Raw genomic sequence first — 57,671 nt, 5'->3', positions numbered from 1 at the left:
GGAAACCGTTCTGGCTGATGCTATTGCCCTGGACAAGGAACTCACAGCCACAGGAAAACGCAATACCTTCATGCAGGTATTGGCTGGGTTGGGATCTTTTGTAATCGCAATTCTGCTCTTGTGGTATGCCATTGGCGCTATTGTTCGCCCAATTCGTGGTACGGTCGACATGCTCAAGGATATCGCTGAGGGCGAAGGTGATCTTACCAAGCGTCTGGAGGTGACAAGTCAGGATGAGATCGGTGAACTGGCGAAATGGTTCAATGAATTCATGGAAAAACTGCAATCACTGATTAAAGATGTTACCGGTACGACCGGTACTCTTAATGATGCTTCGTCCAATCTCAGATCCATTGCCACCGAATTATCCGACAGTGCCGAATCAATGTCTGACCGCTCCAGCGGTGTGGCTTCGGCAGCTGAAGAGATGAGTTCAAACATGAACAGTGTCGCGGCAGCCAGTGAACAGGCTGCGACCAATGTGAACATGGTGGCCTCAGCTACTGAAGAAATGACGTCAAGTGTCAGTGAGATCGCCCAGAACTCGGAAAAGGCCAGGGTGATAACGGAATCTGCCGTTACCCAAACCAATGCGGCTTCCAATGAGGTTGGAGAACTGGGCCGTGCAGCCAATGAAATCAATAAGGTTACTGAAGTCATAACTGAAATTTCAGAACAAACCAACTTACTGGCGTTGAATGCCACCATTGAAGCAGCCAGGGCCGGTGAAGCAGGAAAAGGCTTTGCAGTTGTTGCAAACGAGATCAAGGAACTGGCCAAGCAGACAGCCGAGGCAACCCAGGAGATCAAGACCAAAATTGAAGGTATTCAAGGGTCTACTGCTACTACGGTGGAGCAGATTACTCAAATCACCTCAGTTATTAATGAAGTGAATGAAATTGTGGCAACAATTGCTACGGCGGTGGAAGAGCAGGCAGCGACAAGTCAGGAGATTTCGAGCAATATTGCTCAAGCATCCATGGGTATTCAGGAGGTCAATGAAAATGTCGGACAAAGTTCGACGGTGGCGGCTTCAATCTCCGGTGATATCGCTGAAGTCAATCAGTCGGTTCAGAATATCACTGACTCCAGCAATCAGGTAACTCTTAATGTTAGAGAACTTACCAATATGGCAGAAAGGTTGCAGTCACTGGTAGGTCGATTCAAAGTATAACCTGTTTGTTTTTCTTTCTTTCAAGCCCTGCAATCGGAGTTCGTACGATTGCAGGGCTTTTTTTTGCTAATATGTTATACAATCTCTGTGAATCTTGCGGCCATACAACAGTCGAAATTGCCTGTGCGACATATCCTGGCCTGCAAATATGTTACCCACTGAACACATATCACAAGAGCATAACATACGGTGAAAAAGGTGAAACATTGTTTACAGGATATACGCGTACTGGAGGTGGGACAGGTTCTTGCCGGTCCTTATGCAGGAATGATTCTTGGCGATCTAGGAGCCGACGTCATTAAGATAGAATCGCCAGATGGTGGAGATAGTGCCCGACGAACCCCTCCCCACTTCTATAAAGGGGAAAGTATCTATTTTATGACGCTGAACAGAAATAAAAAAAGCATTGTCCTTGACTTAAACCAGGAGGAAGGACGCGAAGTCTTCTATGACCTGGTAAAAACATCAGATGTCGTTCTGGATAATCTGCGCCCCGGTGTCCCCGAGAAGCTTAAGATTAATCATGAGGTTTTGAGTCGCTACAACCCCAAAATCATATCATGTTCCATCAATGGATATGGATCAGATACCCCTGACAGTCATAAACCATCCTTTGACTTGATGATGCAGGCTCAGGGAGGTGGCATGAGCCTCACCGGAGAGCCGGAAGGTCCCCCTCTGCGAATGGGTGTTTCCATAACCGATCATGTTGCCGGTATCTATGCTGTCACGGGGATACTGGCAGCACTTCATGCACGCGAGCACACCGGTAGAGGACAGAAAATTGAGGTTCCTCTCTTCAGTACAATGATTTCTCTTTTAAGTTATGAGGCTGGCTTCTGCCTGTATTCGGGTGAAGCTCCCGGCCCGGTGGGCTCCGGTCATAGATCGTTAATCCCCTACAATGCAGTAAAAACCAAAGACGGCTATATCGTCATTGATGCCCATTTACCCAAGTTCTGGTCTGCTCTGTGCCAGGTTTTAGACAGCAAAGCCCTTACAGGCAACCCAAAATTCGAGAGCCTGCAAGCAAGAAATACCTACCGAAAAGAACTGCTTGAGATTTTAGATGAAGCGTTTGCGAAAAGGACGAGTCAGCAATGGCTGGAACTTCTCGAAGCCAACGGAGTGCCTTGTGCGCCGATCAATGATTTACGTGCCGCCCTGAACGACCCTGCCACACTGGCATTGAACATGGTGGTGGATATTGAACATAAAGGCGTAGGCCTTACCTTCAAGGCTCCCGGGAATCCTATTCGAATGTCTGAAAGCAGGGGGGATAAATTCTCATCTCCTCCCCTTTTGGGAGAACATACAGAAAACATCCTCAAAGAATTGCTGGAATATCCAGACGAAAAGATACAACGGCTCAGACAACAAAAAAGTATTCGTTAGATCTGGCCTGAAATGAGGATTTTCGTTCGAGATCTGGCAGACGAAGACTCCAAAAACGTCAGTTACATGTATTATCATCTGTGATGATTCATATTGTAATTACGATAGCGGTTTCCCGCATAGATAGCCTACCGGAGTCTTCGCTTACCTGCGAAAAACCGCGCTTGCATAAATCTGAAGCAGCTGTGACCAGTTACGACTCATAACCAACTGAAATATCAGTGTTGTTAATCCCGCGATCAGTTACATTCTCAGCATTTCATCACACGAATGTGACTGTGTCCTCTAATTGTTACTCCCTTTCTCATTTGAAAAATTTAATTTTTTCCACACGTTATTATATCAAAATTTTGACTTTCATTTTCTTTTGGTGATAGGCTTTTTGTAGATATTAAACGTAACTTGGTACAGAGTTTTGCTTCCATTCTACCTGAACTCTCTGCTCCTTGTTTGTCGACTGAGGAACAAACGGCTCACAAGGTAATTTTTTCTTTTCTAACAACGGCCTTCCTTTTATGAAAACAATTCGAATCCTTATTACCGGATGTATATTGGCTGCCTTTTACTCTCTCAACGTGTCTGCCGGAACATTAGGTACGGAATCTTCTGATTTTTCCCCTACAGGCCCTACATTTACCGTAAGCACCGCAGGTACGCATACAGTTACCGGAACTGCTGGTCCTACACCCGGTGATACCGGAGACGGCTTCAAAGTCCAACTCTCAGGTGCCGTTAAAGTAGACAGTGTCTCGTATTCAGGACCAACAGTAGATAATATCTATGGTGATCCTATCAATTTTTCTTTAACCGGCTGCAGTGTCAATAATGCCTCAAGCTGGAACCAAACCTATAGCTCAAACAACTATAACTGTACTCTCGCTTTTACAATGAGTTGGGGAATTATGTCTCCTGGTTTAGCCTGGACAGCAACCATTACGACCTCAACTGTTTCCAACGCCCCTCCTTCAGATATAACGCTCTCTTCACTTTCTTCGACGTTAACATACAATAATTTATGGGAATACTACGAAACGGGTATTACAGCGACAGGAACAGACACCGACGGTGATTCGCTCACCTATTCCATCGTTTCTGATGGCGCCTCCGATAATGGCAGTTGCGGAGCCACAGGAGATGACGGGAACGGGGATTTTGATTTTGACTGGGATACAGGGGATCTTCTGGTAAATAGTAGCAATGTTTCGCCGGGGACATACAATATCTGTATACAAGCTAAAGATAGTTTTGAATCGTACCAGGAGAGTTTTGCAGTTACGATCCTGGGTCCATCGAACAATGACGGCAGTCTCACAGCCTCCGTTGGAGTGACAGAGCCGGTCGACCTCCCCACTACCGCCTCAGGATCAGGCAACGCGATCAATATCTTCGACTTTACCATCGCCGATAGCGGAGGGGGCGATGGCCTTTCCCTGGATGTCACTCAACTTGATATCAATCTCTCCGGTACCGCTTCGGCCAACTTCTCCAAACTACGCTTCAACCTTTCAGGATGTGCTAGCCTATCGGATGTAGCTCCCAGCGGGTCGACGGTAAGCTTTAGCGGTGCCCCGTTGATTTCTGTGGGTGACGGCGGTAGTACGACCTGCACGATCTCTGCTTACTGGAACGATAACACAGGTATTACCGACAACCAGACCCTGGTCATCTCCATTGACGGCGATACCGACCTGACGGTGGATGGCTCCAAAACCCAGATGAGCGGGGCAAACAGTTCTGTTACAACCGGCACTATGAGTACAGAGGTGGTCGCTACCAAACTGGCCTTTTCTACTGCACCCACCAGTGGAGATGCAAGTGGTTTGGCAATGACAACCTTTGGAGTGGCGGCCCGGGATGCAGCAAATAATACGGATTTGGATTACACTGCCAACGTCTCTCTTTCTAAAAACTCTGGGAGTGGCTCGCTCTCCGGCACGACGTCCGTGGCTGCATCCAGTGGTGTAGCCACATTCAGCAATGTTATCTATACCGCGTCAGTGGATGGAGAAAGTTTTACGCTGGATATAGACAGCGGGATATTTCCCACTCTGACCTCATCTTCACTGACCTCCGATATAGTCGCAACCAAATTGATCTTCGACACCCAGCCAGCACCTCTCACGGGCTATTCAAGTAACCTGCTTGACTTTAGCACCGATCCCGTTGTCAAAGCGGTAGATGCCAATAACCAGGTAGATACCGGTTGGAGTACAGACATCGTGTTGTCGGAAGAGAATGGTGCCGGGTCGGCAATCCTTGAGTCCACTGGCGATACCGATGGCGGCGGAAACAGTACGGTCACCCAGACGCCGAGCAGCGGAGTGGCTACCTTTACCGGGTTGACAGTGACCTATACCAATTCTATCAGTGATTCGGAAACCTATACTCTCCGTGCCACCTCCACCGGCATTACCTCGGTGGACAGTAATCAGCTGACCTCAGACAGGACGAGCATCACCAGTGCTGCTTACAATGCCACCACAGGAGAGCTGGTAGTTACCGGCGTAGCCCTGGTGGACAATGGCTCGGGTGCTGATGTTGATGCATCCATGTTTACCCTGACGGGTGAAGGCGGGGAAACCTATACCTTCACAGATACCCCTGATGTGGAGATTAGTTCCAGCACTTCATGTACCCTAACGTTAAGCGCGACTGACAAGGCGGCGGTGAATCAAATACTCAATAAAGCAGACACCACCTCCACAGGTGGTACCACCTACAACCTCGCTGCAGCGGACAACTGGCTGACCGAGGCTTCGTTAACCAGTAACATAGAAGATCTAACAGGGAATGCTGTTACCGTCAACAATGTGCCTGCCCCTGCCATCAGCTCCGCAGCTTATGATGCTGATAGCAATACATTGACAGTGACCGGTACGGGGCTGGTAAAGCTGACCGGAGCTACCAATGATATCGATGTGTCGACCCTGAGCTTGACCGGCGAGGGGGGTGCTACGTACATACTGGCCAGCAGCACGGATGTGGAGATCACCTCGGGCACCCAATTCAGTGTGACGCTTACCGGGGCAGACATCTACAGCGTGGAGAGCCTGCTCAATAAAAACGGCCTCAGTTCTGACAGCGGAACCACGTACAATCTGACAGCAGCCGAGGACTGGAACCGGGGAGCCGATGCAACGGTGACCATTGCCGACACCAACAGCAACGGAATTACGGTAAGCAATTATACAGCACCGGCCATTGCCAGCGCCACCTATGACTGGAGTACCGGACAACTGGCCATTACCGGGACGAATCTGGTTAGTATGACAGGTGCGGCAAACGATCTCGATGCCTCGCTCTTTACCCTCACGGGGGAGGGAGGGAGCTACACACTGACAGACACTACAGACGTGGAGTTGACCAGCGCTACGAGTGTCACCCTCACCCTGAGCGCCACGGATCAACTGAATGCGCATGGTCTGCTCAACAAAATAGGAACATCGTCCAGCGGAGGTACTATCTATAACCTGGCTGCGGCCGATAATTGGCTACCCGGTGCTCCTGCGACCAATGATATTGCCGATACCACCAATAACGGCATAACAGTGAGCAACGTCTCCGCGCCCACTATCACTTCTGCTACGTACGATTCCGACACCGGAGTGATGGCGGTAACAGGCAGTAATCTCTTCAAAAAAATCGGCACAGACAATGATGTGGATCTCTCGACTCTATCAGTTACCGGTGAAGGGGGAACCTATACAATAACCAGCAGTTCCGATGTGGAAATAACATCAGCCACAGAATTTTCCCTGACCCTTTCAGGAGCAGATAAAACCAATGTTGACAGTCGCCTGGATCGGATAGAAACACAGTCCAGCGGTGGTACTACCTATAATCTGGCTGCGGCTGATAACTGGTTGGCAGCAGCTGATACAGCCGCAGATATTGCTGATACGACAGGTAACGCCATCAATGTTACCATTGCGCCCACGATTACTTCTGCCACGTATAATGCAACAACCGGTGTCCTTGTGGTTACCGGCACCAATATACAGGAAAATGACGGAGGGTCGGACATTGACGCTTCCACATTGACCATTACCGGTGAAGGGGGTGAAACCTACACCTTGACTGATACTGCAGACGTGAACAGGACTTCCGTAACCGAGTTTACCCTGAACCTGTCATCAACCGATAAGTCGGCGATCAACCAGATCCTCAATAAAGATGGCCTCAATTCCACCAACAGCACTACCTATAACCTGGCTGCTGCCGATGATTGGGATACCAATGCCACCAGCGGGGATACCAGTGACGCAACAGGTAACGATATTACAGTGAACGGCGTGCCGGTACCTGCAATCACCAGCGCTACCTATAATGCTGTTACCGGCGTGGTTACAGTGACCGGTACCGGCTTTCTCAAAGCCAGTGGGGCCGGCAATGATATAGATGCCTCCCTGTTCACCTTTACCGGCGAAGGGGGCGAAACCTATACCCTGACCGACACCGTTGATGTGGACATAACGTCTGGAACAAGCTTCACGCTGACAGCAAGCGCCACCGACCTGGCAGCAATGAACCAGATCCTGAATAAAAATGGTACCACTTCCACTTCTGGCACCGCCTATAGCCTGGCAGCAGCCGAGGACTGGGCGATGGGAGCTGATACTGCTGTGAATGTCGTTGATCTGACCGGTAATACCATGACCGTCAGTAGCGTGGCTGCACCCACTATCACCTCGGCCACCTACAACAACAGTACGGGCGTGCTCCTTGTCACGGGAACCGGCTTACTCAAACAAGCCGGAGCAACCAATGACATCGACATCTCGCAGCTCACCGTTACCGGCGAAGGCGGAGCTTACACCCTCACTTCTGCCAATGACGTGGAAATTCTTTCAGGAACGTCTTTTTCCATAACCCTGTCCGGCACTGACAGGACCGCTGTCGACGCACGACTTGACAAGGCCGGAACGTCTTCCAGCAGCTCAGTCACATATAACCTGGCTGCGGCTGAAGACTGGGCCAAAGGCGCTGATTCGGGGGTCACTGTTGCCGATATTACTGGTAACCCCATAACTGTTTCCACCATTGAGATGGACGTCCAGGGCAACGGTACTTCCATCTCCGACGGAGATACCACACCCGCCACGAGTGATTACACCCTGTTTGGAGGAGTTGACGTGGACAGTGGCAGTATCAGCCGATCCTTTTTCATTTATAATACCGGTTCGTTGCCCCTGAATTTGACCGGCACCCCCAGGGTATCCATTGGAGGAACCCACAGCGGGGATTTTACCCTGACAACCAATCCGTTAGCCACGGTTTCGGCAAGCGGTGCCACCTCTTTCCAGGTAAGCTTTGATCCTTCAGCAAAGGGAACTAGGACTGCCACCATCTCAATTGCCAACAATGACGGTAATGAAAACCCGTACAATTTCACCATTGCCGGGATAGGCAATACCAGCCATACAGTCGATACCCTGACCGATGAAACTGACGGCTCCTGTGACGATGGCGACTGCTCCCTGCGGGATGCCATCCAACTGGCCTCCAGCGGAGATACTCTGGACCTCGGCAGCCTGAGCGGAACAATCACCCTGAACGGCAGCGAGCTGGTTATCGATAAGGATCTGACCCTGACAGGGCCATCATCCTCCGGCCTGACCATCAGTGGAAACAACGCCTCAAGAGTGCTCAATATCACCGCTGGCACTGTGAGCATAACCAACCTGACTATCATGAACGGCTCTGTGGCAGGGAATGGTGCAGGTATCCTCAACGCAGGTACCCTGAACATAAGCAAGTCAACCATCAGGGACAACACCAGCAGTGGAGGAACCCACGGTGGCGGCATCTCCAATGACGGGGGAACAGTCATTGCAATCAACTCGACATTCAGCGGCAACTCAGCCACTGATGGCGGCGGGATCTTCTCCAGCGGCACTCTCACCCTGAGTAACTGCACCTTGAGCGACAACTCTGCCTCCGGGACGGGCGGCGCCCTCAACAACACCGGCACCCTGCATGTGCAAAATACCATCCTCGCCAACAGCGTTAGCGGAGGTGACTGTACTGACACAGGTACTTTTGTCACCAATGCCAACAACCTCATTGAAGACAACACCTGTTCACCAGCACTCTCAGGCGACCCCATGCTCAGCCCCCTTGCCGACAATGGAGGAGCAACCTGGACATACCTGCCGACGATTTCCGATCAATCTATCAGCCCGGTTGTCGATGCCGGAGACGATGCCACCTGTGAGACTACAGACCAGCGGGGTGTCACCCGCCCCAAAAACGGCGATAAAACCGGTGCAGCCATCTGCGATATCGGCTCAGTGGAAATACAACAGACAAGTTTCCCCTGGCTTCTCCTCATGCCCGCACTATCTTCGCCAAACAAGGTGCAGCAGAACATGGAATGACCTTTGTCAGAAAAGCATGATTGGCTATTCAACATAGCCAATCATGCAAATCTCGCAAAGCAGCATCTGTTTTCCCATCTATGGATTCATTAGGCGGCTGCGGTAGGGATCCGCAACCGCAGATGCAATCCCTCGAGCTCCCCCTGTTGCAGTGAAAAATTTGTCTATGTTTCTCCTGACAAGAAGAATTTAACCATCCTTTTCACGCCGATTTCCACATATTCAAAAAATCCTGAGAAATGCGGGCAAAAATCGCGATTGGCCAAACATAAAGTTACTGAAACCAGTTACGCATGAGTAATAAGGCTGCAATTACTCCTCATTGCTGGATACAGTAAATTCTCAGCATTTCATCACACGAATGTGACTGACTACCAGAATTGTCAGACCAGTAATTATTATTGGCCAGCACGTCTCCTGTTCCGGCAGATTCTAAGTTGCTCGACGTTGTCCAGTTGCTGCAATTTGCAACACCATGGGAAATGTCATGGGTTCCATATACAGAGGTAGCTGTCCACACGTACCCTGACGTAACCACAGTCCCATCAGCTGTCTGGTTTATGGCATGATAGAGTGCTCCGTCAGTAAGATCTTCCCAATCAGATGCAACCACCTCATTACTTGGCAAAACGTACGGGACCTGATGTTTCATCATCATTGCCAGGGGAGATAAAGTACTGTCACTTATCCAGGCTAAATATACACCGGTAAGTCCTGCGGCTTCGGCTTCAGTATTACATGCTGCATGAGCGCCTACAAGACCATTGGAAAAAGATCCGTCATAGAGTCCTTCGGTAACAAATACATATTTCCTTTGGATATAACATATAATATTGCCGTCACTGTCAAAGCCTTTTACGATAGAACCTTGGAGCAAGACTGCCCTGGTGAGATTCCATCTCTACCGGTATTCATAGGAATAACCACAACCCGATTTTCTGCAATACAGCTTAGCCCGGAAAACAAAGCAGTCCCAAGGATACAGCAACAAATCATTGTATTACTACGTGTTAGCATTTCACTTCTCCGTGAGCAAATAGTATTGATTTGCGAGCATCGACTACACCTGAATTCAACCATGGCTACTTTTGGTGAAGTCAGGATTGATTTAACAGTAACAACGGGGGATCAGGCATAAAGCTTTAAAAAACAGCTAGTTCATTCCCGGTGATTTTTACCACGGGTCTCGACTTCCAATCTCACATAATTGCCTGTTCTTCCAGATAGCAGAAAATGATAAAAAGTATTTCTTATATAGCGTCGGCTCACCCCTTTGGCAGACAAAAAATAACGGGGCGTCCTTCTTTGTTAAAAAGAAAATAAAACCTATTTCCGGAACATTGGGTTTCAGTGCCCCCGGTTTTGGTGTAGGTGCCGCCCGATTCAACGGTGACGAAATTTCTTTGTATAAGGCTGCCGTCCTGCAACAGCAGGGTTCCACCATTTTGGATAGTAATATTCTGACAGTTCATAAGTAAAGAGCCGCCATTAATGTCAAATGTCGAACCGGAACCGATCGTCAGTGTACCGGCTGAAGCCGGTGAAAGCACGGCATAAAAGAGTGCAGCCGCACATACACCTGGTAGAGCTGTTTTGATCATAATCGTAGCCTTGCAACGGCTTTACTGGTTAACTGTAACAGTAGAAGATACAGTGCTTTTTTGCAGTCGCATGTTAAGTTCTTTCACTTCTTTTTGCAGATCCTCGATGGTTTTCTGCTGTTCCTGGACAACCTTTGTCACCACTGCTAAAACGTCCATGGGCGAAACCGATTTACGGCTGTTTGTCGCTACAAGATCAGGGACATCTTCGGCGATGAAACCGACGGATTTTTCAGTGGGATCAGCCTTATACTGAAAGGTTACCGGCTCCAGGGCTGCGATTGTCTGCATTGCCTGGTCCTTTTCCAAAGGCACAATATTATTTTTCAGCTTTCTACTGCTGCTAAGTTCAAGATTACCGGTAATAAGGGCGTTGCCGGCCACGTGGAGCGTATGGGTTGGATTTCGTACCCCCAGTCCTACATTGCCGTTGTTGCCAATGACCAATGTATTCTCTGGTGCACCAGCTATGACTTTAAAAGGTATGTGAGAGCTATTGGTTACGTCGCGGACAAAAAAGTTTGTTTCATTGCCGGCGACATCCCAGCTGTGTGCCGGCCAACCTGAGGTTCCATCCTGTTCGAGACGGATCGTGGTTGTATCGCCGTCAGTTATGTGGAGCTCCGTAGACGGGAGTGCAGTACCCATTCCCACCCTTCCGGTGGAGTGAACATAGATCGAGTTGGCAGGTGCTCCTGCCTCCAGGGTCAATAATGTCCTTCCTCCGTCAACATCCATGAAACCGAGGTAGTTTTTACCGCCGTTGCTTGATTCATTTGCAGTAATCTCCCAGTCATTGGTGGGGAACGAACCTGAACTACTTGTATCGGTAAAGCGTATGCGAAGATTGTTTTCTTTCAGCCGGAGAGTATCAAAGCCGAAATTCTCACCATTGGCGCAGTCGATTCCGATACATTGACTGCCGATAATAATCAAGTCATCGTTAATAGTCTGGTCGGCATAGGCGGTTGAGACAAAGAATTCTGAGAGCATTTCAACCAGAGACAGACTCTTTGCCTGGAAAGTCTCCAGCAGGCTGCTTTCTTCAGCTGCCGGAAGGACGACGGTACCGTTTTCGATGAGGAAACTCCCTGAGACTACTTCGGAGGCGGCTGCTGTTCCCTGGCTGCCGTCATCGGTTCGAGATTCCTGTATCGGGGCTGTGCCTAACCGTATTTCCCATGAATATCGACCGTCAACAGTGCTTTCAGACATGGTCCAGGTTATGGGGCTGCCATTTGAATCATTGCGATATATGGGGGTGCCGGCTGGTCCCATGATACGCAGTTCAATATAGGTATACTCCGGTGAGGCTGCTGTTGCGGTAATCCCACCAGGCTGCAGTGTTATTCCGGCGTACTGTGAACTACCTTGTACAATGCCTGCGAGGAACAACATAGCGACAAGCTGCCAAATGATACTCCAGGCAGGTATATTCCTTTTTCTTTCTTTTTTTCCCGTATACAACATGTGTTCCTCCTGTTGTCATGAATGACATATTTCAACAAATCAGTTTTCTTGTTTGTTTGGCGAGACAAGGCCGGGCAGCAGTATCTGCCATGGAAAGCGTTGCCTCGTATACAGTGTCATGTCTGCCCCGTAGGATGTTCCAGCAGCACTTTGGCCGACAACTCGAAAATGGTAGGTCGTGTCGGGCAGTAAAACATCGGTCAAAATAACGGAAACGGCTGTAGTCCCTGAACCTGTTACAGTGCCCGGCGTTGCCGCATAACTTCTCCCGTATGAAGTATCGCTGCCAACTTCAAAAAAGACAGCCGTTGCGTTGCCGTTGGCGTTAATGGTTCCGTTCAGAACTGCCCCTGTTGAATTCACTGCTGTTGCTGCCAAGGTGACAGTAGCCGGTTTAACGGCAGTGGTAAAAAAGGTGACATTCTCCCCATAGGTTGTTCCTGTGCTGTTCTGGGCAACGATTCTATAATTGTAGAGTTTGTTGACAGAAAGGCCGCTGATGCTCTCTTGCACCGCGACAGGTGAAGTTCCTGTAACCGGGCTTTGAGAAGCTGTCACACTTGCCCCGTAGGAAGTGGTGAGCCCATATTCAAAGGTAACGGTGGTCGAGTCATTGTTGGCATCAACAGATCCATTGAAGAGGGCGTACGTCGACCCTACATTCGATGCCGCTGTTGTAGTTGCGGCGGGGGCGATTCCTCCAGTGGTAAATGTCTGGTCGCTGCCGTACACTGTTCCGTCACTATTTGCGGCCATGGCACGATAATGGTACGTTGTCAGCGGAATCAGATCAAAGAGTTGCGAACTGACAGCTGTAGGCGTTGCGCCGTTGACGGTTGCCGGTGTGGCCTGGGTGCTGTGTCCGTATCCTGTATCCAGACCGTATTCGAACATGACGCTGGTGCTATTGCTGTTGGCTGTTATCGTTGCATTCATGGTTGCCTGGGTAGCGTCAACAGAGGTGGCAACATCCGTGGTTACCGCAGGTCCGGTGAGTGTTGTGAATGTTCTGTCATCGCCGGGATAGGTCATACCTCCAGAGTAGACTGTTGCTCGGTAATGATAGGTCGTGTTCGGCGTCAGATTGGTTGCCCCGGCAGAAATCGAAGTTGTGGTTGATCCGCTGACCGTGGATGGGGTTGCAGTCACGGTGGAACCATAGGCAACGGTTGGCCCATAGTCGAATCGAACGCTCCAGGTACCGCCGTTGCCATTGGCCTCACCATGAAGGGTGGCTGTTGTTGCCCGTATATCACTGGTTCCCAGCGTAAGAGCTGTGGGATTCAAGCTCGTTTTAAAGGTGCTGTCTGCTCCATTGGTCGTGCCATGGGCATTGGTTGCGACAACCCTGTAATGATAGGTGGTGTTAAAACTCAAACCGGAGAGTGATGCGCGCACCTGAGTATCGTCTGAACCGTTTATAGGGCTGGGGCTCGCCGTGACAGAAGAACCGTAAGCAACTGTCGTACCGTACTCAAAAGTGACAGTGGTGGCTGCATTGACCGCATTAACCGTACCGTCGACTTCCGCTCCGAGAGTTAACGGGAAGGCATTACCTGTTACCGCGGTGGGAGGTCCAACCGAAGTGGTAAATGTCCGGTCATCACCATAGGTTGTACCTGCCGCATTACTGGCTACCACTCTATAATGATAGGTTATAGCCGGGGTAAGACCGCTAAGAGCATAGCTTACGGCCGTATCCGCGGTTCCGGCAACCGGGCTCTGGTCGGCGGTTATGCTGGTTCCGTAGGAGGTGGTGGTTCCGTATTCAAATGTCACGGTTGATGCGAGATCGTTGGCGTTGACACTTCCATTGAGCGTTGCACTGGTTGTTGTTACACCGGAAGCTTCTTCAGTGGTGACAGCAGGTGGTGCTATTGTTTCAAAATTGCTGACCGTGCCGTAAACGGTCCCACCGGCATTGGTGGCCTTTACTCTGTAATAGTAGGTCGTGCCGGGAAGAAGATTACTGAGAGAAAGAGAAACGTCTGTGGCACTGCTGCCGCTGAGAATGGATGGAGTGGCGGCTGTTGTCCTGTCAAATGTCGGGGTACTCCCATATTCAAAGCCAACAGTTGTGGATAGGCCGTTGGCGTTGACTGTTCCGTTAAGTACGGCTGCGGTCGACGAGATGGAGGTGGCGGTTTTGGTAGTGGCGGTGGGTGGCGGTGTTCCGGTGACAAAGGTTCTGTCCTCGCCATATGTGGTGCCGCTCCCGTTGCTTGCTACAACCCGGAAATGATACGTTGTATTTTGGTTGAGGCCGGAAATGGTAGCGCTGAAAGAGGTATCGGCGTTTTCCGTGGAAGGGCTTCCATCGGCTGTCACTGTATTGCCGTAACTGGTCGTCAGCCCATATTCAAAGGTAATGTTTGTTACTTCTCCGTAGGGGTTGACCGTTGCATTCAGGGTAGCGGATGTACTTTCTACGGGCGCGGCGGTTATGGTTTCCGCATCAGGCAGGGAGTATGTCATAAAAATTACATCCTCGCCTGTTGTGGTACCGTTGGTATTGTCGGCGACAATCCGGTAATGATAGATGGTTCCAGGCTGCAGCCCAGTCAATGCTGCACTGGCGTTCTGATTAATGTCGCCTCCCATCGGGCTTTCCTGTGCAGTAACCGTATGGCCGTAAGACGTTGTCAGACCGTATTCGAACGTCACAGCAGTGGTCCAGCTACTTGTTCCGCCATCAAAGGTTTTCGGATTGACGGTACCGTTCAAGCGAGCCGTACTGTTACCCACGGCACTGGCTGCCTCTGTGGCTGCATAGGGGCTGGTTGTGTTGTAAAAAATCTGGTCTGCCCCATAGCTTGTCCCTTGGCTATTGGTGCCGACAACTCTGTAATGATACGTGGTATCCGGGGTGAGGCCGCTGATATTTTTGCTTACCTGTGTCTCTGCGGTTCCGACAACGGGGCTCTGATTTGCCGTTACAGTGGTGCCATAGGCAGTTGTTGTGCCGTACTCGAAGGTAATGGTGGCTTCACTGTTATTCGCCGTGACACTACCGTTGAGCGTCGCTGAATTGACGGTGAATGAAAAGGTGGCAGCGCCTGTCGTCACAGAAGGAGCAGCCTGAGCTGAAGTAAAGAATGTTGTATCGTCTCCATAGACGGTGCCGTAAGCATTGGTTGCCACGACTCTGTAATGATACGTGATGTTGGCAGAGAGCCCGGTTACCTGAGTAGTCACTTCTGTGTCTACGTCACCGCTAACAGGGCTCTGATCAGCAGACAAAGAAAAACCGTAGGCAGAGGTTCCTCCATATTCAAAGTGGACAGTGGTTTCCTCAGAAAGTGGATTAACAATCCCTTTCAAAGTGGCACCGGTAGTCGTGACCGGAGTAGCCGTTTGAGTCGTAGCTGTTGCTACTGCGACGGTTGAGAAGAAAACAGTACTTCCGTACGTGGTTCCACTTGCGTTGACAGCGACGGGACGGAAAAAATAGACTGTCCCTGGATCGAGGGACGTTAGATCTGCCGTAACTGCGGTATAAGAACTGCCGGTAACCAACGGGGGGGTGGCAGCAATAGTCTGTATCTCCGGGTTATCCTGACCTTCCAGGGGTTGGGTACTGTATTCAAAGGTAACCGTGGCATCTTCATTGTTAGCGTTTATTGAAGCGTTTAATGTCGCCGTATTGCGTGTAATGGTCGATGCGCTTGAATTTATTGCCGTTGGAAGTGCAGCACCAGCTGTAGATGCGAGCAGCAAAACAAACGGAAGAACAAACAGAAAAAGATATCCCTGGATTTTCATATTTTCTATCCTGATGAAATTAACATGCAGATAGGGGTAATACTAACACAGACGAGTTACAAAAAAGAAATTAATTTTATGTAAAATACTACTCTTTCATATCAGCTCTTTATTTGAATGGAAGATTGCGCCTGGCTGTATATGCCTTGCCGTTTTGCTCTACAGGCCCATTTTCACGAGGGCGTATGGAACGTCGTCTGACCCTTATTGTGCTATTTTTAATTCAAGGGGTAGAAGGAAGACTTGCAGAACAAATATGGTGGCCATGATAATCAAATCATACAAACTGTATGGAAAGAGATACTGGTCAGGCCCATTGATGATTTAGCCACAGTATAACATCCCTTGGGATATACTCTTCACCAGGACGACAGGACTCTATACACCAAGCGCAGAGACGAAGACGGTATTTGGAAGAGCCCCATATTCTTTCATCTGTAACGTTTGCACCAGAACCATTCTGAGCAACATCCAATACCGTAAGATTATGCTCATTCATCAAAACCTGGGCTTTTTCCATAGCCAACCCAGCTTCATTTTCATTTTAGCTGGCTGCTAGCGCCAACAACTTCTGCAGCTTATCAAATACCTTTTGATTTACTCTCATGGTAACTACTCATAGGGGAAATGGATAAACTTGAAGCCCCTTTATCATAGTTGCCGACCAGGGGGGATTGGATAGCTGAAGCTATATTTTTGGTTGAGCAATCAACCAGAAAAGCGGAAGGCCCGATTTACGCACCAGGAAGAGAGCAGCGGTAAACCGGGCCGAGGGGGTGCGAGCATTACTCAATGCGAGTAAAGGACGTTCTGGTGATGGTTGTCGGGCCTTGAAATTCAACAAAGCCAGTGTCGTTGATCTCCATGCTTCGGGGATCAAGAGCCTTGCCGTCTCCGGTCACTATCTTACCTGGAAACATTTCGAGTGATAGTAAAAACATATCGCCAATACTGGACACATAAAATTTTTTGTCACGATCACTTATCATATTGACCTCCTTAATGAATCAGTCATTTAAGTATCGCCATGTCCTTTTAAATTTACGTTTCTTCTCTTGCCGGAGAATAGGTGTTTTCAACAGAGTCCCGAATAGAAGAAATGAGCACATGTTGTCCCCATGCTCTATCCCTTTTTACTTCTCAAATATCTGGATCAACTTCTTAACCGCAGAAACTGCCGGCAGTTCTTCGTCTGCCACCCGCTTTTCAATATCAGGCAGGGCCTTAATTATTTCGGGATGCCGGGTAAACAGGTTACGCAGGTGCTCATCCACCATATCATGCACCCAGTTGATATTCTGCTGCCTGCGGTGATTGTCAAACACACCGGATTTGGTGGTGACCTCCTTGAACTTGAGGATCACCTTCCAGATGTCATAGATACCCTTGTCCTTGATTGCAGAGCAAGTGAACGCGTGGGACACCCAGCCTTCAGTGGATGGCTGCAGATAATGCATGGCCCGCTCATATTCATTACGGGCCAGCTTGGCGGGCAGCTCATTATCACCGTCCGCTTTGTTTATAATCAGGGCATCGGCAAGCTCCATGATCCCCTTTTTGATACCCTGCAGTTCATCACCGGCACCAGCCAGCATGAGCAGAAGGAAAAAATCCACCATGGAACGTACAGTGGTTTCACTCTGCCCTACGCCAACGGTTTCAACCAAGATCACATCAAAACCTGCAGCCTCACAGATGAGCATGGTCTCCCTGGTTTTTCGGGCAACCCCGCCCAGGGTGCCGCTTGATGGTGAAGGCCGGATAAAACAACGCTCGTCGCGACCGATACGCTCCATCCTGGTTTTATCACCAAGAATACTCCCGCCGGATTTTGAGCTGCTGGGATCAACGGCCAAAACCGCTACCTTGTAGCCATTATTAAGCAAATAGTACCCAAGAGACTCAATAAAGGTACTCTTGCCAACCCCCGGTACGCCCGTGATTCCCACCCGCATTGACTTACCGGTATAGGGCAGCAACGTTTTCAGAACTTCCTGAGCCTCATCAACATGAGCCGGTAAATTACTTTCAGCCAGGGTTATGGCACGGCCAAGCAAACCGCGATCCCGATTAAGGACACCTTCTGCAAGTTGTGCAGGGGTCAACTTCGGCCGGCTATATTTACTTATTTTCTTCTTTTTTCCTGCTGTCTTATACGAACTGATTCCATCATGGCCTGCTGCCACACCGTCCATAACGCTGCAGGCAAATCCTTCGGCACCACCTTCCGGAACCCAGGATGGGCGTTTTTCATCATTTCCCATATGCACTCCCTCAGTTAAAATTTTCGGCTCCTCAATAAAGCGGAGGAGCCGAGAGAGTGGGGCTTAGTCGTCAGGATGTAATCTGGCGTTGAGCTCCTCCAGCACCTTCTGCGCTGCTACCGGAATAACCGTACCCGGTCCGAAGATGGCCGCTGCCCCGCTTTCATACAGAAATTCATAGTCAGGGGCCGGAATAACTCCGCCGATGACGGCCATGATATCCGGACGCCCCAGTTTTTCCAGTTCCTGGACAAGAGCAGGCAACAAGGTTTTGTGACCTGCGGCAAGCGAACTGAAACCAATGATGTGACAGTCGTTTTCAACGGCCTGACGCGCTGCTTCTTCCGGCGTCTGGAAAAGCGGTCCGACGTCGACGTCAAAGCCAAGATCGGCAAAGGCTGTGGAGATAACCTTGGCACCACGGTCGTGACCATCCTGCCCAAGCTTGGCAACCATGATACGAGGACGGCGCCCTTCTTTTGCCTCGAAATCTTTGGTCATCTTGATAACCTTTTCCATTTCTTCCTGCTCGCTGAACTCAGCCTTATAGATTCCAGATATAGATCGAATCACAGCAACATGTCTCCCCCAAGGCTTTTCAAGTGCATCGGAAATCTCTCCGAGTGTTGCCCGCGCACGGGCTGCTTCAATGGACAGTGCCAGCAGGTTGCCTTCTCCGGTTTCAGCGCATTTGGTCAGTGCTTCCAAAGACTGACGGCATTTGCTTTCATCGCGCATCTCCCTGAGCTTGGCAAGCCGCTTGAGCTGAGCCTCGCGGACCACTGTGTTGTCAACTTCAAGAGTATCCAGCGCTTCCTCTTCATCAAGACAATAGGTGTTAACACCGATAATTTTCTCGCTACCGGAATCAATCCCTGCCTGACGACGGGCCGCTGCCTCTTCAATGCGCATCTTGGGCAAGCCGGTCTCAATGGCTTTGGCCATGCCGCCAAGTTTCTCAACCTCCATGATGTGTCCCCAGGCCCTCTTCATTATAGCACCGGTAAGTGCTTCTACGTAATAGGAACCGCCCCAGGGGTCAGCAGGTCTACAGATATTGGTTTCATCCTGCAGATACAACTGGGTGTTACGGGCAATACGGGCTGAGAAGTCTGTTGGCAGTGCAATCGCCTCATCCAGGGAGTTGGTGTGCATGGACTGGGTATGTCCTAAAGCAGCAGCCATGGCCTCAATGGTGGTACGGCAGACATTGTTGAAGGGGTCGCCTTCGGTAAGCGACCATCCCGAGGTCTGGCTGTGGGTACGCAGGGCAAGCGACTTCACGTTCTCGGGGTTAAAAGTTTTGATAATTTTTGCCCAGATTACGCGAGCTGCACGCATCTTGGCGATCTCCATGAAATAGTTCATGCCCTGTGCCCAGAAAAAGGACAGCCGCGGGGCAAACTTATCAATACTCATCCCGGCATTTACCCCCGCACGGGCGTAATCCCAGCCATCGGCAAGGGTATAGGCCATTTCAATATCTGAAGTGGCACCGGCCTCCTCCATATGGTATCCGGAAATACTGATGGAGTTGTACTTGGGCATGTTCTGGGCGGTATAGGAAAAGATGTCAGAGATTATCCGCATGGATTCAGCCGGCGGATAGATATAGGTATTCCGCACCATGTATTCCTTGAGGATATCGTTCTGAATGGTGCCGCCGAGCTGATCCTGGCGCACGCCCTGCTCTTCTGCAGCAACGATGTAAAAGGAGAGAATGGGCAGCACCGCGCCATTCATGGTCATGGATACCGTCATCTGATCCAGCGGGATACCATCAAAAAGGATGTTCATATCCAGGATGGAATCAACCGCAACCCCGGCCTTGCCAACATCACCTACAACCCTGGGGTGGTCGGAATCGTAACCTCGGTGGGTAGCCAGGTCAAAAGCAATGGACAGACCTTTCTGACCTGCTGCCAGGTTTTTACGGTAGAAGGCATTACTCTCTTCAGCTGTGGAGAACCCCGCATACTGGCGAACCGTCCAGGGACGCATGACAAACATGGTTGCATAGGGGCCACGGAGATACGGCGGTATACCTGCATGATACCCCAGGTGATCCAGTCCGTCATAATCATTGCGGGTGTACATGGGCTTGACATCAATCTGCTCAACGGTTTTCCAGACCAGGTCTTCGGCCGTCATGCCGGTTTCTTTCTGGATATTGGCAGCCCATTTGTCGTAGCTCATCTGCGGCTTGCCGGTGTTAAACACCATTTTGGTAAAATCAGGATTCATCATGCTACCACCCCCATATGCTTTTGCAGGTTGCCAAGCAGACTCAGTGCATTGGCGCGTACATGCAGAAATTCATCAACACCCGCTTCCTTAAAGGCCTCAATATGATCCTTTGGATATCCAGCGAGGATAATCATGATATTGGGATCAGCTGCCTTGAGTTTTTTCGCAATAACCGGGACAACCTCGGGGTACATATCATCCGTACCTGTGATAATCACTGCCTTTGCACCGGATTCGAGGGCTGCATCGGCGGCTTCTTCCGGAGTGGCAAAGCCTTTATTCGCAATGGTTTCAAAGGCAGCTACATTAAAAAAGCCGGTGGAGAAATCTGCACGGGCCTTATGTTTTGGAATAGGCCCATTGTTGGCCAGGAAAAGCTTGGGAGCTTCGCCCGTCTTTTCGATATAGGCTTCAGTATCGCGGCGAAGCTTTTCAAAAGGCTCGGCGCCTCGGTGGATGTGAAGCGGTTTGATACGTTCACTCCCTGCAGCACCCTGACGAAATGCAGCAGTCAGTTCGCCAAGACTTGCCCCTTGTCCGGCGGCTTTAACAGCGGCACAAACGCTCCCAGCACTCATGTTCGCCTGCTCACCGGTTACAGAAGCCAACAGGGATGCAAGATCAGGCCCTTTTTCCACCGCAGCAACCTGTGCGGCACGATCTTCCTGGAATGCTTCAAAATCAAAATCATAGGTCTCGACTTTTTTCTCATCCAGATAGGGGTACATATTGGTGCCGACAAATACATCTTTTCTCACTGCGATGTTTTTTAAACGGGCTGCTGCAACCTCTGCGGTTTGCTCCTGCGGAAGTCCCTCGCCAAGGGCGGCAAACAATCCACCTTTACCTTCAACGTTCTGGAAGAGCTCCCAAATTTTTTCAGCAAGCTGGCTGGTTATGGTTTCCACATACCAGGAACCGCCTGCTGGATCGACCACGCGGTCAAAGTGCCCTTCTTCTTTCAGCACGATATGAACGTTTCGAGCAATCCTGCGGGAGAACTCGTTAGGCTGGCGGAAAATTTCATCAAACGGCCCGACATGTATGGAATCCACACCGCCTGCTATGGCAGAAAACGACTCGGTGGAAACGCGCAACATATTTACCCATGGATCAACGTGGGTTTTATTCCAGGTGGAAGTGCGGGCATGCATGGACATTTTCTGTCCTTCCTCGCCAACACCAAAAGCTTCGGCAACCTGGCACCAGACCATGCGGGCAGCACGGAATTTGGCGATTTCCATGAAGAAGTCCGCACCAATGGCAAAGGAAAAGAGGATAGCGTTTGCCGCGGTATCCAAATCTACACCGCGCTTTTGCATGGCCCGGATATAGTCAACAGCCGTAGCCACTCCAAAGGCAACCTCCTGTATAGCATTTCCACCGGAGTATTGGTAAGGCTCAGCATGAACGCAGATAACTTTCACCCCCGGAGCATTATCCTTTGCCCAAAGAACGAGCTGAGCCATTTCATCATAGGCTTTTTCCAGGGAAATGGGCAGAGAGCCTTCCTCTGCAAGATAACCAAGCGGATCAACCCCCAGGCAACCAGTAACTGCAGCAAGCGACTTGCCTTGTTTTTCCACAAATGCAGCAAGAAGAGCCGCTATTCCCGCCCCTGAAAAACCACTGTGAACAAGAAAGGGAATCTCTGTGAGATTAACACCATCAAGGGCTGTCTCAAAATCATTCACCGAGGCAACTGAGAGGCCGCCAACACCAATTTCATCCAGGTCGGCCTGGTCTGGGTTCAGCCCTTGCCTGGTTGCCTTGTCAAAAGGTATATTGAGAGAATCCTGCCCTTTACTCAGATCATTAACAACAGCTTCATTGAATTCTTCCGGATCCGGATTGGTAATCTCCTGGGCGATCTTCCATGAGTCTGTCAGATCCCCTGAAGCTGTTGTTCCGCGAACATAGGGAGCCTGGCCGGGTAAGGCATCAATGTGGTCCAGCTTTTCAAGATCAGCCTGAAAATACATGGGCTGAATGTCAATCCCTTCATAGGTTTTCTTGATCAACACTTTGTCAAATGGTTTTCCTTTCAGCAACGTATGTGCTGCTTCAAGCCATTCCGCATGGGTGTGAGCCGGAAAATCCTGCAGGATGTCTAACGCATCACTCATTGTCTACTCCTTACTGATGATTACACTTGATAAACAAGCAAAAAAATCCCCCAGCCCTGAATTGGTCAGGGGGGATTGCGCCCTGTTTACTTCATCACCCTGGTAAATTTTTTGTTTCAAAGGCGTTAGGCAATGCTGAAAACCTTGCGAGAAGTCTGTCGGAGAAAGCTCTTTTTCCCAATATTTGTGTTATTTTCAGTAAACCAATGCTCGCATATCAACTATATGGCTGTGCTGGATTTGCTGAAAATGCCTTAATCTGAGAAAAAATTGCAATTCTCCGACCGACTCCTAATGCCTCGATATAAAAAATTCACATCATGCGTTCAAGCCGGTATCCTCGCCGCTTGCGCTGATAGAAAAATTTTCGGCAGGTCTTCTGGCTTCCGGATCGTTCTACTTGCTTTGCCTTCCCAACAATTACGTCAGTGGCATATCACAGCGTTCGTCCCCGGTTACAGCGGCGGGACCACAACGGTTTTGCACCGTTTTCCCTATTAAGCCGATATATGAGTACCTTGAAAAATAAGTATTTTTTCACATTCGAGGCGCACGATGAGTTTCACCACAGGCATATACCTGATATCGGAGTCTACGCTTACCCCCGAGGATAAAATTTTGCGTGCAGCAAGGAAGTTAGGTAAATTGGCAATTTTTCAAGGTGTCCTCAATGGCACCGAAACTCGTATGTCCGCCGAAAATACTCTTTACCCAAAAGCCATGAAATTACATTCGGATTCCCCCTCCCCACTGTTTGTGGAGTAGAAATAAGGACATGGCATTATGTAATATCAGTACTGCTGACTATCTGGGTGGAGTAGGAAAAAGAGCCTCTATAACTGTATTCGGCAAAATACAAAAAGGGAGGGAGCATGATTCTATGTTTCAGCCACGGCTAAGAAAACATCTCATGTACAAGAGCAAGTGGCGCAGCACAGCCAACCAGCTTATAGCCAAGGTTTTGTGTTGAATATGCTCGTTCGGAAATAAAAAAAATCCCCGAACCACTTAAAAAATGATTCGGGGATGCCCTGGTATTCCTCGTATCGGATACTGGTTTCGTTTGCCTCGCGAAAGCAGCTAGTGTTTATAGGCAGGTCTTCTGACTTCCGGTTCAATCTACTTACTGCGCCTTCCCATCGTTAAACGACAGTGACATCTTGCAGTTTTCGTCCCCGGTTACAGCGGCGGGCCCGTCCCGGAATTACACCGGATTCCCTCTTAGCTTGTTGCCAAGCACCTAAAACAACCAAACAAAAACAGAATTGAAATATGATGTCAACATTTTTCTGCAATGGTCACAGGCCAAAGCCAATTAGAAAAACAGTCTGGACACCCTGTTTTATATTGATGTTCTCGAACTGTCCTTGACAAAGAGAATTCCCGATATTTTAATGATTATCAAGGTATGCAATTCTTTGGGAGTCTGTCGGAGAATTGCTATTTTTTCTCAGATTAAGGCATTTTCTAGAAATCAAGCTCAGCCATATAGTTGCTGTTACGGGCATTGATTTTCTGGAAACAACACGAATATGAGGAAAAAAGAGCTTTCTCCGACAGACTCCTAGAGGTCTTTACAACGGCATTGCATAACAGGAAAAGTATTGCAAGAAGTGTATGAATGGTTGTAATCGTGCTTTGGATAACGCCTTTATCGACAGACGTTGTTAGACGGTAGGCAGGAGGATGTTTACCCAAAATGTTATTTGGACGGGCACGATTTACGTCCTCTCTTCAACTATTACAACAGAGAGAAAAACATTCGGCCTTGAAAAAGGCGAACATCTTTTAAAGGTGTTGTCTACGGTGGAGGCACTTTAAACATGCCGCTTAGTGATTGGAAAATGGAGGGAGGCTCACATATATTCGGGATCTCGAAAAAAGGATAACCGGATTAAGGGTAGCGGGAAATAATACATATCCAAAAATTGCGTAGGATATCGCTTTGGGAGACAAGCAAGATTGGATAATTGGTTTTTTCAGTGACCCTAAACAACTGACAGTATCTGCATGGGAGCCCTGAATGGTGGTCAGTGCATCATTTTAACATACCGCTTTGCTCGACACATACTTTAAACCCTCCGGTTTTACTGACGAATACTTACACAGGAGTAAAACCTTAACAATGTATAAAAATGCTCAAATTGGAGTGGTCGTCCCTGCCTATAATGAAGAAAATCTTATAGCACGTGTGATCGAAACCATGCCTGATTTTGTAGACGTCATTGTCATTGTGGATGATTGCAGTCAGGATCACACCTGCGAGAAAGTCGAGAGTTTCCAACCTAGTGCCGGGGAACGCCTCATACTGGTTCGCCACACTGTCAACCAGGGCGTTGGCGGCGCGATTGCCACAGGCTACAAATGGTGCCGCGATCATGATATCGACGTTACAGTTGTGATGGCGGGAGATGCGCAGATGGTGCCGGATGATCTACCGGCATTACTAGATCCCATTGTCAATGACCAAGCTGACTATGCCAAGGGCAACCGGCTTTTCACGGGCGACGCCTGGAAAATGATCCCGCGCGTGCGATACTTGGGCAATTCAATGATGTCGTTGCTTACCAAAATCGCTTCAGGCTACTGGCACGTGGCCGATTCACAATCCGGCTATACAGCCATCAACCTCAAAGCACTCAAAACTATCGACTGGGACCAAATGTACAAGCGTTACGGCCAACCCAATGACCTGCTTGTCCGCCTCAACGTCTACAATTTCCGAGTGATCGATGTACCGGTCCAGCCTGTGTACAATATCGGAGAAAAAAGCGGCATCAAACCCCTGCGGATGATTCCGAAGCTGACGTGGCTTCTTCTCAAGCTGTTTCTTTATCGTATGGTGCAAAAGTACATCATCCGCGACTTCCACCCCCTGGTTTTTTTCTACCTGATGGGATTATGCTTGTTTGTGCCGGGGCTGGTCTTTGGCAATTACCTCCTGGCTTACAGGTTCTTTAGCGGGACGGTCTCCCCGACAAGCGCGCTATTCGCGGTATTTCTCTTCGTCTCGGGGCTGCAAAGCATTCTTTTCGCGATGTGGTTCGACATGCAATACAATCAAAATTTGCGTGAGGGTCGTGGAAAATAATACATATCCAAAAATTGCGTAGGATATCGGTTTGGTAACCTCGTCGCTTCCATGGTTCCATACTGGCCGTATTGAGCCATTGAGGCGACGACGTTACCGAGTTGAGAGACAAGCAAGATGGGATAATGTATTTTTTCCGTGCCCCTAAACCTGATGCTCGTCTGTACACCTCTTGAGCTCGAAAAAAATTATCACTTCAGGGCAGACACCAACCTAGCCTAAAGGCGAGTGGTCTCAACCATTCTCGACGGGGATACTAATTGAAAATCGGTTTTGTAACAACGAGTTATCCAAGATATAATGGCGATGCTGCAGGTTCATTTATTGCTGAACAGGTTATGGCCTTAAGAAGCCTTGGACATGATGTTAAAGTTATAGCGCCCGAGTTTGATGGAGAAGATTTTGGAGACGCAATTAGAATACGATTCAAACCACGCTTGGCGCGTAACCTCGCCTATGGCAATGGGATTTGGCCAAATCTAAAGAAAAACCCGCTCCTCCTTCTTGCCATCCCTGGCTTTATGAAATCTTTTGAGAAAACCATTCGGGAAGAATTCGCCGATAGAGAGGTTATCGAGGCGGTTTTTACTGCGGCGGGCAAAGCAGTAGCAAACGCCCGTCGCCCAGGGCAGGCTATAGTCTATGCCGGTCACGGTAGCGATATTCATTTATTAGAGCGCTCTACGATATATAGAAGACAGTTTGGTCAGATGATAAACTCGTTTGACGGCGTAGCTGTTGTTTCACAATATCTCGCCAAGAAAATTACGTCTTTTTTCCCGAATATCAATCCTATTGTTATTCCTAATGGTGTTTCTGATGAAATTTTTACATTTGGGGAGACATGGCTTTCAACCCCTACAGCTATTTATTCATCTAGATTTATTCCACTCAAAAGAATCGATATGCTCGTTTCTGCCTGGGCTAAGGTCGTAAAGGAAATTCCTCATGCAAAGCTTCTGCTCTTTGGCGATGGCCCTTTAGTCTTGAAATGTAAAGAAATAGTGGAGAAAAAGCGAATAGAGAACAATGTTGTTTTTAAAGGCAGAGTTCCACAAAATAAACTCTGGATTGAAATGGGAAATGCGTGGCTGACACTTCTCGTAAGCAAGGAAGAGGGCTTCGGGATTGGGCTTCTCGAATCTCTAGCTTGCGGTTGTCCTTTCATTGCAGCACCATGCGGTGCGGCACCGGAAATAGCGGAGAGAACCGGTGGTGGTATCATTATTAACGAACCCCTTAACATAGAAAAACTCGCCGAGACAATAATCTCAGCCTTTTCAAACAAAAATATATTAAAGAAAATGGGGGAGCTCGGTAAAAAAAAGGTTTATGAGAATTATTTATGGAGGGATGCTGCGAAAATGAGACTTGATTATTACAGAAAAACCATCAAATAATCACCGTGTGAAATTCACACCCTGTGAGGCCAGTGAGGGTTCACAGTTAACCTATTTAGTGTGGGAATAGGCAATACGCATATGAAGATACTCATTCTTGGCGCGACGGGTATGTTAGGGCACAAGCTTTTGCAACGTCTTTCCTGTGGCCACGAAGTCTGGGGGACTATCCGTGGTCATATTTCTGAGGCTCCTGAGATTCAAGGAATTGACTCAGGATGTCTCATCGGAGAAGTTGACGCAACACATTTTGGCTCAATTCTTCGTTGCGTAGAAACGGTATCGCCGGATGTGGTAATAAATTGCATTGGCATAGTCAAACAAATCGATGCCGCCAAGGACGCAGTAACATCTATCAGTATCAACGCGTTACTCCCCCATCAGCTCGCTGATCTGTGCACCCAGGCAGGGGCGCGTTTCATCCATTTTAGTACGGATTGCGTTTTTTCTGGACGAGCGGGTCCATACCGAGAAAATGACCTGCCTGATCCGACAGACCTCTATGGGCGCAGCAAGTTGCTGGGTGAAGTTAACCGCACAGACTGTCTGACGATACGAACATCTATTGTCGGTAGGGAATTGCGGCGAGGAACAGGACTCTTTGAATGGTTTTACTCCCAAAGAGGAAAAAAGGTGCAGGGCTACAGCAAAGCACTCTATTCCGGCCTTACTACTTTGGCCATGGCTGACACTTTACGGTATATATTGGAGTGTCATCCTGATCTTTCCGGGATATGGCAGATAGGGGGAAATCCCATCGACAAGTGCAGTCTGCTGAAGTTGTTCAATCGGGTGTACGGACTGGGGGTACACATTGAGACGGATGAAACCTTTTTGTGTGATCGGCGCTTGGACAGTAGCTGCTTCCGGCAGTTCACCGGTTGGAGTCCACCCTCGTGGGAAAGCATGGTAGAGGCCATGCACGCCGACCCCTTGTTATGAAATTCCAAGAGTGGAAACATGTTTAAAGATAAAGTTCTGATGATCACCGGCGGCACAGGTTCCTTTGGCAATACAGTGTTACATAGGTTCTTGACGACTGATGTGGCTGAAATCCGCATCTTCAGCCGGGATGAGAAAAAACAGGAAGACATGCGCATTTCTCACAATCATCCCAAGCTCAAGTTCTATATTGGTGATGTGCGAGAATACGACAGTATCTACCAGGCGATGCGTGGTGTAGATTATGTGTTTCATGCCGCGGCCTTGAAACAGGTACCCTCCTGTGAATTTTATCCCATGGAGGCAGTGCGCACCAACGTCATGGGGACCGAAAATATGCTCAATGCAGCTACAGCCTGTGGCGTAGAACGGGTGGTGGTACTGAGTACGGATAAAGCGGTCTACCCTATTAATGCCATGGGTATCTCCAAAGCCATGGCAGAAAAGGTTATGGTGGCTAAATCGAGGCTGCAAGGCAAGTATGAGACTGTATTCTGCGCTACACGCTACGGTAATGTCATGGCCTCACGTGGTTCCGTCATACCCCTATTTGTTTCCCAACTAAAGAAAGGGGAGCCCCTGACCGTCACCGATCCTAAAATGACACGATTCATGATGTCCTTGCCGGATTCTGTGGACCTCGTGCTCTATGCCTTTGAACACGGGGAGCAAGGGGACCTTTATGTGCAGAAAGCCCCTGCCTCGACGGTGGGTGATCTTGCCCAAGCATTGAAAGAACTCTTTAATAAAGATAATCCGATACGCGTAATTGGAACTCGTCACGGCGAAAAGTTATATGAATCGCTTGTTTCTCGTGAAGAAATGGCCAAGGCGAAGGATCAAGGCGATTACTATCGTATTCCAGCAGACAATCGAGACCTGAACTATGCCCAGTATTTCAGCCAAGGAGAGGAAAAAATCTCCCAGATAGAAGATTATACCTCACACAACACTGCTCGACTCAATGTTGAACAAGTCAAAGCCCTTCTCCTGAAGCTCGATTACATCCAGGAAGAACTCAATGCGTAAAGTTATGACCATTGTCGGCACCCGCCCGGAACTCATCAAAATGAGCCGGGTAATTGCCGAATTCGATCAGCACACACAACACATCCTGGTGCACACTGGCCAGAACTACGATTACGGACTTAACCAGGTTTTCTTTGATGATCTGAACATCCGAAAGCCAGATTACTTTTTGGAAGCGGCCGGTGACAATGCAGCCCAAACCATTGCCCGTGTGATCGAAAAATCCGATATGGTTCTGGACAAGGAGAAACCGGATGCCGTCATGCTGTACGGTGATACCAATTCCTGTCTGGCAGTCATCCCGGCAAAGCGTCGCAAAATTCCTGTGTTTCACATGGAGGCGGGCAACCGCTGCTTCGACCAGCGCGTACCGGAAGAACTAAATCGCAAGGTAATTGACCACTTGAGCGATATCAATCTGGTGCTGACAGAGCATGCACGCCGTTATCTGATTGCCGAAGGTATCCGCCCTGAAACGATCATCAAAACCGGCTCTCATATGCGAGAAGTGCTAAACTACTACCGGCCAAAAATAGAACAATCTGATGTGCTCCAGCGCTTGAAACTTATCTCAGGTCAATTCTTCCTTGTCAGCGCTCATCGTGAAGAAAACGTCGACAACCCAAAAAACCTGTATGCTCTCGTGGAAACCCTCAATGCTCTGCAGGAAGCCTATGACTATTCGGTTATTGTTTCCACCCATCCGCGAACACAAAAACGTCTGGCGACACTTGAAAACAAACAATTGCATGAGAACATCCAATTTCTGCAACCTTTTGGCTTTTGTGATTACATCAAGCTCCAGATGGAATCAGCCTGTGTTCTTTCCGATAGCGGTACCATTACGGAAGAAGCTTCACTGCTTCATTTACCTGCGATAACCCTCCGAAATGCCCACGAACGACCAGAGGGAATGGATGCAGGCACACTGATAATGAGCGGTTTGGAGAAGGAAAACGTATTGGATGCTGTGCGCGTTATTATTGCTCAGCGCAACACAACAACAAGAGCCTCTCAATCCGTCACTGATTATGAAACAGAGTTGGTTTCAAAGCAAATACTCCGTGTTGTGTTAAGCTATATTGATTATGTGAATCGTACGGTGTGGGCGAGAATATGAGGTATCAGAACTACGCCCTTCGCAATGCCGGGCAACAACTTTACGAACTAAAAGCTTGAATTTATTACAACATATGCTAATTGACGTCCCAAGTACCAATGGAAATGAGTTATGAAATTCGAGCCGAAAATATCGATAGTTATTCCGGTGTATAACGGGTTCGATTATTTAAGTGATGCCATAGACAGTGCGTTAGCCCAAACATACAGCAATTTCGAGGTGATAGTTGTCAACGACGGTTCCTTGGATGATGGAAAAACCGAAGCTGTCGCGAAATCCTATGGAGAAAAGATTCGATATCTCTGGAGGGAAAACGGTGGGGTCGCGACGGCATTGAATTTAGCAATTGAGAACGCCGAAGGAGACTATATATCGTGGCTAAGTCACGATGATATATACCCGAATGATAAACTCTCAACTCAGGTTCGTTTTTTAGAGAACTGCCAAGACCGCAAGATAATTCTCTATGGGGATGCGGAATTGATTGATTCAGGTGGGAATCACCTGGGGAGATATACAAGTAATCCATTTCCACAGCATGAATTACTATTCCGTTTAATAGAAGAGAATTTTATTAGCGGCTGCGCCACATTAATTCCGAAGGAATGCTTCGAAAAAGTCGGAAATTTCGCCCCACAATGGAGATTTACACAGGATTACGAGATGTGGTTCAGAATGGGACGGCATTACCAATTCGTATATGTTCCAGAAATTTTTGTCAAAACGAGGATTCATTCCGAGCAGGGAACTGCGAGGAATGACAAAAAGCATTATAAAGAAGTTAATGATCTGATCATCCATGTGCTTGAAACCGTTTCAATTGAGGAAATATTTCAAAACATTCGCCCAGTTCCCGTTCAAAAAGCAAAATGCTATATGAAGATTGCCATTACATTGAAAAACAAAGGTCGTATTCCATCAGCAGAACATGCTGTTGTAATGGCAAAACAATACGCGGAAAAAATCAATGATGCCTCTGAATTATTTTCTTTCTATGTGCAATTATTTTTCTACAGGATTTTTATAAAAGAATTCGCCTGGCGATATTGGCTGCTTGTAGCTAAAAGGATTTTTCGGCCCATGCTCATAAAAGGAATGCTGTTAAGGCAAAAAGTGAAAAGGAAATAAGATGAATTCATCTCTTATAACACATTTACAAGACACAACTTTTTTTGGCAGAGGGCAACTTATTCAATTTCTTGAAAAAGAAATAGTAGGGAATTGTCAATCTCTGCTTGATATCGGATGTGGTACGCATTCCCCTATAGAAAAATTTTCTCAAAAGATTCCTGTAACCGTAGGAATCGATTTGCACAGGCAATCAATAACCGAAGCACGAGGTTCTTGTATCCACAAGAAATATCTCGACATGGATGCAAGAGACATCGGCAACAGATTTTCAAATAAATCTTTCGATTGTGTCATTGCAATTGAGTTAATAGAACACCTTGCCAAAGAAGAAGCTGTTTCATTGCTCGACCAGATGGAGAAAATTGCAAAGAAAAAGGTCATCATTTCAACGCCGAATGGTTTTGTGCCTCAGATGAGTCATAGCGATAACAGACATCAGGAGCATTTATCTGGTTTTGATGCGCAGGAGATGACCACTATGGGCTTTCGGGTTCAGGGCTTTAACGGATGGAAAAAGCTGAGAGGATCGGGATCGAGAATTAAATGGTCCCCCAAATTTTTTTGGTTTTTAGTTTCCAGAATGACCCAGTTGTATACAAAATCACATCCCGAATATGCGTATCAGATTTTCTGTACTAAAGATGTCGCGAACTCGTAATTTGTATTACATGAAGGATAAACTCTTTGTGTTCGCGACAACCATGAGTTTATCAAATGAATTGTAGAAAAAGGCAGATTGCATTATGGGGAATTACGATTGGTGTTTTTGCAATTGCATGCGTAATTTTTTATAGGCTATATATTTCCGTTGACGAGGGAAGCGAATATATATTTCATGGCTGGGCGCTCGCTCTCGCTCTTTGTGCCGCTATGCTTCAGCAGCTACTAGCTCCGGGAATCCCCATTTTCGCATTGAAAAGCATAGGTCAATCGACTCCTTATACTACCATGCTATGGATATCGACCTTCTCGACATCAGCAAATTCGACCATGCCTTTTCCGGCGGGAATCCCCATTCGGGCAGTTCTGCAAAAGAAGATTCTTGGAGTGTCCTACACTGCTTCTGCAAGCGGTGTTTTGCTCGAAAGTGTTATTGGGTATGGTTCTGTACTTATACTCTGCATTGTTTCAGGATTTCTTTGGCTTGGGCCAACGCTACGCCAGCAAATCCCCCCTGTAAAAGGGCCAATGATGGCTGGATTGCTATTCGTCGGAGTTTTTTTTACCCTTGGGCTACTCTACGTCATAGTCCGTCGAATACGTGGTCGTTTCGTCGAACACCTTCGAAACGCGGGAAAACTGCTAACTAACGCAAAAGGTATCCCGTTGTTTGCAATGCTTCTCTTGTTGATTGTTCTCGATATCGTAGTTCTTGTCCGAATGTCCCTTATTATGTATGCGCTGGGAGTCAGCGTGGCTCCGGGACCTTTGTTTGGTGCTGTAATTTTTTCTTATGTGGCGGGGCTGTTTTCATTTGTTCCTATGGGATTAGGAGTTCGTGACCTGAGTTTAACCTCTCTTTTAGTAATGCTAGGTATTCCAATGGAACATGCGGCGGCCGCCGCGGCAATTGACAGAGTTTTAACTACGCTTCCCTTTCTCATCGGCGGTGTTATAGCAACAAATGTTCTGGGGAAAGATGTTATAAGCTAGGAGTCTGTCCATAAATCCGTTCTTTTGCTCAAGGTTAGGTAAGCGACCAGCGGGAGACTGCGTGGTGCACCTGTAATCACTTACGTCTTTTCTTGTTTGCCCGAAAAGGCAGACATAAAAAATACATGATGTGTGAAAGTTGATATTATCGGGTCAACCCTGTAAAACAGATGTATTCTCTTGCAGATGCCGCCTAATTTCTCATTCAATATAACTATATTTTTTGAAAAATGAGCTTAAAAAAATATCTGTTCGGCGCCGCTGTGCTGGCTTTCCTTCTTCTCCTCTGTGCAAGCTACGCGAACCATTTTACCAATGGATTTTATTTCGATGATATTCATACGATTGTTAACAATATCCACATTCAAAAAATATCCAATCTTCCCCTATTCTTTACAGACATAGAAACCTTCGGCACCAATCCTGACAACAGAACCTATAATCCGGTTTTGGTTTCGCTCAACGCTATTGATTACTGGCTAGGAGGCGGACTGAATCCGGTTGTTTTTCATCTATCCATTTTTCTCAGTTATCTTATCCTGGGAGTTTTACTGTACTATTTTTTCAAACACATTTTTGACATATCTTTCAAGGATAGGTGGAACAACTGGTTTGCTCTTTTCACAACCGCCTTTTTTATGCAGCATACGGCAAATGCTGAAACCATTAATTACATCATCATGCGTTCAGACTCTTTCTCGACCCTGATGATTGTTGCATCTTTTATCCTCTATCTGTATCCCAAAACCAGAGTGTTCCGCCTGCATTATCTCACCTTCCTTGTCGGCCTGGGAACGAAGGAGACCGGATTAATCTTTGTTCCGCTGCTGATCCTCTATATTCTGTTGTTTGAGGAAAATATGCCTTTATGGGGGCCATTACAGATTATAAAAAATTTCAAAAAAAATGCTCATCTCATTAAAAAATCTGCACCTATACTTTTTTTCGGTATTTTGGTGTTTTCCCTTATACGAAAAGTAACCCGACAGCAAAGTCTGCTGCCAACCGGCGATGCTGATACTGCCAGGTCTCTGCTTGATCTGCCCTCCTGGCACTTAGATATCTCCTGGGATTATTTTGTCACCCAATGGTACATAATTGCCCATTATATTGGCAATTTTATCATTCCTTTAGACCTGAGTGTGGACACGGATTTCTCTCTGATAACGAATTACTGGGACCGTAAAGTCTGGCTGAGTCTTGGGCTTATCCTGATCCTGCTGAGTATTGCCGTTGCCACTTCGAGAAAGATGAAAACACGGCCTATTTCCTTCGGTATTCTCTGGTTTTTCTTTGCTCTCGCCCCAACGTCCAGTTTTTTTGCTTTCGGACAACTCGCCAATGATCACCGAACGTTTTTCCCCTATCTAGGTTTAGTCCTGGCATCAGGCTGGTGGATATCTCTGCAGATTATCCGGTTACGTGAGGATGAGACAAGGCGTAGAATTACTCTACCAGCCGTCGTGATCTCAGTACTGCTGCTCATAGGTCTCCACGCGTATGGGACCTATCAGAGAAATATTATCTGGGAGACTGCAGAATCGTTATGGAAGGATGCTGTTGTAAAAGCGCCGAATAACGGAAGAGTTCAAATGAACTACGGCCTTGCCTTAATGGAAAAAGGCAACTACCGGGAAGCACAAAAGCATTTTGCGAAAGCACTGGAAATGATGCCTCGCTGGTCATATGCTCACATCAATATGGCCATTTTACAAAATGCGACAGGGAGGCCGAAAGAGGCGGAACAGCATTTTAAAAATGCACTGCGATACCACCCCTTGAATCCTTCCTGCTATTATTATTATGGCCGTTTTCTTCATGAGAGATCACGATCAGAAGAGGCATTGGCCCTGGTGGAAAAAGGCATGGAAATCAGTCCCAATTACAGTAAATTCATAGAACTTTATCATACCCTGGTGCTAGCCGACAAAACGTCTCTTGACAGCCTCATCAGCTATGAAAAAATACTGGACAGAAATCCACAGGCAAGTACTTACCTGAACCTCAGTTTAAAGTACTATAAAGTAGGTGAATATCAACGATGTATCACCGCATGCAGGAAAGCACTTCAACTGCAACCGGACTACGTTCCGGCCTATAACAATATCTGCAGTGCGTACAATGCTATGTCTGCATGGGAAAAGGCTGAAGATGCCTGCCGGACAGCTCTAAAAATCAATCCTGACTATCAACTGGCAAAAAATAATCTGCAAGTGGCACTTTCCAGAAAGCAGTGATGCAGTATTTGGCACCGGCATATACCGTGTAGCTTTCTTCGTAACTGATCACGGGGTACGTAACCCATTGCTTTGCCCCAGGTCATTACTGGGCGTGCTTCTACAGAGCAAACCAGATCTCGCGTCTCTGGGAATATAAGGACCGCGTAAAATGATAAATATCCAAAAATTGCGTAGAATATCGGTTTGGTAACGTCGTCGCGTCAATGGTTCCATACCGACCGTATTGAGCCATTGACGCGACGAAATTACCGAGTTAAGAGACAAGCAAGATTGGACAATTTATTTTTTCGGTACCCCTAAAGCTCTGTATCGAGCTTTTCAGGTCAATAACAGGAATGCTCCTCTGGCAAATCGCTGGAGCTGTATTTTGGCGAGTTCCAGAGCCAGCTGAAGCAGATCCTGCCTGGAAATATCTACTGGAGCTGAATAATCGATGATCGCACCTTTCTTCAATATACAAAATAAGCGACTCTTTACATGTGAAATATTAGGTTGCGAACATTAAGCCCGCTTTAAAAAAGAATGCTTTCGCTACACTTCTCTTGGTTTATAAAGAGAAAGCCATCATCAAGACCACTGGACTGGCCAGTGGTCTCAATGATCCAGCGTAACCACTCATATGGGGGGTACAGCGTATTGGATCATACATAAGCCAGGCTGATCGCGGAAAGATCAGGTGCGCTGTGAGCAGTTACGATCCAGCAAGAATTAATCACTAATATAGCTGATACCAACAGTAATGGAAGGCACAACAGGCTGGCCTGCTGGTGTAAAAGCATAAAGCCCGGCATTTCTACCAATGGCACTAATAGATTGGTAGACTTCCAGAGTATCACCTGCCGTCACATCAAGAATATAAAAAGAAGACATGGTTTCCACATCTGTTGCGCTGTTCCATGTACGTGTTCTGTTGGAATCAGGTATATCTGTTCCATTTTTTCGAATCCACACGTTAACAGTAGTCGACTGTGCAGCTGTTTGCGATAACTGCATTGACAAATTGATTAAATATTGGCCAGTTACCTGAAACGTTATAACTCCGCTGGAAGCTGTGTGTAAGATACTGTTTAGCGCTTGATTGGTGGATAAGGTTACCTGGGTAGCAGTATTAGCGGCAACAGGAAGTTGAGTTGTGTTGTCTGTTATTAATGCATAGGGCACAACGCCTAAAGATCCAGTAGGACCGGTGGGACCTGTAACGCCGACATCACCCTGTAGACCTGTTGGGCCGGTGACTCCGGTGGCTCCGGTGGCGCCTTCAACGCCTGGTGAGCCTGCTGCTCCTGTTGCGCCGGTTGCTCCATCTGCCCCAGCTGCTCCGGTGGCTCCGGTGGCTCCAGTTGCTCCGATAGCTCCTGCAGATCCAGTCGCCCCTTCTGGCCCGGTTGCGCCGGTTACCCCATCAGCCCCAGTGGCGCCGGTTACCCCTATTGCACCCATCTGAGCGATCAGGTCCCATTTAACACTTTCAGAGGGCTTGTCACTGTCACTTGAATCATGGGCCTCGACACAGATATAAGTGCTTCCCATATACTCGACTGCATCACCTATAACATACGACTTACTCGCATTGGTCCATGTCTGTTGCCAAGTAATGCCAATGGCTCCAGTTGCTCCAGTGGGGCCTGTCGCACCGGCATCTCCGATTGCCCCGGAGGGACCGGTTACCCCTGTGGGACCGGTCACCCCTGTATTTCCGGTGACACCTGTTGGGCCTTGAAGCCCTTGAGCCCCAGTAGAACCTTGTATTCCCTGAATACCTTGAGCACCCGTTGGACCTTGTACTCCCTGAAGTCCTTGAGCTCCAGTTGGGCCTTGTATTCCCTGAATACCTTGGGCGCCCGTAGAACCTTGCAGCCCCTGAAGCCCTTGAGCACCCGTTGGGCCTTGCACACCGGTATCGCCCTGCTGGGCCATCATATCCCAGTTCGTATTAGGCGGCGGTTCTGAAGCACTCGAAGTGTGCCCCGTGTTACAGTAATAACTGCTGCCATCATAAAAAACGGCGTCTCCCTCCTGGTAGGTAGTGTCGGCAGCCCAGGCGTCTTTCCAGTTAATTGGACCGCTGGCTACTGCTTTGTTCCTCCAAAGGGGGACAACGACGACCTTGTCCTCAGCAAGGGATGTGGTCGAAAATGATGCTGCGACAAGAGCAAGAAGAAGGATTCTGTACATCCATGAGCGTAAGGGATGACACTTATTGCTCTTCACTGGTTGGCTCGTGTAAGTTATTTTCACAACGGTCTCACTCCTTATTGTAGAGTCTCTTGTAAAAATGACCGACGATCAATCTTGCTTGCCGTGGTCAAATCATCTTTGACTACTTAGCACAAACACAAACGCTGGAGGAGTTGATCTGAAAATGAGGTAACAAGTGCAGCCGGAGCTGAGTAATTGATTACCACACCTGTTTCACTCAGCAATTCCATGGGCGGTACTGACTGGAATATAGCTCCTGCCGGATATATAATCGGCTCCAGACAGTTGACCATAATTCGGGGAAGCATATAAACAAGGGGATGACAGGCTGCATTGATTTGCTCCCTTTGTTACTCAACTTACCCGGATTTCCCCCGGGTATATCTTGCAGTAGATGCGAGTCACCGGATATACAACCGGAGTGAACGAGCGCCTGTCCATAACTCAGGATTTTTGTTCATATTTAGGCCGTGCTATTAATTTTACCAGAGATATATACCTCACATTTCGAGGGTAAAATTTTAAGTATAATGCAAAAATTGGAAAGGTAAGCGAGGAACGAGACTCCGAAAAGACTCTTTATGGACAGGCACGAACTAGCGGAGTCCAAGCTTAGCTGTACATGTTCGGCAACAAAGCAGGTACTGTAAAATCTGCTCGCTCCATGTAGACTTTTTAAGTTTCCCTGAAAAACAGATTGTTTTTCAGGGAAACTCAGCAAACACTTCGATTCAGTCAGTTAGCCCTTTACTCAAAAGGTCTTGAGAAATGCGGGATACCACCTGACAGTTCAAATGAAAACCCCTTTAGTATTTTACAATATTCATATTTATGTTGCTGCCGGTACTTGCAGAGGTGATGTTGGTAGAGGCTGTCACGATAATGCGTAGACTATAGGTGGACGACGCTGATGTGGCAGGTGCGGTATCCACATAGGTTCCAACAGTCGGTATCGACTGGGTACCAGCCGTAGCCTGGCTTGCATTCAGCGTATGCGTATTGATAAGCGTTGCGTCACGGTAGAGACGAGCCTCATATGTGAAACTCCAGCTCGCAGTTGTAACGAAGTCCACCACTGAACTGTAGTCAATCTTCAACTCCTCACCTGCAACAACAGATAGCGTGACACTGGTTATTGTTACTTCTGTACTAAGCGGCGGGAACACCGCTATAGGACCAGCTGCATTGGTAAACGCCAATGAAGAACCAGGACCCGTGGGTCCGGTGACTCCTGTTACCCCGGTAACACCAGTAACACCGGTTGCGCCCGTGGGACCGGTTAGCCCTGTGTTTCCGGTGGCACCGGTAGGACCGGTAGCACCCTGCGGCCCCAGTGAGCCTTGGGGACCCGTTGGGCCTTGGACACCGGCATCACCCTGAGGACCGGTCGGACCTTGGGCACCAGCATCACCCTGGGCACCTGTTGGACCTTGGGCACCAGCAGCGCCTGTTGGACCTTGGGCACCAGCATCACCCTGAGGACCTGTTGGACCTTGGGCACCAGCAGCACCTTGGGTGCCGGTTGGACCTTGGGCACCGGTTGGGCCTTGAGCACCTGTCGGACCTTCGGCACCAGCAGCCCCCTGGGCACCTGTTGGACCTTGGACACCGGTATCGCCCTGCTGGGCCATCATATCCCAGTTCGCATTAGGTGGCGGTGTTAAAGCACTCGAAGTGTGCCCCGTGTTACAGTAATAGCTGCTGCCATCATAAAAAACGGCGTCTCCCTCCTGGTAGGTAGTGTCGGCAGCCCAGGTGTCTTTCCAGTTAATTGGACCGCTGGCCACTGCTTTATTCCTCCAAAGGGGGACAACGACGACCTTGTCCTCAGCAAAAGATGTGGTCGTACATGATGCTACGACAATGGCAATAAGAAGGATTCTGTACATCCATGAACGTAAGGGATGACACTCATTGCTCTTCACTAGTTGGCTCATATAAGTTATTTTCACCACGGTATTACTCCTTATTGTAGAGTCTTTTATAAAAATGACCGACGATCAATCTTATTCAACGTGGCCAAATCATCTTTGACAACCTAGTACAAAAGGTGGAGACATATATCTAGGCCTATCCATAAATAGCCTGTTTGCCCGCAGATGTATTAGCTTCAAAATTTTATCTCAGAATATCAAAAACATGCCTGTGATAAAATTTTAAAGAAGCCCTACCCTCAAACAAAAATTCTCATTTATGAACAGACACTGTCTAACAACGGGGTGACAACTCAAACATCAAGTGTAAGGAAACCTTTACCTGTCCTTTGACTATGATATTTGTAACGCTAACATCTTGTTTCAATGGACAGCTTTCCCATTCTGCACAGAAGCGAATTGTATACGGTTACGCTTCGAACGGAGCCATAGGGAACAGCTCTTGTTCACATCCATTTGTGTTACTAATTTGAACATGCCCATGGCTTCGGCTGACTTCTAGTAATTAACCAAGGGGTCTGTATCTTCTTTTTTCACTCACCTCCAAACTGCAACTGACCGCAGGTGCTTCATATTTGGACTAGCTCGATTTTGAGCAGGTAAGCGCAGACTCCATTAGCCTACCTATACCTGACATCGCAATCGTTCAAAGAGATAAGCAAGCAGCGAGAGACTTTGTAAAGATAAGTCACATTCTCACCTGTCTGCCTGATCAATGGAATTGGTATCTGGCTGTCATGTAGTGATGCCGAGGTAACAAGAGTGCTAATTGGCAAACCATTATCGTTTGGCAACTGCTCACAGTGCGCCTGATCTTTCCATAATCAGCCTGGCTTGCGCATGCACAATAGGCTTCGCCAGCCTGGTTGGAAAGACCTCAAAAACCCTGTAACCTGTTACAAATACTGGAGACTTTCAAAATGAGCCATCTCCCCCAGTGAGGGGTTACATCGTGTATATCCCAATGCAACGTGTATCCGCCCCATGGACTTTTGTACGCTTTGGCATGACTGACGTGCCCGACCAACCGCTGTCACAAATAGTATTCTATTCCCGCGTCGTGTGTATCCGGTCACCAAGATCGCCTGCCGCGAACAGCCTGAAAGCTCGCGAAGATGTTGCCTATGACATGACAACCGTATGTATTGTACTTACATACTATCATCCCAAAATAAATCTAGTCAATATCGAATTTAACGACGACGTATTAATCCGTACATTAAATGACGCACACTCTTGACAATACCTATGCCTTAGTATTGCCGATAGATTCCAAAATGATCATGTTCCTCGCGATGTTCGGCAATCACCTGAGGATCAGTCTCAGCAGATAATCTAAAGACTCTCTGAGCACCTACCAATCTATTAGCTGGCCTATCATGTGATCCATTTTCGGTTAGGCATGCAACAAGTCGGTGTTCATGATTTCTCTGAGTCTGTTGGAGAATTTATGAATAGTCACCTTTATATAAACGATGAAGTGCAGGCGTGAACAGAGAGCAACAACAGAAAACTGACGACAACCTCCAAACGTTTTCTATAAACTCTCCTTCATCAGTGAAGTCTTTTTGGAGATCGGTCACCAGATGAGAGGCGATGGCGGTTTTGTTCATCTTTCTTATGAAGCCATCCAAGGTGCCGCGCTCCATCTACAAGGAGTGAAAGATAAGGTCACCGATGCAAAAAACGATTACGTATCACCTCATCCGCTATAAGCTTGAAAGATAGTTTCTCCAGCCACCGAAAGAGGTAATATCACCCCCCTGTTCGACGACCACCGGCTCGGCAATAAAACCGGAAACCCAGCTGCCATCTGCAAGCTCAAGCTTCCCGATCCCCAGGGGATGGGGAATAAAAGAAACAAAACTGCCGAAATTCTCTTTGGAAAGAGAATACACTTCTACCACCTGCTTCCGCCCTTTTGATTCATTGCGAATCAGACCGGGCTTCGGTGGTTTGGTCTCAAGAGCGAACATCATATAGCTTTTCGATGTTGTTGTCTTTTCGATGAATGTTGCATCGAGAGCCTGCAATTGATGATGGAGCGGCAAGCCCTGCAGATGTGCGCCGCACACTGCAACAAGTACCACATCACTCTCTGTCTGTTTTTGTTTATCCTGGTGAAAAACAGGCTGCTCTGTTCCAGCACCTAGAGGCAACCCGGTCAACTGGTGGATCTTTTCGCCCAACTCCAAGAGCATTTCATCGGTGAAAGCCCGCCCCACCAGGGTAATGCCAAAGGGTACTGTTGAGGTTATTGCAGTTGGCACTGCAAGACTACAATAATCGAGCAAGTTCATGTAGTTGGTGTAGTATCCGAGATTGGAATTCAACCTGATCGGATCAGCCTGCACCTCTTCAATGGTGTAACAGGTGCCGGCCGTTGGCGTGACAATAAGATCAACGGATTCAAAAACGGTATCACTCTTGGATTTATACGCCTGCAGTGTATAGATTGCCTGAAACAGCTCGGCTCCACTGCTGCTCTTTGCCTTGGCAACAATTTCGGCAACAACAGGATCAGACTCATCAAGATGATTTTTGATGAAATCCCCCACTGCCACCGTTCTCTCTTCAACCCACGGCCCTTCATAGAGCAGTTTTGCCGCATCAAGAAAGGATGAAAAATCAATTTCAACCCGTTTGCCGCCTAACTTATCGAGCAGTTCAAGGCTTGCATAAAAGCTTTGCTCGTATTCTTTGTTACCGAAAAATTCAAGCTGCCTTTTTTGCGGTACGCCGTAAGTAAACTTCTGAGCAAGTGTTTCTGGTTTACAGCCTTTTGAAGCTTTTCTGCTGAACGGATCAGCTTCATCATTGGCCGCAGCAACCGATAGCACCCTCTCTCCATCTTCAGCCGTCCCTGCAAAGATAGAGACACAATCAAGCGATCTGCAGGCCGGTACAACCCCTGTGTTACTGAGCAGGCCTTTGGTTGGTTTCACCCCGAAAATATTATTGAACGCCGCCGGCACCCTGCCTGATCCGGCGGTATCGGTTCCCAGCGAAAAACTGCACATCGCCTTTGCCACGGCTACAGCAGAACCACTGCTTGAGCCGCCCGAAACATATTCAGGAACAAAACTGTTATTAACCGCGCCATATGGTGAACGTACCCCCACCAGCCCGGTGGCAAATTGATCAAGGTTGGTTTTGCCAAGAGGAATAGCACCAGCATCAATCAAACGCTGCACCACAAAGGCAGATTTCTGCGGTGTATAGGCATAAGCCGGACAACCTGCTGTGGTAGGCACCAAGGCCAAATCAATGTTATCCTTAATGGCAAAGGGTACGCCATACAGTGGAAGTTCATCCGGCCTGAACTCTTTTAATCTGTTCAAGTAGGGCTCCAGCTCATTTTCACTCAACAGATAAATCCAGACCGGGGAAGTTTCCTCCTTACATTTTTTCAGCAGCTGTTGACATAACTGTTCGGGAGTAAGGCTTCCCTTGCGGTACAGTTCTTTCAGGTTGTGTATACAAAGATTCATATTCCCCTCTCTTAAGCCGGATCAATTGCCAGCAGCTGCTGCCCTGATGCAACGACATCACCTTCAGCGCAGAAAAGCTGTTTAACCGTTCCCTCACAGTGTGCCATCAGGTTGAATTCCATTTTCATGCATTCAATGATCGCAACTGTCTCACCCTTTGCAACCGATTGCCCTTCGCTGACAAGCACCTTCCACAAGCTGCCGGCCACCTCGCTTTCAATCGGTTCACAACCGGCCAACACTGTTGCTTCCGAATCGGCATCGCCTGCGTGCGAATCATCAGCCTGAAAGTTGAGCAGCCCCTTTTCAATCCAGTCCTGTCGTTCTGCCTCAAAGGCATTCTGCTGCCTTGACTTGAATTGCTGAATCGATTCCCGGTTTTCTTCCAGAAACTTTTCATACTCATCAAGGTCAAACTCGGTCTCTTCGATTTTCAGCCCCACCTGACCGGCAGGGAAGTCTTTTCGCATCTGGGTCAATTCATCGTGGGAAACCGGATAAAACCTGATCTGGTCAAAAAACCGTAACAGCCACGGTTTTCCCTCTTCAAACTCCCTGGTCACGTTGTAACGGTTCCACATCTGAATGGTACGACCGACAAACTGGTAGCCCCCAGGGCCTTCCATGCCGTAGACACAGAGATAGGCGCCGCCGATACCGACACTGTTTTCAGCCGTCCATGTTCTGGCCGGGTTATATTTTGTCGTCACCAGCCTGTTGCGTGGGTCAACCGGTGTCGCCACCGGAGCACCGAGATAGACATCGCCAAGACCCATCACCAGGTATTTCGCGCTAAAGAGGATCTTTTTTACGTCCTCGACTGAATCAAGACCGTTAATGCGTCGAATAAACTCAATATTTGATGGGCACCACGGTGCATCGGCCCGAACAGACTGGGTGTATTTTTCAATGGCCTTATGGGTTGCTTCATCATCCCAGCTGAGCGGCAGGTGCACGATTCTGGCCGGAACTTTTCGTTTTCCTTTTCCCGCTGCATTTTTTTCTGCCTGCACAGCAAGCGCAATTAACTTTTCAAGCGGCAGTACACGGTTATCGTAGTGGATCTGCAACGAGCGAATTCCCGGTGTAATATCAATAATCCCTTCAGGGGCAAGGCGCTCCAGTTCAAGCATCAGGGTGTGAACAGCAAAACGCAGCCGCAAATCAAGAACCAGCTCACCAAATTCGATCAACAGGTATTTGTCACCGGCACGCCTGAAAACACGGGTTTCACCTTCTACTTCATAGGTATAAACAATCGGTGAATCATTCTCCGGCCTCATGTCTTCTGGAAGCTGAACGCTGGTTTTTGTTTGAAATTGCTCAATCAGCTCCTCCTGCACCTGCTCAATCCTGATAGCTGTTTCGAGATTAACCTGCATAAAGCGGACTTTATCACCGGGACGTAGCTGGCCGATTTTCCATAATTCACCGGCCACAATGGTTACCGGACAGACAAAACCGCCAAGACTTGGACCGTCAGGGCCGAGGATAACCGGCATGTCGCCGGTAAAATCCAGCGTGCCAATCGCGTATGCATTATCATGGATGTTGGATGGATGAAGCCCGGCCTCACCGCCATCTTCACGGGCCCACCTGGGGGCAGGGCCAATCAGACGAACGCCAGTCCTGCTAGAGTTGTAATGCACCTCATAATCGGTGGAAAACAAAGTCTCGATATCTTCCGTATCAAAGAAATCAGGTGCGCCATGGGGACCATACAGGACAGCTATTTCCCAGCGTGAGGTTAACTGCGGTTGTTCTTCAGCATCAAGAGACATCGGGGCACCTGCAATCAGCGAATCGATATGCAATACGTCGCCACTTTTTAAAACGCGCCCGCCATGACCGCCGAACTGGCCAAGGGTAAAGGTCGACCGGCTGCCAAGATAAAGCGGCACATCAATCCCGCCACGCACTGCCAGGTAGCCACGCTGCCCGGTGATGGAAACACCGAATTTCAACACCATACCAGCTTTCACTGCAATCGGCGTGTAAAGGGCGACCCTTTCACCATCAAGGGTGGTTTTAAAATCGGCCCCGGTCACGCCAATAAGGCAATCGGTATTAAATTCTATCTCAGGGCCGCTTGCTGTAATCTCAAGACAGGCAGCCTCCTCACTATTGCCGACAACCCTGTTGGCCAACCGGTGGCTTAAGCTGTCCATCGGCCCGGATGGCGGCACGCCAACTGCCCAGTAGCCGGTGCGTCCGGGAAAGTCCTGGACGGTGGTCTGCATCCCCGGTCGCAGCACCGTAAACGTCGGAGCCGAATAGGTGATCTTGTCCGCCATCCTGGTCGTATAGTCGCCAACGACAAACGGTTGACTGGCAGCAAGCTGTCTCAGCAGGATGAGGTTGGTTTCAAGACCAGATAAGGACGATTCATCAAGCGCTTTCCGCAGCTTCTTCACCGCCTCTTCACGATTCTTTGCATGAACAATGAGTTTTGCCAGCAGCGGATCATAAAAGGCACTCACCTCTGTTCCCGCTGTCACCCAGCTCTCAAGCCGCACATCTTCCGGGAAAACGACCTCCGTCAATACGCCGGTTGAAGGCTGATAATTTTTGCCTGGGTCTTCGGCATAAAGACGAACCTCAATGGCAGCACCGTTGGCAGCACATTGCATGGTATCAAGATCATCCAAATCACCGGCTGCAAGACGAATCATCCATTCAACCAGATCAACCCCGTATATCTCTTCTGTAACACAGTGCTCGACCTGAAGCCGGGTGTTGACCTCGAGAAAATAGAACTGCTGCGTATCATTGTCATAGACAAATTCGACCGTTCCGGCTGAGCGATAGGCAACGCCCTCAACCAGTCGTTTGGCGGAACTGTGCAGCTTTTCTCTCACGGAATCAGGCAGGTTCGGTGCCGGTGTTTCTTCAATCACCTTCTGGTTTCTGCGCTGAACCGAACAGTCTCTATCTCCTAGAATCAGGGCTTTGCCCTTGCCGTCACCAAAGACCTGCACCTCAACGTGGCGGGCGTGCTCGATACATTTTTCCAGGAATACGGCACCATCATTAAAGTTATTTTCGCCGAGCCGCTTAATACGTTCAAAATTTTCGCTAATATCTTTGTCATCCCGGCAAAGGGCCATACCGATACCGCCGCCGCCAGCACTGCTTTTCAGCATGACCGGGTAACCTATCCGGTCTGCTTCAGCCAATGCCATCTCAGCTGAATCGAGCAGCGATGAGCCGGGAACCAGAGGGACACCGAATTGTTCCGCCAGCTCCCTGGACCGGTGTTTAAGACCGAAATCCTCCATCTGGCTGATGGTCGGTCCAATGAATCGAACGCCCTCTTGTTCACATCTTTCACAAAAGCTACTATTTTCACTCAAGAATCCGTAACCGGGATGAATTGCCTGAGCGCCCGTCTTTTTTGCAATCGCCAGAATATTCTCACCCACCAGATAACTCTCGGCAGCCTGGGCGCCACCAATACAATAGGCTTCATCTGCATCGGTGACGTGTTGAGAGTAGGCATCAGCTTCCGAGTATACTGCAACAGATGCAACTCCCATCTTTTTGAGGCTTCGTATGATTCGACAGGCTATTTCACCACGGTTGGCGACTAAAACTTTATTAAACATATCTTTTGACCCAACAATGATGATTACCAGATAGTCATTTCCACCGGAGTGGGATTATACGCATTACAGGGGTTGTTTAACTGTGGGCAGTTTGACACCAGCACCAGCACATCCATTTCGGCCCGAAGCTCCACATACTTGCCAGGCTCTGAAAGGCCATCTTCAAAATTTGACCCGCCGTCCGGGTTGACCGGCACGTTCATAAAAAAATTGATGTTGCAGACCTGGTCCCGCTTATCCATGTCACAACCCCAGTCGAGCAAAGCTTTAAGAAAAATGTCGCGGCATGAGTGCATATACCGTTTATCAAGGGCGTACCGTACGGTATTGCTCTCACATGAACAGGCGCTGCCAAGCGTGTCATGACGACCGCAGGTGTCTGCCACCACGGTCAGCATCACATTATTTTCATTGGACCTGAGCGCTGTACCGGTTGAGATATAGACATTCTGCTGACCAACAATGGTGTTGGTTGAGTGATACCGCTCCATCGTGTTTTGCGCATTAAAGAAGATCGTGTCCACAGCCTGATTCCCCTTCAAGTCTGTAATGCGCAGTACCTGACCTTTTTTTAATGCATACATCCAGCCGTCACCTGCCATAACTTCGGCTGTATGAACGGCGTCTTCTTTTTTCAAACTGCTTTCTGTAAATTCCATATTGCCCCCGCTCAGCCTGCGTAGTTATATTGTTCGGTATTAAAAAAGCCGCGTTCATTCTCCGCACAAAAATGTTTGCACGGGTCGTCCTGCTTTGCCGGATCACATGGGGCAATGGTTACCTCAACGGGTTTTTTCAGGTAGGAAGCAGAAGGATTAAGCGGATGCATTCCGGCATCGACCACAACAAGCGTGTCCATCTCAGCCCGCAGTTCGACAAAATCGCCCGGTTTTGAGTGATTTTCGACAAAACCCAGGCCGCCATCCTGATCAACACCGACTTTACTGAAAAAATTGATGGTTTCAATAAAATCGCGTTTGCCCAAACCGTGTTTGGCAAGCTCAATCATCAAGGAGTCATATCCGTTTCTGTGAAACTCATTGTGAAATTCCTGATAACTTTTGGCGCCAAATCGGGTTTGAATGGTCTCCGGGTAACTCACACCGCAGATCATGTCGTGCCAGCCAAGGCTATCATCGATAACGGACATCAATATTCTACCCATATCGGAATAAATGCAGCGGTTTTTACACATGTAGGAAATATGCTGAATTTTCAGGGTATCTCCCATGTTGTAGCGCTCGGAGAAATTGGTGGCGTTATAGAAAAGAGCCGACAGATTCGCTCCTCCTTCAAGGTCGGTAAATCGTATCGACATGCCGCGTTTAACCACATGAGACCAGTTCCATCCTCCGTCAATTATTTTTTGAACCAGAGGTGATTCGCTATGACTGAATTCCTTATCCATTGTTTACTCCTTCCTTGATATGGATCGGCGGCATGATCGTTGAAGTAAGAGCTATTTTGCAACTTTCAACCCCTTTGCACGCACGGATTTCCTTAACTATCGTATTCAATGTCTTCACCGGGCCCTGAACCTGCAGAACCTCGAGAGAATGATTATTTTCAAGTAGAACGTTGAGTGACGAAATAACCGTATCGATGTACTGGCGCTTAATCTCTACAAGTTTCTGCCGCAGGTTAGGCTTTGATTCGTCATAGACCAAGGTCACTGTCCCGGCCATGATCTGGCTGCCCTTGCCACCGTAGTAATCATCAAGATTATTGCGTATCATATGGGCAACAGCCTGACTGCGATTCTGATACCCCCCGTCGATAACCATCTGGTCAAGCTCTACAGTTAAACTCTCAGGCAGTGAAATACTGATTCTGTGGACTTTTTCTGTTTTCTGTTTCGCCATGGTTCTATTGGTCTCTATTTTTTTAAATTGCTGCATCACGCTTTTTCGCGCTAAACAATCTCATCCCCTGCTTTTGTCAGCTTGATCATCGGCAGTGTGTCATCATCGTCATCGCCGGGTGGGTGGATCAATGACTCAATATGAGCCTTTGTTGCCAGATATTCAGGATTCAGATGCTGCTTGGATGATCGTGGTCTTGCCACCGGAACTTCTATCATTTCATTTACCCGACCGGGATTGGCGTCAAGTACCAGAATACGGTCGGAGAGGTAGACCGCCTCATCAAGATCATGGGTAATAAAGATGATGGTGATATCGACATTTCTCCAGATCTGCAAAAGATAGGACTGCATTTTCGCTCTGGTCTGAGCATCGAGCGCACCGAAAGGCTCATCCATCAGCAGCACTCTGGGCTGATTAGCAAGCGCCCTTGCAATAGCAACCCGCTGCTGCATGCCGCCTGAAAGCTGGGCCGGATAGTGATCGACAAATTTTTCAAGGCCGACCATCTCTATCCACTGCAGCGCTTCAGCTTCGGCACCATTGCGGCTTCTACCTGCCACCTCGAGGCCGAACATGACGTTCTTTTTGACACTGAGCCACGGAAACAGGGTGTACCCCTGAAACACCATACCCCTTTCAGGACCAGGCTTGGTTACCGGTTTCCCGTCAAGTAAAACGCTTCCTTCTGTTGCAGTCTCAAGCCCTGAAAGAATGCGTATCAGGGTTGATTTGCCGCAGCCAGACGGACCGATAACTGAAAGAAATTCTCTTCGATACGCCTTAAAAGAAACCTTCTCAAGCGCTGTGACTGCACCTTTTTCTACTTCAAATTTTTTGGTCAGATCTGCTGTTTCAAGAATGACTTCTCGCTCTTTCAGTTTTCTGAACCGCTCAGCAACTTCAGGCGCCTGCTCCTTATAACTTGGTAGCTGCAGCTTATTCATGACGCAAACCCCGCTTGTCTACGATGCTAAAAGTTTTATCGCGCGGGGTGCTCACAAACTCAACCAGCATCTGAAAAAATGAACTTCTGCGTCCACCTGTCCAGACAAAGAGGTTACGTCCGATCCATGCAAGCACCATATCTGTGAAGAGGCCGATCAAACCGATCATCAAAATCGCCGCATACACGTTTTCATAAATCCGGTATTTTGCCTGCTGATTGATAAACCAGGTAATACCGGTACTCGTTCCAACTACTTCGGCAACAATGAGGTAGGTCCATGCCCAGCCGAGCAGAATCCGCATATCAAGAAAAACATGCGGGGCTATTGCCGGGAGCACCACCTTCTTGAACAGGGTGATTCCCTCCGCGCCCAGAGTCTGGGCGGCTTCGAGCAATGGAGAGGGCAACTGTCTTGTGGTGTTGGCAATGACCAGAACCTGCTGAAAAAAAGTGCCGATAAAGATAATCGCTATTTTCGGGCTGTCATTGATGCCAAGCACTGCCACGGCAAGTGCGCCGAATACCGGCGCCGGCATGTAACGAAAAAACTCAAAAAACGGCTCGGTCAGTTTTGAAAAGAAGTCAAAGACACCGCACATGATGCCAAGGGGTACACCGATAATTGATGAAAGCATGAACCCGTAAAATACCACTCGAATACTATGAACAAGACTCTCATGCAGCCACGGATCGCCAGGCCTTCTCGGTTCAGTTTTAAAGGCGGTATAGACAGCCGTTAAAACCTTATGCGGCGGAGGAAGGTATACAGGATTTGCTCTCACACCTGTTATAACACTTCCCCCACTCTCTTTGAGCCGCTGGTTTTCCTGTTCAAAAACAGAGATTGAAATCCGCTGCCCTTCTTCGACATACAGGCTGTCACCGGCATCAACCACCTTCATCAACGGATGCCAGATAAAGGGGGTGTAACTGATAACCGACCATACCGCGAGCGGCAGAAGGAACGAGGTGATAATCAGCATCAGCCTTTTTCGGCCGGGCAGATCTTTTTGCATAAGAAACCAAGACATGGACTTCAATCTCCCTTACTTGACCAACTGCTTGGAAAAAGAAGGATCGATGGACTTCTTCACGTTTACTGGCTCTTCATAGACCTTGTTTGTAACAAAGAAATCATTGGTAACATCACTTGAGCCATAGAGACTGCCGAAACCTTCTTTGATCTCGAGAACTTTAAGGACTTCAGGAAGCTCAAGAATTTTGGTTCCTTCAAGAAACGGTTCATACTCTTCAGGGGTGAGTGAAACACGGGCAGAAAGAATCTCAAGCATCTCTTTTTTGTTGGCAGGGTCCTTCATGTAAGCGACAACGTCATACCAGGCAGCAGCAACTTTCATCCAGTCGTCACGACGCTCAAGAACTGATTTCAGTGATACGGCAAGCGTATCATAGATAAGACCGGGAGCATCGGCTGAGGTGTAAACAGCAGTAGAGCCGGGTACTGACTTCAGCGCCTGACCAGAGTTCGGCTGCCAGGCAACGATTGCATCTACATCACCGGAAGCAAGCACCTGTGCGGTCTGATGAGTAGGCACGTTTACAAGGGTAACGTCTGCTTCGCTCATACCGTTTTCGGCAAGGGCGTTAACCAGTAATAGGTGGGAAACAAGACCAAGCTCAACACCGATCTTTTTTCCTTTCAGTTCTTTTACGGAACTAATACCGGGTGCAGCCACAATTTTGTCATTACCATTGCTGTAATCGTTCACCAGAATCATGATGTTTCTGGCGCCGGTTGCGTTAAGCACAAGCGCATCGGCATGTGCAACACAGACAGCATCAACCTGTCCGGCGGCAAAGGCATCCATGGAAGCCATGTACTCAAACCATTTCAGCTCTACATCAACACCTGCTTTTTCGAAAAAGCCTTTTCGCTCAGCGATATCCCAGGCAATCCATCCAGGCCAATCACTGTACGCAATTTTTAATGCTCCAGCCTGCACATTGCACGCCGTGATCAGGAGTGCCAGTGCACTCATCAACCATTTCATTCCCGTTTTCATTGTTTCTCTCCTTTTTCATTATTACGAATTTTAAAAATGGTAATAACGAACTCTTAACAAAATGCATGCCGTTTTTTATCCACGCCCGATCTTTTAAGTTTTTTTTGACATAACAGTCTGATTTTATATAAACTGATATTTTCAGAGTAAATTAGCTGTTAACACTCAGGTCTCTTTACCCCTGTCATCAATTCCCATTTGTGTGATAAAAACAGACAAAAAAGCATCATTCCTTACATATATGTGATAATCAGCCTTTCTATTCAAGAATCCCTAGGAATACTCCACTTCCCCAAGAGTAGACGAGTTTTCTAATGATAAGAAAAACCTTTGAGAAGACCTGGTCGGCAGTAAAAATGAAGAAGTCGTACTATAAGGAGAAATTCTATCGCTTGAAATCTCATCACATAATCGTAATAAAAAGGTAGCTGCTCACAGAGGAGCCCCATAAGCTTGAGAATTCCCCCTCTTTGTAAGGAGTTACAGGGAACCTGAAATTTTGTAAGCAGATTGGTGCAGCGTATTGGGTCATACGTGAGTCAGGTTGATCGTGCAAAGATCAGGTGCGCTGTGAGCAGTTACAATTGAATTTAACTCACAAGGGATTTGGTCGGAAAAGTGGGACCACTTCGCCGAGATTTTTTAGAGAGTGTTGCTATGAAAAGAAATGGGAATATAGAGCAAGGATTCACCATGATCGAGCTTATGTACGTTGTTTCGATTATCGGAGTACTGGCCGCCATCGCCATCCCGCAATTTTCTGCCTATCGGCATCGGGCCATTCTTGTGGAAGGTGACAGGCTTACGGAGCCGATAAAAAAAGATATCCTAGAATATTATGCACATACAGGCGAGATGCCCCGTGATAACATGAGCTGCGGACAGCCGGTGCCGAACGCCATCAAGGGGAAATATATCGATTCCATAGCCGTAGACCATGGGGTTATCCATGTCCATTTCAACGACACCTTTTCTGGGGGCTGTGAAAACAAAACTATGAGTATCCATCCCGAGTTACAGGGGGATGATCTTAACGGGATATTTAGCTGGACGAAGGAAAAGTGCAAATGAGGACAAGACCCGATCACAGGGACAGTGCGTTTTTTCGCCAGCTCTTTTTCGATGTCATTTTTTCAATATCTACTATCTGTGCCTTGCTTTTCTGTGCTGTCAATTCCTCCCAGCTTCTTTTGAAAAAGGTGTCTGTTCTCTCCCATCTTCTCGCGGTCAACGATTCCCGCGCAGATGCCATGGCAGATTTTGCCCTCACCGGTTACTGGACGGACAGAGCCGTACCACAACCGCAGTATGGCCCTGATATCGATGCCTGCTTTCGCGATGGTGCCTTTAAGATTAACTTAACCGGACCTGTGCATGCCCCTGAGCATCTTGAGGACGAACCGGTGGCGCATGTCTGGTTGCGGGCTCGGATTTTGGGGGGAGATAGCCTGGGCCCGCTTGTCTGGGTTGCGGAAGGAGACGCGGGGAGGCAAGGCGATGGCGCAGGAAGTGATGTCCGTGATGAAAACTATATTTTATACGATCTGAAATAGAAAGGTGCGATACATGCGACAGAAACAACAACGTATTATTCTTTACCGGCAATTTGCCGCACTCTTGTCTCGGGAGACTCCTCTTGAAGAGATAGTGGCAATCATCGGCGAGGAGAGTGATGGATCCCGGCTCCAGGACACGATGGTTGCGCTCAATGCAGACCTTCAACAGGGAGTCGCTATGTGGGAAGGGATGGGGCGGCACCCTGAAATTTTCCCGCCAGTATTGGTTGAGGGTATACAAGGAGGACTCTCCGGCAAATCTCTGGCACGCCTCTTTCTTGCGTTGGCAAAAGATCTGGACGAGAGCGGTACCATGCGAAAGAGGCTAAGGCGTTCGCTTTCCTATCCGTTTTGCATTATTTTTCTCGCCTTGGCCCTCATCGCGTTGATGGTGACGTTTGTTCTCCCCGTCTTTGCTGAAATGTATGATGGCTTTGGTGCAACGCTACCCTTGCCGACTCAGATCCTGATCTCCCTGGCTTCGGCCTTTTACGGACATGGTCTGTTAGCGATATTTTTACTGCTTACCCTTGTCCTGCTTTTTCTTTTCCTGGGAAATCGTGTCTTGTCCTGGAGTTCGCAGGTTCCTGGATTGCGAAAGCTGACCAAAACCATTTTTCTTTGCCGATTATCCCTGTATATGGCCGCATTGTCTGGCGAAGAATCCTCCCCCGCGACTATGCTTCGTATGGCTGCCGGACCTCTCTTCCCTTCATCCTGGAAAACAATGCTGGAGGATGCTACGGAAAGGGCTGGAACAACGGATTCAGGTCTGCAGATACTGCGTCGGACCAATATTTTCCCCCCCTTTTATCTGCAGATGGTTCGTGTCGCGGAGCGTGGCACCATCGGCCCTGCTGTCTATGCCGATCTTGCATCCTATTACGAGGAGGAGTTTCAGCGAATTGAACGTCGTCTGGTCCTTGTCTTTGATATCGTTGCCATCTGTGCAGCGGCGTTGCTTGTGACCTTGTTTGTTTTCGCACTGTATCTGCCATTGTTTAAACTGGCTGAAGTAATCTGAGTAAGGAGTGATCATGGTCCCGTATAACAAAAAAGGATTTACCCTCGTCGAGCTGATGATTGTTATTTCTATAATCAGTATCCTCACCACCATGGCAATGCCTTCTTTCCAGGATCGAGTAATTCGTTCCCAGGTTCAAGAGGCCCTCAGACTGGCAGATTTCGTCAGGGTTGCTGTGGAGAATTTCTACACAGCGCATGATGGTCGGCTACCACATGACAATCTGGCAGCCGACCTGCCCGCTGCTGATCGAATTGTTGGCAATTATACAGCAGCAGTTGCCATTAATGATGGCATGATTGCGATAACGCTGGGCAACCGCATCAACAAAAACGCCCGAGGCAAAGTCCTGGCACTTCGTCCCGCCCGCGTTGACGGTGAACCCCGCGTTCCCATAGCATGGGTTTGCGGTTACGCCTCAGTTCCTGACAAAATGTTCGTTGGTGGGGAAAACGCCACCACCCTTGAACCGCGCCTGCTCCCCCTTGAGTGCAGATATTAGGGGCGGACGGTGAGACCATCACCTTTCGCGCAGAAAGGGTCACGAACACGCCAGGTTCTGGTATTGCGCCCGGTGAAAAGCCGGCAATCGAGGGATCTGGTGTTGGTCCAGTGGTCCCTGCAGGCAATGGCGGGCTAACGCTACCGCATTTGCAGTTGGCCTCGAACTCCTGTATTAATAGCGGCGTAATTCTCGACAGGCTCGAATATAATGCAGGCTAAAAAATTGACACCAACTCGCTATTTTTACCTACAACACATTAAACTTATACACCTGAAGTTTCCTGAAAATTGCGCAGCAAGGTTAAAAGCTGGGCAGTAAACATGGGAAGAGCCCCTAAATGAGAACGACTATAAAAAATGATTCATTTTTATGCCAACCTTGAGTTAGAAATATAAATATATTACGCAATATCAACAGGATAAGTGGCGAAAGATGTACAGGCTTATTATCAAAAAACTGTACTGGTAGTCACTGACAGCTGGTTCGGCAATAATGGCCTCTGGGCACCTTTGAAACAAGGGGCTGACGGCAAGTATCGTTTGCTGTCTCGAATGCGCACAAATATAGCGCTGTGGGATTTTGCACCTATTGTAACAGGTAAAAAAGAAAGAGGTCGTCCCAGAATCTATGGTAACCGTCTTGGCAGTGTTGATGACTGTGCAGCGAGATGGCAACTACCCTAACACAGGGGGAACCCCACACTACTCGCAAAGAATATAATGTTGGGAGGGGAGATATTTACAATGTCATTAGTAAAGCTAAAAAACAGCAAGTTAAAACTCACACTTGATAGCTCCCCCCCAATTCACCATCCATAACTCTACCACCATATTACAGATGAATGATATTATTCTTTGACATTGTGAAAACAGAATATAAGCTTATAATAAAGAATTATTCTCAACAAAGACTAACACAATCTCGTTGACAAAATTGGGCCAAAGTGTCTATGTTAGAGTCGTTTTTTCAAAATTAGTTACTCATGGAATAGTCATGGAACCGTTGGACTTAGCAGCATTCATACTGCACACATACCCAGAAAAAAATATTACGCCTATGAAATTACAAAAATTGGCGTACTATGCAAAGGTGTGGACTCTTGTCGCCGGAGAACCGTGGGTTAATGTTAGTTTTGAAAAATGGACATACGGCCCTGTGAATTATAACATTTACAAGACCTATCAACAATACGGCTCAAGCCCTATTCCTACCACCAAAGTTTTTCCAACCTGGAAGGACTCACAAGCTGACCTACTGAAATTTATTCTGAATAATTATGTCGATTATTCTGCTTTCACTTTAAGCGCAATGACGCATAACGAAGACCCTTGGAAGCAAACAGCTGATAGAGAGACTATCTCTGAGCAGTCAATTATCGAGTATTATTCAAAACAGCCATTTGCGTTAAATTTGCTCAAGGACAGAACAGAAGCAGCTTTTCATTTACTCCATTCTAATACTTGGCATTCTTTTGTCCTTGATATGGATGAAGCAGAAACAGCTGCTAATGCTACCTACTCTTCTTATAAAGAGTATGCCAAGCTTAGTGATGAAGCCAATCACGAGTTCAAACAACTCGTTCATTCCTTTTTTGCAGAATAATAGGATTGAATCACGAATGCGACTCTCACGACAGGGAATATTTCCGTGATTTGATGGAGGATTTTCCTGTTAGCTCGCCGCCATTAGTAGACGACGCCCTCATAAAAATCCTTGTTCGCTTCGACAAGCTAAATACCGAAGACTTCATTAATCACCTCAAGACAAAAGAAGAAGAGGAGTTCATTGAAACATTCGAACGTCTTCCTCTTTCTCTGCATCACTATCTCTTTTCAGGCATCATTAATAATGCGGGTCAGTATCGTGCCGCTGAGGATCCAGGAAACGGTATTGTTTTCTTTGGGCCAAGCCAACGATTTCCAGGTTATTCGACAGAAAAAATAGAAGATGGTGTTAAAAAATCGGTTAGTTGCCTTACAATAAATCCAGATGACCCTGTCTATAATGCAGTAAAATTTTATCAACAATTTGTGATGGTTCACCCGTTTTATGATGCTAATGGCAGAATTGGCCGCTTTATGCTTGAAACCTACTTAAATTTCCATAACATAGTCATGCAATGGCGCGACTTACATTCAAATAACAAATGGCTGAACAGAATCAATGAATGCCATAAACGCTTCCAAAGTGGCAATTACGAGTTTTATCTAAACATTCTTGTAACACACTGGAAACTTTGCACAAAAAAAATTAGCGATTAACTATCAAACCTTCATTCATTGTTTACAATAGAGCATTTTCTCCAAAGGTAATAGTCCAAATGCACAGAAATTGAATCAGGCAAGAAAGATCGCTTGACCAGACACTGGCGCCTTTCGACAAGTGAACTTAGACCCCACAGCTTGCCTGCACTTCACATGAGGAAACAGCCATACTCGCAAGGTAAAGATTTAAAAAACCTCTACCTGGAGATGCTTTACGAAATGCTTTTCCGCAAATTATAAGCGAGATATTAAATTTTATGTTTTGCGTTCCCTATCTTGCCATATTATTCAAGATTGATGTAGGACACGACGAAGAACGGGAAGCAAAGGATACGGCTGGACAGAAAATGTTTTTCTGGGGCAGCGTTGATATTTACAGAGATAACATTGAATACGGATTTGGCAATTTTCTTCAGGGTGTGCCCTTTTGCTGCCATTGCGGATCGTGACCGTCATGGCGCATTGGGGACAGCGAATGGGTAATTCTTGCTTGCTGAACTGGTCGTTTTCAAGTATTTTGGGCATGATAAGAGCGGTGGGTTGAGGTGATAATATTCGCTAAAATACTATCTCTATACCACAGCCCCCCTCTTATCCCCTCCAAGGGGGGGGAGGATAATTCAAGGCATGGGCGGTTCCTGCATTCTACCGACCCGTCCCCCCTCCTCGACCATCTATCTTTTCTCATTTTCGTTGGTAGACACTATCTCGTAACAGGTAGTTGTACTTGAGAATTATGACATTGTCTCAAGTCGCGGGAAGCGAGACTCTACAGTCCGCTTGCCCTACTCTTCTTCGTTCCGCCAAACCTGCTACAATCTTTTTCCAGGTAAAAGAAACCACATCCGCTTTACCAAGCTGATTCTGGCCTCAAAAAAGCCTATGTGTTACCTCTATCTTAATTTAGCCCAAGTTCGTGACGCTGGATCACAATTTATCGTAAATACAGATATTTACCGGTTCAGCATGTGCCGTTATGGCACTACTTTTTTTCTTATTCTGTGAGCAGTTACTTTTTATTCATATTGTTGTCTTCACCTGCTTACCTGGTAGATTTTGCACTCCAAGAGCTGACAAAATTTCCTGTTGGGATGCATCCGGGCGGCTACTTTTTCTCACGTGCACTGTACTGCCGTTCTTACACTTCATTGAAATTGTCATTCTGCACTGGGTAGAAAGAATCTGACGTATGCTTGCCCAGTTACTCACAATACCTGCCTTTTTCAACGTTAGTCG

General features: G+C 47.8%; 37 protein-coding genes, 2 pseudogenes and 2 riboswitches (1 of these 41 running past the window's edge). Of the genes and pseudogenes, 19 read left to right on the top strand and 20 right to left on the bottom strand.

Annotation, left to right across the window (positions count from 1 at the left end; translation table 11 throughout):
* The 3 genes from G493_RS0114595 to G493_RS32290 all read left to right on the top strand — a co-directional run.
* On the top strand, positions 1-1,174 hold the 3' portion of the coding sequence (locus G493_RS0114595) for a methyl-accepting chemotaxis protein (protein ID WP_028580991.1). The gene continues 998 nt to the left of window position 1, outside the view; 1,174 of the gene's 2,172 nt are visible here — the last part of the coding sequence; the start codon falls outside the window, past its left edge; the stop codon is at positions 1,172-1,174.
* A gap of 198 nt (positions 1,175-1,372) precedes the next feature.
* Positions 1,373-2,569, top strand: coding sequence for a CaiB/BaiF CoA transferase family protein (locus tag G493_RS0114590; RefSeq protein WP_035274617.1), 1,197 nt, complete (start codon positions 1,373-1,375; stop codon positions 2,567-2,569).
* Positions 2,570-3,084: 515 nt separating this feature from the next.
* The gene (locus tag G493_RS32290; RefSeq protein ID WP_051309324.1) at positions 3,085-8,946 is read left to right on the top strand and encodes a choice-of-anchor D domain-containing protein; all 5,862 of its coding nucleotides are present in this window, start codon (positions 3,085-3,087) and stop codon (positions 8,944-8,946) included.
* Between the two features lie 319 nt (positions 8,947-9,265).
* On the opposite strand, the gene G493_RS0114580 is transcribed toward G493_RS32290, so the two are convergent.
* The 9 genes and pseudogenes from G493_RS0114580 to G493_RS0114540 all read right to left on the bottom strand — a co-directional run bounded on the left by G493_RS0114580 (position 9,266) and on the right by G493_RS0114540 (position 22,416).
* Positions 9,266-9,823: a hypothetical protein gene (locus tag G493_RS0114580; RefSeq protein ID WP_028580989.1), complete on the bottom strand. Its 558-nt coding sequence runs from the start codon at positions 9,821-9,823 to the stop codon at positions 9,266-9,268.
* 388 nt (positions 9,824-10,211) lie between these two features.
* Positions 10,212-10,547 (bottom strand): hypothetical protein, encoded by a 336-nt coding sequence (locus tag G493_RS0114575; RefSeq protein ID WP_028580988.1) that lies wholly within the window; start codon positions 10,545-10,547, stop codon positions 10,212-10,214.
* 21 nt (positions 10,548-10,568) lie between these two features.
* On the bottom strand, positions 10,569-12,017 hold the full coding sequence (locus G493_RS32285) for a tail fiber domain-containing protein (protein ID WP_051309323.1): 1,449 nt from the start codon (positions 12,015-12,017) through the stop codon (positions 10,569-10,571).
* A gap of 39 nt (positions 12,018-12,056) precedes the next feature.
* Positions 12,057-15,779, bottom strand: a complete 3,723-nt coding sequence (locus G493_RS0114565) for a beta strand repeat-containing protein (RefSeq protein WP_028580987.1) — start codon at positions 15,777-15,779, stop codon at positions 12,057-12,059.
* A gap of 307 nt (positions 15,780-16,086) precedes the next feature.
* A pseudogene (locus G493_RS34850) lies at positions 16,087-16,317 on the bottom strand (DUF2786 domain-containing protein); the annotation flags it as partial.
* A gap of 247 nt (positions 16,318-16,564) precedes the next feature.
* Positions 16,565-16,768 carry a hypothetical protein gene (locus G493_RS0114555; protein WP_028580985.1) on the bottom strand — a complete coding sequence of 68 codons (204 nt, stop codon included), beginning with the start codon at positions 16,766-16,768 and terminating at the stop codon, positions 16,565-16,567.
* A gap of 144 nt (positions 16,769-16,912) precedes the next feature.
* A complete protein-coding gene (gene meaB, locus G493_RS0114550) occupies positions 16,913-18,043 on the bottom strand; it encodes a methylmalonyl Co-A mutase-associated GTPase MeaB (RefSeq protein ID WP_028580984.1) in 1,131 nt (376 codons plus the stop codon).
* Between the two features lie 63 nt (positions 18,044-18,106).
* Entirely contained in the window at positions 18,107-20,239 is a 2,133-nt protein-coding gene (scpA, locus tag G493_RS0114545) for a methylmalonyl-CoA mutase (protein ID WP_408608815.1), read from the bottom strand.
* Between the two features lie 47 nt (positions 20,240-20,286).
* Entirely contained in the window at positions 20,287-22,416 is a 2,130-nt protein-coding gene (locus G493_RS0114540) for a methylmalonyl-CoA mutase family protein (protein WP_028580982.1), read from the bottom strand.
* A 352-nt stretch (positions 22,417-22,768) separates the two neighbouring features.
* Positions 22,769-22,952, bottom strand: a riboswitch (cobalamin riboswitch).
* Between the two features lie 539 nt (positions 22,953-23,491).
* Positions 23,492-23,675, bottom strand: a riboswitch (cobalamin riboswitch).
* Positions 23,676-24,541: 866 nt separating this feature from the next.
* Between G493_RS0114540 and G493_RS0114525 the strand changes: the two genes are divergently transcribed.
* The 9 genes from G493_RS0114525 (at position 24,542) to G493_RS0114485 (ending at position 35,019) form a co-directional block, all read left to right on the top strand.
* Complete coding sequence (locus G493_RS0114525) at positions 24,542-25,507, top strand: glycosyltransferase family 2 protein (protein ID WP_028580979.1); 966 nt, start codon at positions 24,542-24,544, stop codon at positions 25,505-25,507.
* Between the two features lie 260 nt (positions 25,508-25,767).
* Positions 25,768-26,907 carry a glycosyltransferase gene (locus tag G493_RS0114520; RefSeq protein WP_153306536.1) on the top strand — a complete coding sequence of 380 codons (1,140 nt, stop codon included), beginning with the start codon at positions 25,768-25,770 and terminating at the stop codon, positions 26,905-26,907.
* 81 nt (positions 26,908-26,988) lie between these two features.
* Complete coding sequence (locus G493_RS0114515) at positions 26,989-27,849, top strand: dTDP-4-dehydrorhamnose reductase family protein (RefSeq protein WP_028580977.1); 861 nt, start codon at positions 26,989-26,991, stop codon at positions 27,847-27,849.
* A gap of 18 nt (positions 27,850-27,867) precedes the next feature.
* Positions 27,868-28,878 (top strand): nucleoside-diphosphate sugar epimerase/dehydratase, encoded by a 1,011-nt coding sequence (locus G493_RS0114510; RefSeq protein WP_028580976.1) that lies wholly within the window; start codon positions 27,868-27,870, stop codon positions 28,876-28,878.
* A complete protein-coding gene (gene wecB / locus G493_RS0114505; protein WP_028580975.1) occupies positions 28,871-29,998 on the top strand; it encodes a non-hydrolyzing UDP-N-acetylglucosamine 2-epimerase in 1,128 nt (375 codons plus the stop codon). The genes G493_RS0114510 and wecB overlap by 8 nt, the downstream gene beginning before the upstream one ends.
* 111 nt (positions 29,999-30,109) lie before the next feature.
* Positions 30,110-31,126 carry a glycosyltransferase gene (locus tag G493_RS29400; protein ID WP_051309322.1) on the top strand — a complete coding sequence of 339 codons (1,017 nt, stop codon included), beginning with the start codon at positions 30,110-30,112 and terminating at the stop codon, positions 31,124-31,126.
* Between the two features lies 1 nt (position 31,127).
* Positions 31,128-31,787 (top strand): class I SAM-dependent methyltransferase, encoded by a 660-nt coding sequence (locus G493_RS29395; protein WP_051309321.1) that lies wholly within the window; start codon positions 31,128-31,130, stop codon positions 31,785-31,787.
* Positions 31,788-31,843: 56 nt separating this feature from the next.
* Complete coding sequence (locus G493_RS0114490) at positions 31,844-32,782, top strand: lysylphosphatidylglycerol synthase transmembrane domain-containing protein (protein WP_028580974.1); 939 nt, start codon at positions 31,844-31,846, stop codon at positions 32,780-32,782.
* 230 nt (positions 32,783-33,012) lie between these two features.
* The gene (locus tag G493_RS0114485; RefSeq protein WP_028580973.1) at positions 33,013-35,019 is read left to right on the top strand and encodes a tetratricopeptide repeat protein; all 2,007 of its coding nucleotides are present in this window, start codon (positions 33,013-33,015) and stop codon (positions 35,017-35,019) included.
* 711 nt (positions 35,020-35,730) lie between these two features.
* On the opposite strand, the gene G493_RS32280 is transcribed toward G493_RS0114485, so the two are convergent.
* From G493_RS32280 to G493_RS0114420, 10 genes are all read right to left on the bottom strand, one after another.
* A complete protein-coding gene (locus G493_RS32280) occupies positions 35,731-37,260 on the bottom strand; it encodes a carbohydrate-binding protein (protein ID WP_205623691.1) in 1,530 nt (509 codons plus the stop codon).
* Positions 37,261-38,027: 767 nt separating this feature from the next.
* On the bottom strand, positions 38,028-39,176 hold the full coding sequence (locus G493_RS34670) for a carbohydrate-binding protein (RefSeq protein ID WP_269746319.1): 1,149 nt from the start codon (positions 39,174-39,176) through the stop codon (positions 38,028-38,030).
* Between the two features lie 1,688 nt (positions 39,177-40,864).
* Positions 40,865-42,646, bottom strand: a complete 1,782-nt coding sequence (gene atzF / locus G493_RS0114455) for an allophanate hydrolase (protein WP_028580971.1) — start codon at positions 42,644-42,646, stop codon at positions 40,865-40,867.
* 11 nt (positions 42,647-42,657) lie between these two features.
* Positions 42,658-46,251: an urea carboxylase gene (uca, locus tag G493_RS0114450; protein ID WP_028580970.1), complete on the bottom strand. Its 3,594-nt coding sequence runs from the start codon at positions 46,249-46,251 to the stop codon at positions 42,658-42,660.
* Positions 46,252-46,274: 23 nt separating this feature from the next.
* Positions 46,275-46,910, bottom strand: a complete 636-nt coding sequence (locus G493_RS0114445; protein WP_028580969.1) for an urea amidolyase associated protein UAAP2 — start codon at positions 46,908-46,910, stop codon at positions 46,275-46,277.
* Positions 46,911-46,921: 11 nt separating this feature from the next.
* Positions 46,922-47,659 (bottom strand): urea amidolyase associated protein UAAP1, encoded by a 738-nt coding sequence (locus G493_RS0114440; RefSeq protein ID WP_028580968.1) that lies wholly within the window; start codon positions 47,657-47,659, stop codon positions 46,922-46,924.
* On the bottom strand, positions 47,652-48,149 hold the full coding sequence (locus G493_RS29380; RefSeq protein ID WP_051309318.1) for a CopG family ribbon-helix-helix protein: 498 nt from the start codon (positions 48,147-48,149) through the stop codon (positions 47,652-47,654). The genes G493_RS0114440 and G493_RS29380 overlap by 8 nt, the downstream gene beginning before the upstream one ends.
* 14 nt (positions 48,150-48,163) lie before the next feature.
* Entirely contained in the window at positions 48,164-49,060 is an 897-nt protein-coding gene (locus tag G493_RS0114430) for an ABC transporter ATP-binding protein (RefSeq protein WP_028580967.1), read from the bottom strand.
* On the bottom strand, positions 49,053-50,093 hold the full coding sequence (locus tag G493_RS29375; RefSeq protein ID WP_084813594.1) for an ABC transporter permease: 1,041 nt from the start codon (positions 50,091-50,093) through the stop codon (positions 49,053-49,055). The genes G493_RS0114430 and G493_RS29375 overlap by 8 nt, the downstream gene beginning before the upstream one ends.
* A gap of 15 nt (positions 50,094-50,108) precedes the next feature.
* On the bottom strand, positions 50,109-51,086 hold the full coding sequence (locus G493_RS0114420) for an ABC transporter substrate-binding protein (RefSeq protein WP_028580966.1): 978 nt from the start codon (positions 51,084-51,086) through the stop codon (positions 50,109-50,111).
* Between the two features lie 657 nt (positions 51,087-51,743).
* On the opposite strand from G493_RS0114420, the gene G493_RS29370 reads away from it, so the two are divergent.
* The 7 genes from G493_RS29370 to G493_RS0114385 all read left to right on the top strand — a co-directional run bounded on the left by G493_RS29370 (position 51,744) and on the right by G493_RS0114385 (position 56,432).
* Complete coding sequence (locus G493_RS29370) at positions 51,744-52,157, top strand: pilin (RefSeq protein WP_051309317.1); 414 nt, start codon at positions 51,744-51,746, stop codon at positions 52,155-52,157.
* Positions 52,154-52,639, top strand: a complete 486-nt coding sequence (locus G493_RS0114410) for a hypothetical protein (protein ID WP_028580965.1) — start codon at positions 52,154-52,156, stop codon at positions 52,637-52,639. Before G493_RS29370 ends, G493_RS0114410 begins: the two co-directional genes overlap by 4 nt.
* 13 nt (positions 52,640-52,652) lie before the next feature.
* Positions 52,653-53,666, top strand: coding sequence for a type II secretion system F family protein (locus G493_RS0114405; protein ID WP_028580964.1), 1,014 nt, complete (start codon positions 52,653-52,655; stop codon positions 53,664-53,666).
* Between the two features lie 13 nt (positions 53,667-53,679).
* Positions 53,680-54,168: a pilin gene (locus G493_RS0114400; protein WP_035274582.1), complete on the top strand. Its 489-nt coding sequence runs from the start codon at positions 53,680-53,682 to the stop codon at positions 54,166-54,168.
* A gap of 425 nt (positions 54,169-54,593) precedes the next feature.
* The gene (locus G493_RS0114395) at positions 54,594-54,854 is read left to right on the top strand and encodes a transposase (protein WP_028580962.1); all 261 of its coding nucleotides are present in this window, start codon (positions 54,594-54,596) and stop codon (positions 54,852-54,854) included.
* 310 nt (positions 54,855-55,164) lie between these two features.
* Entirely contained in the window at positions 55,165-55,773 is a 609-nt protein-coding gene (locus G493_RS32275; protein ID WP_051309316.1) for a Panacea domain-containing protein, read from the top strand.
* A gap of 53 nt (positions 55,774-55,826) precedes the next feature.
* Entirely contained in the window at positions 55,827-56,432 is a 606-nt protein-coding gene (locus G493_RS0114385; protein WP_035274579.1) for a Fic family protein, read from the top strand.
* Positions 56,433-57,455: 1,023 nt separating this feature from the next.
* Here the strand turns inward: G493_RS0114385 and G493_RS34005 are convergent.
* Positions 57,456-57,671: pseudogene (locus G493_RS34005) on the bottom strand (IS1634 family transposase); the annotation flags it as partial.

The sequence above is a fragment of the Desulfogranum japonicum DSM 18378 genome (genome assembly GCF_000429945.1).
Taxonomy (GTDB): domain Bacteria; phylum Desulfobacterota; class Desulfobulbia; order Desulfobulbales; family Desulfobulbaceae; genus Desulfogranum; species Desulfogranum japonicum.
This window is presented reverse-complemented; position numbering and strand designations above follow the sequence as displayed.

Coding starts and splice junctions, on each gene's coding strand:
- G493_RS0114485 (WP_028580973.1), top strand. CDS start 33,013: ATGAGCTTAAAAAAATATCTGTTCGGCGCCGCTGTGCTGGCTTTCCTT.
- G493_RS0114385 (WP_035274579.1), top strand. CDS start 55,827: ATGGAGGATTTTCCTGTTAGCTCGCCGCCATTAGTAGACGACGCCCTC.
- G493_RS0114400 (WP_035274582.1), top strand. CDS start 53,680: ATGGTCCCGTATAACAAAAAAGGATTTACCCTCGTCGAGCTGATGATT.
- G493_RS29375 (WP_084813594.1), bottom strand. CDS start 50,093: ATGTCTTGGTTTCTTATGCAAAAAGATCTGCCCGGCCGAAAAAGGCTG.
- G493_RS29380 (WP_051309318.1), bottom strand. CDS start 48,149: ATGCAGCAATTTAAAAAAATAGAGACCAATAGAACCATGGCGAAACAG.
- G493_RS0114410 (WP_028580965.1), top strand. CDS start 52,154: ATGAGGACAAGACCCGATCACAGGGACAGTGCGTTTTTTCGCCAGCTC.
- G493_RS32290 (WP_051309324.1), top strand. CDS start 3,085: ATGAAAACAATTCGAATCCTTATTACCGGATGTATATTGGCTGCCTTT.
- G493_RS29400 (WP_051309322.1), top strand. CDS start 30,110: ATGAAATTCGAGCCGAAAATATCGATAGTTATTCCGGTGTATAACGGG.
- G493_RS32285 (WP_051309323.1), bottom strand. CDS start 12,017: ATGTTGTATACGGGAAAAAAAGAAAGAAAAAGGAATATACCTGCCTGG.
- G493_RS0114555 (WP_028580985.1), bottom strand. CDS start 16,768: ATGATAAGTGATCGTGACAAAAAATTTTATGTGTCCAGTATTGGCGAT.
- G493_RS0114420 (WP_028580966.1), bottom strand. CDS start 51,086: ATGAAAACGGGAATGAAATGGTTGATGAGTGCACTGGCACTCCTGATC.
- G493_RS0114405 (WP_028580964.1), top strand. CDS start 52,653: ATGCGACAGAAACAACAACGTATTATTCTTTACCGGCAATTTGCCGCA.
- G493_RS0114575 (WP_028580988.1), bottom strand. CDS start 10,547: ATGATCAAAACAGCTCTACCAGGTGTATGTGCGGCTGCACTCTTTTAT.
- G493_RS0114430 (WP_028580967.1), bottom strand. CDS start 49,060: ATGAATAAGCTGCAGCTACCAAGTTATAAGGAGCAGGCGCCTGAAGTT.
- scpA (WP_408608815.1), bottom strand. CDS start 20,239: ATGAGCTACGACAAATGGGCTGCCAATATCCAGAAAGAAACCGGCATG.
- G493_RS0114540 (WP_028580982.1), bottom strand. CDS start 22,416: ATGAGTGATGCGTTAGACATCCTGCAGGATTTTCCGGCTCACACCCAT.
- wecB (WP_028580975.1), top strand. CDS start 28,871: ATGCGTAAAGTTATGACCATTGTCGGCACCCGCCCGGAACTCATCAAA.
- G493_RS0114515 (WP_028580977.1), top strand. CDS start 26,989: ATGAAGATACTCATTCTTGGCGCGACGGGTATGTTAGGGCACAAGCTT.
- G493_RS0114490 (WP_028580974.1), top strand. CDS start 31,844: ATGAATTGTAGAAAAAGGCAGATTGCATTATGGGGAATTACGATTGGT.
- uca (WP_028580970.1), bottom strand. CDS start 46,251: ATGTTTAATAAAGTTTTAGTCGCCAACCGTGGTGAAATAGCCTGTCGA.
- G493_RS29370 (WP_051309317.1), top strand. CDS start 51,744: ATGAAAAGAAATGGGAATATAGAGCAAGGATTCACCATGATCGAGCTT.
- atzF (WP_028580971.1), bottom strand. CDS start 42,646: ATGAATCTTTGTATACACAACCTGAAAGAACTGTACCGCAAGGGAAGC.
- G493_RS0114440 (WP_028580968.1), bottom strand. CDS start 47,659: ATGGATAAGGAATTCAGTCATAGCGAATCACCTCTGGTTCAAAAAATA.
- meaB (WP_028580984.1), bottom strand. CDS start 18,043: ATGGGAAATGATGAAAAACGCCCATCCTGGGTTCCGGAAGGTGGTGCC.
- G493_RS0114525 (WP_028580979.1), top strand. CDS start 24,542: ATGTATAAAAATGCTCAAATTGGAGTGGTCGTCCCTGCCTATAATGAA.
- G493_RS0114510 (WP_028580976.1), top strand. CDS start 27,868: ATGTTTAAAGATAAAGTTCTGATGATCACCGGCGGCACAGGTTCCTTT.
- G493_RS0114565 (WP_028580987.1), bottom strand. CDS start 15,779: ATGAAAATCCAGGGATATCTTTTTCTGTTTGTTCTTCCGTTTGTTTTG.
- G493_RS0114445 (WP_028580969.1), bottom strand. CDS start 46,910: ATGGAATTTACAGAAAGCAGTTTGAAAAAAGAAGACGCCGTTCATACA.
- G493_RS32275 (WP_051309316.1), top strand. CDS start 55,165: ATGGAACCGTTGGACTTAGCAGCATTCATACTGCACACATACCCAGAA.
- G493_RS29395 (WP_051309321.1), top strand. CDS start 31,128: ATGAATTCATCTCTTATAACACATTTACAAGACACAACTTTTTTTGGC.